The 57456-nt window shown below is 70.6% G+C and carries 46 protein-coding genes (1 of these 46 running past the window's edge); 19 read left to right on the top strand and 27 right to left on the bottom strand.

All coding sequences use genetic code 11. From position 1 onward, the window contains the following. Window positions 1–113: 113 nt before the first annotated feature. Entirely contained in the window at window positions 114–953 is an 840-nt protein-coding gene (locus tag AB0F72_RS04135; RefSeq protein ID WP_360424793.1) for a phosphoribosylaminoimidazolesuccinocarboxamide synthase, read from the bottom strand. 102 nt (window positions 954–1055) lie between these two features. Here AB0F72_RS04135 and AB0F72_RS04130 point away from each other — a divergent pair, with 102 nt between their 5' ends. Continuing rightward, on the top strand, window positions 1056–4136 hold the full coding sequence (locus AB0F72_RS04130; protein ID WP_360424791.1) for a DUF3427 domain-containing protein: 3081 nt from the start codon (window positions 1056–1058) through the stop codon (window positions 4134–4136). Between the two features lie 56 nt (window positions 4137–4192). Here the strand turns inward: AB0F72_RS04130 and AB0F72_RS04125 are convergent, their stop codons facing one another. From AB0F72_RS04125 to AB0F72_RS04100, 6 genes are all read right to left on the bottom strand, one after another. Beyond that, complete coding sequence (locus tag AB0F72_RS04125; protein WP_360424788.1) at window positions 4193–5416, bottom strand: MFS transporter; 1224 nt, start codon at window positions 5414–5416, stop codon at window positions 4193–4195. A gap of 235 nt (window positions 5417–5651) precedes the next feature. Further along, a complete protein-coding gene (locus tag AB0F72_RS04120; protein ID WP_360424785.1) occupies window positions 5652–6749 on the bottom strand; it encodes a PQQ-binding-like beta-propeller repeat protein in 1098 nt (365 codons plus the stop codon). A 52-nt stretch (window positions 6750–6801) separates the two neighbouring features. Then, window positions 6802–7428, bottom strand: a complete 627-nt coding sequence (locus tag AB0F72_RS04115; protein ID WP_360424782.1) for a DUF305 domain-containing protein — start codon at window positions 7426–7428, stop codon at window positions 6802–6804. Next, window positions 7425–8270, bottom strand: coding sequence for a lytic polysaccharide monooxygenase (locus AB0F72_RS04110; protein WP_360424779.1), 846 nt, complete (start codon window positions 8268–8270; stop codon window positions 7425–7427). Before AB0F72_RS04110 ends, AB0F72_RS04115 begins: the two co-directional genes overlap by 4 nt. 90 nt (window positions 8271–8360) lie before the next feature. After that, entirely contained in the window at window positions 8361–9680 is a 1320-nt protein-coding gene (locus AB0F72_RS04105; protein ID WP_360424776.1) for a HAMP domain-containing sensor histidine kinase, read from the bottom strand. Next, window positions 9677–10363, bottom strand: a complete 687-nt coding sequence (locus AB0F72_RS04100; RefSeq protein ID WP_360424773.1) for a response regulator transcription factor — start codon at window positions 10361–10363, stop codon at window positions 9677–9679. Before AB0F72_RS04100 ends, AB0F72_RS04105 begins: the two co-directional genes overlap by 4 nt. A gap of 28 nt (window positions 10364–10391) precedes the next feature. On the opposite strand from AB0F72_RS04100, the gene AB0F72_RS04095 reads away from it, so the two are divergent. Both AB0F72_RS04095 and AB0F72_RS04090 read left to right on the top strand, forming a co-directional pair. Further along, a complete protein-coding gene (locus AB0F72_RS04095; RefSeq protein ID WP_360424770.1) occupies window positions 10392–11027 on the top strand; it encodes a DNA mismatch repair protein MutL in 636 nt (211 codons plus the stop codon). 119 nt (window positions 11028–11146) lie between these two features. Beyond that, entirely contained in the window at window positions 11147–11782 is a 636-nt protein-coding gene (locus tag AB0F72_RS04090; RefSeq protein ID WP_360424767.1) for a biotin transporter BioY, read from the top strand. Between the two features lie 7 nt (window positions 11783–11789). On the opposite strand, the gene AB0F72_RS04085 is transcribed toward AB0F72_RS04090, so the two are convergent. After that, window positions 11790–12230, bottom strand: a complete 441-nt coding sequence (locus tag AB0F72_RS04085; RefSeq protein WP_360424763.1) for a MarR family transcriptional regulator — start codon at window positions 12228–12230, stop codon at window positions 11790–11792. A gap of 78 nt (window positions 12231–12308) precedes the next feature. On the opposite strand from AB0F72_RS04085, the gene AB0F72_RS04080 reads away from it, so the two are divergent. From AB0F72_RS04080 to AB0F72_RS04070, 3 genes are read left to right on the top strand one after another with little or no spacing between them, the layout of a single operon-like run. Then, window positions 12309–12923, top strand: a complete 615-nt coding sequence (locus AB0F72_RS04080; protein WP_360424760.1) for a maleylpyruvate isomerase family mycothiol-dependent enzyme — start codon at window positions 12309–12311, stop codon at window positions 12921–12923. Window positions 12924–12947: 24 nt separating this feature from the next. Continuing rightward, window positions 12948–14048, top strand: a complete 1101-nt coding sequence (locus tag AB0F72_RS04075; protein WP_360424757.1) for a Vms1/Ankzf1 family peptidyl-tRNA hydrolase — start codon at window positions 12948–12950, stop codon at window positions 14046–14048. 44 nt (window positions 14049–14092) lie between these two features. Then, complete coding sequence (locus AB0F72_RS04070; protein WP_360424754.1) at window positions 14093–14662, top strand: GNAT family N-acetyltransferase; 570 nt, start codon at window positions 14093–14095, stop codon at window positions 14660–14662. Here the strand turns inward: AB0F72_RS04070 and AB0F72_RS04065 are convergent. Further along, window positions 14659–15030, bottom strand: a complete 372-nt coding sequence (locus AB0F72_RS04065) for a hypothetical protein (protein WP_360424751.1) — start codon at window positions 15028–15030, stop codon at window positions 14659–14661. The two genes, AB0F72_RS04070 and AB0F72_RS04065, sit on opposite strands and share 4 nt — an antisense overlap. A 195-nt stretch (window positions 15031–15225) precedes the next feature. On the opposite strand from AB0F72_RS04065, the gene AB0F72_RS04060 reads away from it, so the two are divergent. Continuing rightward, window positions 15226–15576, top strand: a complete 351-nt coding sequence (locus AB0F72_RS04060; RefSeq protein ID WP_360424748.1) for a metalloregulator ArsR/SmtB family transcription factor — start codon at window positions 15226–15228, stop codon at window positions 15574–15576. Here AB0F72_RS04060 and AB0F72_RS04055 read toward each other — a convergent pair. The 6 genes from AB0F72_RS04055 to AB0F72_RS04030 all read right to left on the bottom strand — a co-directional run bounded on the left by AB0F72_RS04055 (window position 15545) and on the right by AB0F72_RS04030 (window position 22632). Next, the gene (locus AB0F72_RS04055) at window positions 15545–17020 is read right to left on the bottom strand and encodes a calcium-binding protein (RefSeq protein ID WP_360424745.1); all 1476 of its coding nucleotides are present in this window, start codon (window positions 17018–17020) and stop codon (window positions 15545–15547) included. The two genes, AB0F72_RS04060 and AB0F72_RS04055, sit on opposite strands and share 32 nt — an antisense overlap. An 87-nt stretch (window positions 17021–17107) precedes the next feature. Beyond that, window positions 17108–17980, bottom strand: a complete 873-nt coding sequence (locus tag AB0F72_RS04050; protein ID WP_360424742.1) for an NAD(P)-dependent oxidoreductase — start codon at window positions 17978–17980, stop codon at window positions 17108–17110. 247 nt (window positions 17981–18227) lie between these two features. Beyond that, window positions 18228–19022: a sugar phosphate isomerase/epimerase family protein gene (locus AB0F72_RS04045; RefSeq protein ID WP_360424740.1), complete on the bottom strand. Its 795-nt coding sequence runs from the start codon at window positions 19020–19022 to the stop codon at window positions 18228–18230. Further along, window positions 19019–20167, bottom strand: a complete 1149-nt coding sequence (locus AB0F72_RS04040) for a dihydrodipicolinate synthase family protein (protein ID WP_360424738.1) — start codon at window positions 20165–20167, stop codon at window positions 19019–19021. The genes AB0F72_RS04045 and AB0F72_RS04040 overlap by 4 nt, the downstream gene beginning before the upstream one ends. Before the next feature lies 1 nt (window position 20168). Next, window positions 20169–21317 carry a Gfo/Idh/MocA family oxidoreductase gene (locus AB0F72_RS04035; RefSeq protein WP_360424735.1) on the bottom strand — a complete coding sequence of 383 codons (1149 nt, stop codon included), beginning with the start codon at window positions 21315–21317 and terminating at the stop codon, window positions 20169–20171. Window positions 21318–21543: 226 nt separating this feature from the next. Next, entirely contained in the window at window positions 21544–22632 is a 1089-nt protein-coding gene (locus AB0F72_RS04030; protein WP_360424732.1) for a beta-eliminating lyase-related protein, read from the bottom strand. A gap of 59 nt (window positions 22633–22691) precedes the next feature. On the opposite strand from AB0F72_RS04030, the gene AB0F72_RS04025 reads away from it, so the two are divergent. Then, window positions 22692–26117, top strand: a complete 3426-nt coding sequence (locus AB0F72_RS04025) for a DUF4132 domain-containing protein (protein ID WP_360424729.1) — start codon at window positions 22692–22694, stop codon at window positions 26115–26117. Between the two features lie 159 nt (window positions 26118–26276). Here AB0F72_RS04025 and AB0F72_RS04020 read toward each other — a convergent pair whose 3' ends face one another. The 3 genes from AB0F72_RS04020 to AB0F72_RS04010 all read right to left on the bottom strand — a co-directional run bounded on the left by AB0F72_RS04020 (window position 26277) and on the right by AB0F72_RS04010 (window position 29375). After that, window positions 26277–26930 carry a biliverdin-producing heme oxygenase gene (locus AB0F72_RS04020; RefSeq protein ID WP_360424726.1) on the bottom strand — a complete coding sequence of 218 codons (654 nt, stop codon included), beginning with the start codon at window positions 26928–26930 and terminating at the stop codon, window positions 26277–26279. Window positions 26931–27045: 115 nt separating this feature from the next. Continuing rightward, a complete protein-coding gene (locus AB0F72_RS04015) occupies window positions 27046–28083 on the bottom strand; it encodes a DUF916 domain-containing protein (RefSeq protein ID WP_360424723.1) in 1038 nt (345 codons plus the stop codon). Window positions 28084–28199: 116 nt separating this feature from the next. Continuing rightward, on the bottom strand, window positions 28200–29375 hold the full coding sequence (locus AB0F72_RS04010; protein WP_360424720.1) for an HtaA domain-containing protein: 1176 nt from the start codon (window positions 29373–29375) through the stop codon (window positions 28200–28202). Window positions 29376–29565: 190 nt separating this feature from the next. Between AB0F72_RS04010 and AB0F72_RS04005 the strand changes: the two genes are divergently transcribed. From AB0F72_RS04005 to AB0F72_RS03990, 4 genes are read left to right on the top strand one after another with little or no spacing between them, the layout of a single operon-like run. Further along, the gene (locus AB0F72_RS04005; protein ID WP_360424717.1) at window positions 29566–30363 is read left to right on the top strand and encodes a hypothetical protein; all 798 of its coding nucleotides are present in this window, start codon (window positions 29566–29568) and stop codon (window positions 30361–30363) included. After that, entirely contained in the window at window positions 30360–31391 is a 1032-nt protein-coding gene (locus AB0F72_RS04000; protein WP_360424714.1) for an ABC transporter substrate-binding protein, read from the top strand. Before AB0F72_RS04005 ends, AB0F72_RS04000 begins: the two co-directional genes overlap by 4 nt. 41 nt (window positions 31392–31432) lie before the next feature. Then, entirely contained in the window at window positions 31433–32452 is a 1020-nt protein-coding gene (locus AB0F72_RS03995; RefSeq protein ID WP_360424711.1) for an iron ABC transporter permease, read from the top strand. Then, a complete protein-coding gene (locus tag AB0F72_RS03990) occupies window positions 32449–33204 on the top strand; it encodes a heme ABC transporter ATP-binding protein (RefSeq protein ID WP_360424708.1) in 756 nt (251 codons plus the stop codon). Before AB0F72_RS03995 ends, AB0F72_RS03990 begins: the two co-directional genes overlap by 4 nt. Here the strand turns inward: AB0F72_RS03990 and AB0F72_RS03985 are convergent. From AB0F72_RS03985 to AB0F72_RS03975, 3 genes are all read right to left on the bottom strand, one after another. Further along, complete coding sequence (locus AB0F72_RS03985) at window positions 33201–33986, bottom strand: DNA adenine methylase (RefSeq protein ID WP_360424704.1); 786 nt, start codon at window positions 33984–33986, stop codon at window positions 33201–33203. The two genes, AB0F72_RS03990 and AB0F72_RS03985, sit on opposite strands and share 4 nt — an antisense overlap. Before the next feature lie 216 nt (window positions 33987–34202). Then, window positions 34203–34937 (bottom strand): FixH family protein, encoded by a 735-nt coding sequence (locus AB0F72_RS03980; protein ID WP_360424701.1) that lies wholly within the window; start codon window positions 34935–34937, stop codon window positions 34203–34205. 50 nt (window positions 34938–34987) lie between these two features. Beyond that, window positions 34988–37234, bottom strand: coding sequence for a tetratricopeptide repeat protein (locus AB0F72_RS03975; RefSeq protein WP_360424698.1), 2247 nt, complete (start codon window positions 37232–37234; stop codon window positions 34988–34990). Window positions 37235–37364: 130 nt separating this feature from the next. On the opposite strand from AB0F72_RS03975, the gene AB0F72_RS03970 reads away from it, so the two are divergent. After that, complete coding sequence (locus tag AB0F72_RS03970; RefSeq protein WP_360424695.1) at window positions 37365–37766, top strand: DUF1801 domain-containing protein; 402 nt, start codon at window positions 37365–37367, stop codon at window positions 37764–37766. On the opposite strand, the gene AB0F72_RS03965 is transcribed toward AB0F72_RS03970, so the two are convergent. Further along, a complete protein-coding gene (locus tag AB0F72_RS03965; protein WP_360425071.1) occupies window positions 37759–38067 on the bottom strand; it encodes a MerR family transcriptional regulator in 309 nt (102 codons plus the stop codon). The two genes, AB0F72_RS03970 and AB0F72_RS03965, sit on opposite strands and share 8 nt — an antisense overlap. A gap of 498 nt (window positions 38068–38565) precedes the next feature. On the opposite strand from AB0F72_RS03965, the gene AB0F72_RS03960 reads away from it, so the two are divergent. Further along, the gene (locus tag AB0F72_RS03960; RefSeq protein ID WP_360424692.1) at window positions 38566–39735 is read left to right on the top strand and encodes an EAL domain-containing protein; all 1170 of its coding nucleotides are present in this window, start codon (window positions 38566–38568) and stop codon (window positions 39733–39735) included. A 130-nt stretch (window positions 39736–39865) separates the two neighbouring features. Here AB0F72_RS03960 and AB0F72_RS03955 read toward each other — a convergent pair whose 3' ends face one another. The 3 genes from AB0F72_RS03955 to AB0F72_RS03945 all read right to left on the bottom strand — a co-directional run bounded on the left by AB0F72_RS03955 (window position 39866) and on the right by AB0F72_RS03945 (window position 50201). After that, on the bottom strand, window positions 39866–45994 hold the full coding sequence (locus tag AB0F72_RS03955) for a PKD domain-containing protein (RefSeq protein WP_360424689.1): 6129 nt from the start codon (window positions 45992–45994) through the stop codon (window positions 39866–39868). A gap of 396 nt (window positions 45995–46390) precedes the next feature. Then, a complete protein-coding gene (locus tag AB0F72_RS03950; protein WP_360424687.1) occupies window positions 46391–49609 on the bottom strand; it encodes a BTAD domain-containing putative transcriptional regulator in 3219 nt (1072 codons plus the stop codon). A gap of 97 nt (window positions 49610–49706) precedes the next feature. After that, a complete protein-coding gene (locus tag AB0F72_RS03945) occupies window positions 49707–50201 on the bottom strand; it encodes a hypothetical protein (protein ID WP_360424684.1) in 495 nt (164 codons plus the stop codon). A 181-nt stretch (window positions 50202–50382) separates the two neighbouring features. On the opposite strand from AB0F72_RS03945, the gene AB0F72_RS03940 reads away from it, so the two are divergent. The 4 genes from AB0F72_RS03940 to AB0F72_RS03925 are packed head-to-tail and all read left to right on the top strand — an operon-like array spanning window position 50383 to window position 53844. Then, window positions 50383–51297, top strand: a complete 915-nt coding sequence (locus AB0F72_RS03940; protein ID WP_360424681.1) for an ATP-binding cassette domain-containing protein — start codon at window positions 50383–50385, stop codon at window positions 51295–51297. Further along, window positions 51294–52061 carry an ABC transporter permease gene (locus AB0F72_RS03935; RefSeq protein ID WP_360424679.1) on the top strand — a complete coding sequence of 256 codons (768 nt, stop codon included), beginning with the start codon at window positions 51294–51296 and terminating at the stop codon, window positions 52059–52061. The genes AB0F72_RS03940 and AB0F72_RS03935 overlap by 4 nt, the downstream gene beginning before the upstream one ends. A 24-nt stretch (window positions 52062–52085) precedes the next feature. Beyond that, a complete protein-coding gene (locus AB0F72_RS03930) occupies window positions 52086–53201 on the top strand; it encodes a histidine kinase (RefSeq protein ID WP_360424676.1) in 1116 nt (371 codons plus the stop codon). Next, window positions 53194–53844: a response regulator transcription factor gene (locus AB0F72_RS03925; RefSeq protein ID WP_360424673.1), complete on the top strand. Its 651-nt coding sequence runs from the start codon at window positions 53194–53196 to the stop codon at window positions 53842–53844. The genes AB0F72_RS03930 and AB0F72_RS03925 overlap by 8 nt, the downstream gene beginning before the upstream one ends. Here the strand turns inward: AB0F72_RS03925 and AB0F72_RS03920 are convergent. Together AB0F72_RS03920 and AB0F72_RS03915 are read right to left on the bottom strand one after the other, a co-directional pair. Then, window positions 53753–55222 carry a helix-turn-helix domain-containing protein gene (locus tag AB0F72_RS03920; RefSeq protein ID WP_360424670.1) on the bottom strand — a complete coding sequence of 490 codons (1470 nt, stop codon included), beginning with the start codon at window positions 55220–55222 and terminating at the stop codon, window positions 53753–53755. The genes AB0F72_RS03925 and AB0F72_RS03920 overlap by 92 nt on opposite strands. Continuing rightward, window positions 55219–56514: a serine hydrolase domain-containing protein gene (locus tag AB0F72_RS03915; protein ID WP_360424667.1), complete on the bottom strand. Its 1296-nt coding sequence runs from the start codon at window positions 56512–56514 to the stop codon at window positions 55219–55221. Before AB0F72_RS03915 ends, AB0F72_RS03920 begins: the two co-directional genes overlap by 4 nt. Before the next feature lie 106 nt (window positions 56515–56620). Between AB0F72_RS03915 and AB0F72_RS03910 the strand changes: the two genes are divergently transcribed. Next, window positions 56621–57456, top strand: the 5' portion of a protein-coding gene (locus AB0F72_RS03910) for a helix-turn-helix transcriptional regulator (protein WP_360424664.1). 22 nt of this gene lie beyond the right edge of the window; the window shows 836 of its 858 coding nt (coding positions 1–836); its start codon is at window positions 56621–56623; its stop codon lies off the right edge, out of view.

Here is a 57456-nt window from a genome sequence, read left to right as displayed (position 1 = left end):
GGCCCGGCGGTTCTTCCCGCCGGGCCGTCGTTCGCTGTAAGTCCAGGTGCCTTGCTTTCCGGGCGTCTTACTTTCCGGGCGTCTTGCCTTCCAGGCGTCTACTTCCGGGCGTCTTACTTCCAGGTGTCGCCGGTGAGCCGCTCGTAGACCTCGACGTAGCGCTGGCGGGTGGCCTCAACCACCTCGTCGGGGATCTCCGGCCCCGGCGCCGTCCGATCCCAGTCGGTCAGCTGGCTGGACCAGTCCCGCAGGAACTGCTTGTCCAGGTACCGCGGGACACTGCCCGGCTTCCACTCGTCCGCACTCCAGAACCGGGACGAGTCGGGCGTGAGCAGCTCGTCACCCAGCTTCAGCGTGCCGTCTTTGGCCCGCCCGACCTCGATCTTCGTGTCGGCGAGGATCATGCCCTTGGTAGCGGCGATCTCGGAGCCCCGGCGGTAGATCTCCAGCGTGACCCGCCGCAGCTCCTCGGCCAGCTCCTTGCCGACCCGCTCCACCGTCTCGTCGAAGGTCAGCGGCGCGTCATGCCCACCACCGACCGGCTCCTTGGTGCTCGGCGTGAAGATCGGCTCCGGCAGCCGGGACGACTCCACCAGCCCCGGCGGCAGCACGTTGCCCGAAATCTGGCGGTCCTTTTGGTAGTCCTTGAGCCCGGAGCCGGCCAGGTAGCCCCGAGCGATGCACTCCACCATGACCATCTCAAGCCGCTCGCAGCGGATGGCCCGCCCCCGCCAGTCCGCCGGCACGTCGGTTGCCGAGAGCACATGGTTCGGGATCACATCCGCGAGCTGGTCGAACCACCAGAGCGAGAGCTGGGTGAGAATCTTGCCCTTGTCCGGGATCGGCGTAGGCAGGATGACGTCATAGATAGAGATCCGATCCGAGGCGACCAGGAGCAGGTCGTCCCCGTCGGCATAGACGTCCCGAACCTTGCCGGAGTGCAGCAGCTCCACGTGCGTGTTCCCCTTGGTCGTGGCGGGTGGCGTGCGCTTTCCACGCTATCGAACGGGAAGCCGTGAACAGACGGCGGCCGAAAGATCGTGCACACTGTCGCAGTGGCTGACGAGTTGACCGCTGGGCTGTACGAAAACATCCTCACTGAGACGCTCGCTCATCAACTCAGGCCCCTCGACGACAGTCTCGTCGACCTCCAGGATCTGCGTTCAGCGGACGCTTCCGACCGGATCGCTCGGCTCATCGCTCGCCAAGTCGAACGCGCTCTCGATACCGTTCCGGACTCCGATCGCGTTGCAGTCGGAGTCGAGGTCGCGGGTCTTCTTCTCGACGCCCTGCAGGAGCGGCTCCCACGCTCCGGGAGTAACCTCGAAAAGCCGCGGACGCCCGGGAAGGCGCTCGCCGCGATCGGCACCTTCGATCCCAGTGGCAGTGTCAGCATTCCTCGACGACCACTCATTCCGCTGGTGGACACCACCCTGCTCACCAACTCTCCGGGGGAGCCCGCGGTCGGCAGTCAAATCCGGGCCGAAATCGAGTCGGCCGACTCGATTGACATCGTGATGGCGTTCATTCTCCGCAGTGGCCTGCGTCAACTGCTCCCGGCGCTTCGCAGGCATTGCGAGCAGGGCAAGCCGCTGCGGGTTCTGACCACCACCTACACCGGCTCCACCGAGGCTGAGGCGCTCAATCTGCTTCGCGATCTAGGCGCCGAGGTCCGGGTTTCCTACGACGTTTCGATGACTCGGTTGCACGCCAAGGCATGGCTCTTCCACCGGCAGTCGGCGCTGAGCACCGCATACGTCGGATCTTCCAATCTCTCGCATTCCGCGCAAATCGCCGGCATGGAGTGGAACATCCGGGTAGCCGCGGCGCGCAATGCAGACGTCGTCGACAAGATCACCGCGGTCTTCGAGGCTTACTGGCAGGGCGGCGACTTCGTTACGTACGACGAAGACGAGTTCCGCGCCCGGCTCGACCGTGCCCGTCCCGGCAAGCAGCAGGACTATCTCGATCTCCGGCCGATCGACATCCACCCCTTCCAAGAACGCCTCCTGGAAGAGATCGAGGCCTCCCGGCAGAACGGATACCACCAGAACCTGCTCGTTTCCGCGACGGGTACCGGCAAAACCGTCATGGCAGCGACGGATTACGCACGTCTGCGGCGCCGGATGCCCCGGGCGCGGCTTCTGTTCATCGCACACCGCCGCGAGATTCTTGAGCAGAGCCTGGCGACCTTCCGGCGAGCGATCGGAGATTTCTCGTTCGGCGAGATCTGGGCCGCCGGTTCGCGCCCGAAGGTGTACGACCACGTCTTCGCCTCAATCCAGACCCTGAACAGCAACGGTCTCGAGCAACTCGCCCGCGATCACTTCGACGTGGTCATCATCGACGAGTTTCACCATGCGGCGGCTCAGTCGTACGAGACAATCCTGAACCGGCTGGAGGCCCGGGAACTGTTGGGGCTCACGGCCACCCCGGAGCGCGCTGACGGCCTCGACATTCTGCGCTGGTTCGGCGGCCGCATCGCCGCCGAACTGCGTCTGTGGGACGCGATCGAGCAGCACCGTCTTGCACCCTTTGTCTACTACGGGATCCATGACGGCACCGACCTGACCGCCATCCCCTGGCGTCGCGGTAAGGGTTACGACACCGAAGCGCTGACAGCGGCGTACATCGAGAACACCACCTGGGTGCGCTTCGTCTACGACCAACTACGTCAGCATGTCGACGACCTCGCCACCATCCGCGGCCTAGGCTTCTGCGTGAGCGTTGCCCACGCGGAGTTCATGGCGGAACAGTTCCGCGGCTTCGGAGTGAATGCCGTCGCGGTCTCCGGTTCCACGCCGGACGACAGTCGCCGGGGAGCATTGCGCGACCTGGACGCAGGTACGGTCAAGATCGTCTTCTCAGTCGACATCTTCAACGAAGGCGTGGACGTCCCGGCCGTCGACACCGTCCTGTTCCTGCGTCCGACCGACAGCGCCACCCTCTTCCTGCAACAGCTGGGGCGAGGGTTGCGTCTCTCCAAGGGCAAGACGGTGTGCACCGTGCTCGACTTCGTAGGTCTGCACCGTCGCGAATTTCGGTTCGACCTGCGGTACCGGGCACTGCTCGGCGGGACTCGACGAGACCTGGAACGAGCCATCGAAAACGACTTCCCGTTCCTGCCTGCGGGATGTCATATGGAGCTCAATCGGGTAGCGCGCGACATCGTGCTCCGCAACATCAAAGAAGCGGTGCCCACGAATTGGAATGCGCGGGTCAAGGAGTTGCGATCGCTACACCAGGCACGGGGCAGGGTGTCGCTCCGCGAGTATCTCGCGGAGACCGGCCTGGAACTGGCCGACGTCTACGCCAACAACCGCAGTTGGTCAGAACTGCTTGAGGCTGCGAAGCTGCCGGTTGCCCCGGAAGGCCCGCATGAGAGTCGACTTCGTAACGCCATCGGGCGGTTGCAACACCTTGATGATCGGCAGCGCCTCGACAGCTACCTCGCGTTGGTACGCAACAGCGACAGGCCGCGCGTCGACGGCGCGAACCGTCGCATACTGCGGATGCTCGTCGCGTCGCTCACCGACCAGGTCCTCGGCAAGGAGGACCCCCTGGAACGCGCGGTCGACATCGTTTGGTCACATCCACAGGTATTGACGGAGCTCGACGAAATCCTTCAGGTATTGCACGATGCCCCGAACCACATACCCGCGGAGCCCCTTCCCGGAGTTCCGCTTCAGGTGCACAGCCGATACACCCGGTTGGAAATCCTCGCCGCGGTCGGCGAGGGCCGCAACGCCAAGACACCACCATGGCGGGAAGGCGTCTACGACGCCAAGGGAGTCGGCGCTGACCTGCTGCTCTTCACACTCGACAAGACGACGGGTGGCTTCTCTCCCACGACTCGGTACCGCGACTATGCGATCAGTCGTGAGCTGATCCACTGGGAGAGCCAGTCGTTCACCTCGGCGGACAGCCGAACAGGCCAGCGCTACCAACACCACGTCGCCATGGGCCGGACGATTCTCCTCTTCGCTCGTGCCCGGGTTACCGACCGGGCGTTCTGGTTCCTCGGCCCGGCCACGTATGTAAGTCACGAGGGTGAGCGCCCGATGGCCGTGACCTGGAAGCTTGAGACTCCGCTCTCCGGTGACCTCTACTCACAGTTCGCCGCGGCGATCGCCTGACGACGACAGAGCCGCCCGGTCGCGTCGGCGACCGGGCGGCTCTCGTTTCAGGTAGTTCAGGCGGGCTGCTCGATCGGGCGGCCCAGCACGAAGCTCCAGTTCAGGGAGCGCCCCTTGACCCTCGCCAGCGCCATCCCACCGGCCACCGCGGCGACCGTCGTGACCGCCCCGGCCAGGACCAGTGCGCCCCGGGCGCCCATCGAGTCGCACAGCCAGCCGATTGCCGGGGCGCCGACGATGCCGCTCAGCGACGAAACGATACCCACCGTCGCCAGGACCCGGCCTCGCATCTCCTCGGCCGTGTCCAGCTGGATCCTCGTGGAGACGACCGTGTCGAACACCACGGCGCCGGCCGCGATCGGGAGGATCAGGGCCGCGAAGCCCAGCACGTTCGGGGCCAGGCCGGACGCGAACTGGAGGACGCTGATCAGGAAGCCCGTGCCGAGCAGCACCCGCAGCGTCGACTTGCCGCTGCCGGCCAGCAGCAGGCCGCCGGCCACCGCGCCGACCGCGAACGCCGTCGACAGCAGGCCGTACGAGCCCGACGAGCCGCCCAGCGGGCCGGAGACCATCGCGGCCATCGACACCTGGTAATTGCGGCCGAGCGAACCCAGCACGAATGACAACGCCAGGACGATCAGCACCACGGGCTGCCGGAGAACGTAACGCAGACCGGCGATCACGCCACCGTCCGATGCGGACGCCGTGGCCAGGTTTCGCATTTCGCCGCTGCGCATCGCCATCAGGGCCACGATCACGGCGATGTAGGAGACCGCGTTGATGAGAAACAGCACCGACGGGCCGGTCATACCGATCAGAACACCGCCGAGCGCCATTCCGCCGATGCGGCCGGCGGAGCTGAGCACCGAGCCGAGGGCGAGCGCCGAGGCCAGCGCCTCACGGGGGATCAAGGATGATCCGAATCGGCCGAGGACCGGGCCTTCGAAGGATCCGATCACGCCCGAGGCCAGGGCCACGCCGTAGATCATCCAGTTGCCGGCGGGCAGCACCAGCGCGAGCGCCAGCAGGGCACGGATGGCCTGGCAGGCGATGAGCATGGGGCGGGCCGGGATGCGGTCGGCGAGGGCGCCGCCCCAGCTGCCGAGCAGCAGCACCGGCAGCGACTGGAGCATGACGACCGCGCCCATCTTGGTGGCCGAACCGGTCACCGAGAGGATCACCCAGTTGAGGGCCAGCACCTGCATCCACGTTCCGCCGACCGAAATCAGGTCAGCGGCCGCCCACAGTCGGTAGTTGCGCTCCTTGAGTGGCGCGAACATCGGAGCCAAGGTGGCGGCACCTCCGAAAAGAAAAGCGACGCCGGCTCTCGGCGTCGCATGTCTCTTCGGTTCGGGCTCGCGTTCCGCTTCGCCCGTTCAACCCCGTGCTCCACAACGGCAACCGGGTGGTTCCTCTCCTTATCCGGTACGCGCACCAACTCCCCAAAAGCAACCCGATCCGCCCCCCAGCGCTCCGGCCGCGAGCTCTCATTCCGGCCCGCCGATCCGGCGCGACTCACGGCCGTGGCGCGTACGCGGTGAGCGTCCCCCGATCCACCCGGTAGAGCGCGCCACCCGCGACGATCACGTGACCGCCGAACATGGGTCCGGCCGCGATCCCCCGGGATGCCGTGAGGACCGTGCCTCCCGCGTACAGAAGGCCCCCGGCCCGAACCGGCTGCCGCGCCTCGACCCCCAGCGGCGTCGCCCACCGAACTCGCCCGTTCCGCGCGTCGAGGGCCTCGACGTGACGCCCGCTCGACCGGTAGACACGCCGCCCGTCGGTCGCGACAAGCGTGCTCGCCTTGCCGGCCGCGGTCCAGGTCACGGCGCCGTCCGTCCCGTCGACCGCGAGCAGGTCCCCGCGCCGGTCCGTCACGTAGAAGCGGTTCCCGAAGGCTGCCTGCGCCGTCCAGTTCTCCAGCCGGCTCCACCTCAGCTCGCCGCGGGTGACCCCGATCGCGGAGGTCCCGCCGTCGGGCTGACCGGACCCGTCGGTCTTGCGCATCAGGACGGCGCCGTTCAGCGCGACCCCGGCGCTCGACCAGCCCGGTTCGCGCCAGAGCTCGGTGCCGTCCGAGGCCCGGTGGGCGATCACCACGTCCTCGTCCGACGGCGACCAGCCGGAGATCACGATGACCCCGTTGTCGACGACGACGGAGTGGATCGGTATGTCGGTCTCCAGTTTCCAGCGGGTCGCGCCGGTGGCCGGGTCGATCGCGGTGAGCTGCCCGTCCGGGTCGCTCATCGAGTTGCAGTCGCCGTTGGCGGCGATCAGGAGCCGGTCGCTCACGGCGAGGACGGGTGTCCCGTTGTCGTCCGGGAAGTCCCAGTCGAAACGCCAGGCCGGACGGCCGTTCGTGGCGTCGTAGGAGGAGATGCCGCGTTTGTCGGTGACGATGACCCGGCCGCCGGTGAGCAGTGGCGCGGAGAAGCCGGAGCAGCTCTCCTCGATGTCGCGCAGCCGCACCGACCACGTCGCGGCGAGGTTCCGGACGCTGCCCTCGTTGATCACCGACTCGGCCGGGTTGTAGTGGCTGTCCCCGGCGTCGTAGCCGGGATGGTTCCAGGGCGTCGCGGCGAGACTCAGCGCCAGAATCCAGGATGTAAGCATTCTTGTAACAATAAAAAGGGCGACCCGGTCGGGTCGCCCTTTTCGAAAGCGGTCAGCCGTTGAGCAGCTTCAGCATCTGCTGCACCTGGTCGGCGCGGGATTGCTTGACCCGCTCGGCGTACGCCCGGGCCTGCTCGTTGCCGCCCTTGTCGAGTTCGAGCGCGGCGAACTCGATCGCGTTGTGCTGGTGCGCCAGGAAGAGGTTGAGGAACGCGGTCTCGAAGTCCGCCTTCTTCACCTTCTTCAACGAGGCGATCTCGTCGTCACCGGTGCTCGGCAGGCCGCCGTGGTCGGCGTGCAGGCTCTCCCGCTTGTCCAGCTTGGTGGGCTTGCCCCACTCGGTGAGCCAGTTCTTCATCATCGTGATCTCGTCGGCCTGGGTGAGGTCGACGGCCTTGGCCATGTCGATGACGTCCTGGCGCTGGGCCCGCTCGACGGCGATCCGCACCATCTCCTGGCCCTGCTCCTGGTTGTCGACCAGCATCTGCAGGAACATCACGTCGGTGTCGTTGAAGGTCGACCCGGCGGTGATCTCGGAGACCGACTTGACGTTCTGGGTCTCCACCTCGGCCTGCGTCTGCGCGGTCTTTCCGGCGACCGGCGCCTCGGAGGGCTCGGTGCCGCAGGCGCCGAGCAGGAACGGCGCGGTCAGGGCGAGAGCTACGAACCGGCGCTTCACAGCGGCAGCCAGAGGGCGAGCGTGAAGATGGAGGGCTCCCAGCTGCGGATCGACGTGTGCGCCTGGCGGGTCTTGTACGACACGCCCTGGTAGGTGACCACGTCACCGACCTTGTAGGACACTCCCGGCGCCCACTCGGTCCCGTTCGCCGGGGCCGTCGTGGTGCTGGTCGGGGCGGCCGTCGTGGTGCTGGTCGGCGCCTTCGTCGGCGCGGTGGTGCCGGGGGCGGTGGTCGGCGCGGTGGTCGGAGCCGTGGTCGTCGGCGCCGTCGTGGGAGCGGTGGTCGGCGCCTTGGTCGGCGTGCTGGTGGGCGTCGTCGAGGATCCGCCGCCACCGATGTTCAAGTCCACGCAGCTGTAGAAGGCGGCTGCCGTATCCCCGATGTTCCACACCGCGAGCACCGTCTTCTTGCCGGAGAACCCGCTCAGGTCGACCTTGTGCGACACCGTCGCGTTGGGGATCGCGTTGTTGTCGTTGAACGTGGCGACCTTGGTACCGTCGATGGAATACACCCAGGTAGCGGTCCGGTGCCGGGCGGTCAGGACCCAGTTGAACGTCACCGAGCTGCCGACGCTGGTGGCCGGCCAGTTCTTGGATTCGTCGTTGAGCACCGTGAAGTTGGCGTTTCCACCGTTGCATTGCGAAGACCCCTTCGGAGCCTCGACACTCTGCGGCTCGAACTGAATCGAGCCACAGCCCGAGACGGTGCCGGCGGCACAGAGGGCCTGGCGGCTCGGGGGCGAGGAGACGTATCCGTGCGCCAGGGCCGGCGACGCGACAGCCACCGTCGAAGCAGCCACCATCCCGAGGGTAGCCAGCGGGTAGGCAATCTTCCTGCGCATGTCAGCTCTCCGAACATGTCGTCCTGGCAGTTACGGGCCAGAACGTTAGGGAGGACTGCCATAACGGATCCTTAAAGCGACCGAAAACTCTTATGAAACCGCGCGACGCCGGCCGCGGGGCTGAGGCTCGGGCTCGTCGGTGGCGCTGTGCAGGAGGAATCCGACGCGGGCGCCGCCCAGCGGGCTACGGTCGATGACCAACTGCCCACGGACAGTTTCGGCGGCCCGGCGCACGATGTCCAGACCCAATCCGGTCGATCCGGCACCGCTGAATCCGCGCTTCACCGCGCTCTCCGGGTCCGGGATGCCCGGGCCGGCGTCGTCGACGAGCAGGCCGCTGCTGGAGACGATGACCCGGAAGGCGACACCGTCGGGGGTGTGCGAGAAGACGTTGCCGAGCATCGCGTCGACCACCAGGATCACGTCGCTGCGTGACATCGGCACCATCACCGGTTCATGGCCGCCGACCACCTCCCATGGACGTTCCTGGTCCTCGGCGAGCACCGACCAGAACGCGAGCCGGTCGGCGAGCATCTCGACCAGGTCGCACCGCTCGGAGCCGCGGGCCTCGACGCTGCCCAGCCGGGCGCCCGTGATGATCGCTTCGAGTTCCTCGTCCAGCAGGTCACAGGCCTGCCGCATGCGCTCCGCGATCGGCCCGGGCGGCATCGCCTCCACGTCGAGCCGCAAGCCCGTCAACGGCGTACGCAATCGGTGTGAAAGGTCCGCGGCGAGCTCGCGCTCGCGGTCCAGGAGCCGGCGCAGGTCGTCCGCCATCGCGTTGAAGTCCCGGGCCGCGTCACGCAGCTCGCGCGGGCCGGTCGGGGTGATCCGCTCGTTCAGCTCGCCGCCGCCGAGCCGGCGGGTGGCCGCCGCGAGCTGGCGGGTCGATTTCACCAGCTGGCTCCCGAGCCGGTCGGCGAGCAGCACCGACGCGCCGACCAGGACGATCGCGAGCCCGCCGAGGGCGAGCCAGGCCGGCCAGACGCCGCGCCGGGTGTCCTCCTTCGGCACGAACACCTCGACGACCACGGTGCGGCCGTCGGTCAGCACTGTCGGCTGCAGGTACGCGATCCCGCCCGGCGCCTCAGCGGTGGCGGACCGGCGTTCCTGCGCGGCCCGGATCACGGTGGCCTCGTTGAGGTGCGAGATCCCGATCGGCGGCTGGGCCGGCAGGTGGATGGCGAGCCGGCCGGCGCTGCCGGCCGCGGTGCTGGCCACCGCGTTGGTGAGCTCGGTGAGGTCGCTGTCCACGCCGAGCACTGTCACCATCGAGGTGGCCTGCTGGCGTGCTTCGGAGATCGCCCGGTCGTACGCGATCTGCCGGGTCGCCACGGCGAGCGGCACCAGGAACGCCAGCGCCACCATCGAGGTGATCGCCAGTGCCAGCCGGTTGAGGGCCCATCTCACTGCGGATCGACCATCATGACGCCGACTCCTCGGACGGTGTGCAGGAAACGCGGCTTCGCGGCGGTCTCGCCGAGCTTGCGGCGCAGCCACGAGATGTGGACGTCGATGGTCTGTTCCTCGCCGATCCGGGCCTGCTGCCAGACCTGGTTCATCAGCTCGCGGCGGCTGATCACCTGACCCACCCGCTCGGCCAGGTACGCGAGGACGTCGAACTCCCGCCGGGTCAGCTGCAACGGCTCACCCCGCAGCTCGACCCGCCGCTGCCTCGGCTTGATCACCAGCTCGCCGACCGTGATGGTGTTCGGCTGCTGCTGCTCGATGGTGCGCGCCCGGCGCAGCACCGCCGAGATCCGGGCCAGGATGTGCCCGCCGGAGAACGGCTTCGTCACGTAGTCGTCGGCGCCGGCTTGCAGCAGGGCGATGATGTCCGCCTCGGAGCGCCTCGCGGTGGCGACGATCACCGGGACGTCGGATACGGTGCGCATCATCCGCAGCGCGTCGGTGCCGTCGATGTCGGGCAACCCCAGATCGAGAATGACCAGGTCGGGACGCTCCTGGGTGACGATCCGCAATGCCTGGGCAGCCTGACCGACCGGGCGCACGACGTGCCCCGCATCGGTCAGCGCACGGGTCAGCGCGGCCGTGATGATGCGGTCGTCCTCGACCAACAGGATCATCGCCATGGCGGACAGGATAGGGGCAGGTGAGAGAATGCCACCCGTGCGATCTTCCAGGTGGATGCCGATAGCCGGGTGGTGTCTCGCCACCGCGGCCAGCATCGCGCTCTCGTCGTTCGCGCTCTCGCCCGTGCTCAACGCCGCGAAGACCGACGTGGGAGCGCTACCGGATCTGGGCCGGGTGCCGGCCGCCGAGGTGGCGGTCACCATCACCACCGAGACGCCGTCGCCGAGCGCGACGCCGGCCGAGGACGAGCCCGAGACGCCCAAGCCGAGCCGGACGTCCCGCAAGCCCGCGTCGAAGCCGGCGACCACCGACCCGACGAACACCGAGCCGACGACGCCGGAGACGACCGCGACGACGACGAGACCGGCCACGAAGCCGGCGACGACGACCGAGGACGGCTGGACGGTCACCACCGGCGACGACGGCCTCAAGACGTATGTGAAGACGTTCACCACCGAGGGCGGCCGGGCGGTCATCAAGATGATCAGCAATGGCACGGTTTTCCTGGTCACGGCCACGCCCGCGGACGGATACACGGTCCAGAAGAACGGTTCGGACACGAACCTCGCGGTCTACTTCAACGAGACCGGCCACAGCTTCATCGTGCACGCCCAGTGGTTCAACGGCGCGCCGTTCGTCGAGGTCAGTGAAGTGGGCGAGTAATCCCGGCCAGCGAGGGATTTTTCGGGCATCTCAGCTGCCCCACGATCACCACAACATCACATTCGGCCGGGGACCCTGCCGTTTCCGGCGGTGACCGGCTTATGGTGCGAGCAAGATTCATGTCCGCTGAGGAGGATCGCTCCGTGACGTACGGCGTAGTGGTACCGGGACGCCCCACAGGTGTGCTGGCTGACGTCTGGGGTCGCTCGGCGGTCCGCGACGTGGTCCTCGTGGCGGGCGCCGCGAGCGCCGTCGGCCTCGCCGCGCAGATCTCGATCCCGGTTCCCGGCTCGCCGGTCCCGATCACCGGGCAGACGTTCGCGGTGGTTCTCGCGGGCGCGACGCTCGGCGCCTCCCGTGGCGCCGTCGCGATGCTGGTCTACGCGATCGCCGGGGCGCTCGGCGTGCCGTGGTTCGCCGGTGGCACCGCCGGCTGGCCCGCGGCGACCGGCGGATACCTGGTCGGGTTCATCCTCGCGGCGGCCCTCGCCGGGCAGCTCGCGGCCCTGGGCGCGGACCGCAAACCGGTGCACACCGTCGGCCTGATGGCGGCCGCCAACGCGCTGATCTACCTGTTCGGGGTGCCCTGGCTCGCGTTCGTGACGGGCATGGATCTCGCGGCGGCGGCGAGCGCGGGGCTGATCCCGTACCTGATCGGGGATGTTCTGAAGACCGGCCTGGCCGCGGCGTTCCTCCCGGGCGTCTGGAGCCTGGTCGGCCGGCGCGCCGGCGCCGCACCCGACCGGCGCCTCTGAATTTCGCTCACCGCGCGTACGGGTCGGTGACCTCGCGCAAGCGCACCAGCGTGTCGCGCAGCGCCGCCATCCTCCGCTGTCCCAGGTGAGCGGCCCACTCCGCCTCGACCTCGGCGACCACCGCCGCCGCGACGGGTAACGCCGCGCGGCCACGCTCGGCGACCCGCACCAGGCGGGCCCGCGCGTCGGACGGATCCGGCACCCGCTCGACGTAGCCCGCGCGCTCCAGCTGGTCCACCAGGAACCCGGCGGTCTGCTTGGTCACCTGCGCCTGCTCGGCGAGGTCGCCGAGCCGGGTGCCGTCCGGGCCGATCCGCTGGAAGACCCGCGCCTGGGCGAGCGTGATGTCGTCGAATCCGGCCGCGCTGACCGCCTCCAGGACGCGCCGCTCCATCGCCCGGTACGCGAGGAACAGCAGCACTCCCACGTTCGGCTCATCTCGCGGCATGTGGCTTCCCCCTGGCCATAAGTCAGATACTCTGACGATATTAGTCAGATAATCTGACGATCATCGAGGGGGTGCCCGATGAATCAGGACGAGAGTTGGGATGCCATCGCCGAGCGGCGGCTCGCCGTCGCCGGGCTGCTGGCGGAGCTCACCCCGGCGGAGTGGGAGAAGCCCTCGCTCTGCGACGGCTGGCGGGTGCGTGACGTCGCCGCCCACCTCGCCATGGCGCCGCAGCCACCGGGACCGCTCGCCATGGCCGCCGCGGCGATCCGGGCCGGCGGCCGGTTCCACACGATGAATCACGACCTGGCCGTGCGGTGGGCCGACCGGCCGGCCGCGGACCTCGTCGCCGAGTTGCGCCGGCACGCCGGCTCCCGGCTGCTGCCGCCCGTGACGAACTACCGCAACACGCTCTTCGACGTGACGGTGCACGCCCAGGACATCGCGATCCCGCTCGGCCGCCCGCTGCCGACGCCTCCGGAGACAGCCACCGCGGCGGCCACCCGGGTCTGGGAGATGGGCTGGCCGTTCTGGGCCCGGCGGCGGTTCCGAGGAGTGCGGCTGATCGCCACCGACGCCGGCTTCGCGGTCGGGGCGGGCGCCGAGCGCAGAGCGCCGATCGAGACGTTGTTGCTGCTCATGACGGGTCGCAGGGTTTCCGCGCAGGGATTCGGGTACGCAGCGCCGCGCTAGCCGATCACGAGAAGGCGAGGAACCATGCGACTCTCCATGCTGCGTACGCTCTACGACCGTCCCGGCCCCTGGGCGTCGGTCTACCTCGACGCGTCGCACGACACCGAGGACGCGGCGAAGGTCATCGAGCTGAGGTGGCGCGCGGCCCGCGAATCCCTGACCGAGCAGGGCTGCGACACGGCGACCCTGGCCGCGCTGGAAGCGGCCGCCCTGGAGCATCCGGCCCGGCCGGGACGGCACGGGCTGGCCCTCTTCGCGACCGCCGGCGAGGTGCTGATGCGCCGTGCGCTCGCCGCCCCGCCCCGGACCGAGATCGCCACTTTCGGGCCGTTGCCGCACGTCATGCCGATGATCGCCCAGCTCGGTGAGGAGATTCCGTACCTGCGGGTGGTGGTCGACCACACCGGCGGCGCCATCGACGCGGCCGGAGCCGGCGATCTGGTGCAGCACCGCGAGGTGGAGGGCACCGAGGATTACCCCGTGCACAAGGTCGGCATCGGCGGGTGGAACGCGTTGAAGGCCGAGCACAACTACGACCTGACCTGGCGGCGCAACGCGGGCGACGTGGCCGAGGCGGTCACCGAGCTGGCCGACCGGACCGGCCCGGAGATCATCGTGGTGGCCGGTGACCCGAAGTCACGCCCGATGCTCGTCTCCCAGCTGCCCGAGCGCTGGCGCAGCCGGGTGGTGGAGACGGACGCCGGTTCCCGGGGCGCCGGGGCCGACCCGTCCGCGCTCGAGGACGTGACGATCCAGGCGATCGCCGAGCGGGCCGTCGAGCACCAGCGGGACGTGCTCGACCGGTTCCGCACCCAGGTCGGGCGGGACGGCGCGGCCGGCAACGGACTGCACGCCGTGGTCACCGCGCTGCAGCGCGGCCAGGTCGACACCGTCCTCATGATCGACGACCCGTCCTCGACCGAGGAACTGTGGATCGGCGCCGAGCCGCACGAGATCGCCGACGATCCGTCGCTGCTGGCGAATCCGCGGAAGGTCCGTGCCGACGCCGCGATGATCAGAGCCCTGGCCTGCACGGACGGCGGCATCGTCCTGGTCGACCCGGACGAGCCCGGGCTGTCCGGCGGGGTGGCGGCGCTGCTGCGGTACGCGGACGCCCGCCGCTGAGTTGTACACAGGCTGTGTGCACAGCCTGTGGATAACTCGAACTGATGTACGAATGGCACGATCGCCTGGTGCCCGAATATCCGATCAGGACCGAACGCCTTCTCCTCCGCCCGCTGACCGTCGCGGACACCGACGGACTGCTCGCCTACCGGTCGCGGCCGGAGATCTACCCGTACATTCCCGGCGAGCCGTGGGACGCCGCGAAGGTGGCCGACCGGCTCGCCACCATCTTCAGCACCACCGATCTCACCGACGAAGGCCAGGCCCTCGGTCTCGGCGTCGAGTCGCGCGAGACCGGGGACCTGGTCGGTGACGTGGTGCTCTTCTACCGCAGCAGGGAACACCTGACCGGCGAACTGGGGTACGTCTTCAACCCTGACTTCGGCGGCCGCGGCTACGCCACCGAAGCGGCCCACGCGATGCTCGGGCTCGGCTTCCGGGAGTTCGGCCTGCGCCGCATCACGGCCCGGATCGACGAGCGGAACACCGCCTCCGCGAACGTCGCCCGCCGGCTCGGCATGCGCCGGGAGGCCCGCCTGGTGGAGAACGAGTTCTTCAAGGGCGAATGGGCCAACGAGCTCCAGTTCGCCATGCTCGCCCGCGAGTGGTCCTAGATGTCCAGGTTTCCCTCGATCCGCTTGAGCTGGTGCCGGGCCAGCGCCAGGTTCGCCCGATCCTTGTTCAGCGCCAGGTAGAGGAACAGCCCCTGGCCGGATCGCCCGGTCAGGGGCCGGATCAGGTGGTACTGGGAGTCGAGCGTCACGAGGATGTCCTCGATCGTCTCGCGAAGGCCGAGCATCTCCATGGTGCGCAGCTTCGCGCGGATCACCTCGGTGTTCACGGCCGCCGCCACGCTCAGGTCGAAGTCCTTGTCCCCTCCGGCGACACCCAGCGCCATCCCGCTGCCACGGTCGACGAGCGCGGCGCCGATGGCGCCGTCAACCTGCATCGCGTCCTTGAGGGCTACGTCCATGTCCGGCATCTGAAGATCCTCCTGCGTCCTCGGGTCTGACCGAGAGTGCGGGATGCCGGACCGACTCGATCGCACACGATGTCCGCTTCGGACAGTCGGTCCCGTGAAACCGTGAGGATACGACCTCAGGACTTGAAGATTTGTGCAACTCCGAAACTTCGAAAAAGCCGTAACCGGCAACACCGACCCGAAGTTGGGCCTTACGTGTCAGTCCCGCTGTACCAGGCGAAGGCCGAGATGTTCCGCACCCTCGGCCACCCGGTCCGGATCCGGGTGCTCGAACTGCTGCAGGACGGCCCGAAACCGGTCCGCGACCTGCTCGCCGAGATCGACGTCGAGGCGTCGAACCTCTCGCAGCAGCTCGCGGTCCTGCGCCGGGCCGGCATCGTGACGTCGTTCCGGGACGGCGCGCTGGTGATGTACGCGCTCAGCACGCCGGATGTCGCCGACCTGCTCGCGGCAGGCCGGCGAATCCTCGGTGCGGTGCTCACCGACCGCGACGGGCTCCTGGTGGAGCTCCGCGCTACTGGTTCTCCACCCGCTCGCAGCCGGTGACGGTGTCCTCGCCGGCGGCCAGGAGGCACCTGTCGTTGTTGACGCCGCCGTCCAGCTTGTCGGGGGACCTGTCGCCCGGCTCGAACACGTAGTCGTCACCGGCGTCGCCGTAGATCGCGTCCGCGCCGTTGCCGCCGTGCACCTCGTCGTTGCCGCCACCGCCGCGGATGACGTCGTTGCCGTCCCGCCCGATGATCTCGTTGGCGGACGCGTTGCCGATCAGGGTGTCGTTCCCGTCTGTGCCGCTGAGCATCTCGACGTCGGTGCCGACGGTGTCCTTCTCGCCGGGCCTGCCGTCGTCGCCCTTGGCGCCGTCCAGATCGACCACCACGCCGACAGTCCGGAAGTCGTAGCCGACCCAGTCCCATCCCGGCCCGCCGACCATGCTGTCCGCCTCGAACCGAGCCGCGAACGGGTCGTCACCGGTCAGCTCGTCGTTCCCGGCGCCGCCGTCGAGGTGGTCCCGCCCGTCCTCGCCGTACAGGTCGTCGTCGCCGCCCGCCCCGCGGATCGTGTCGCTGCCCGGGCCGCCGAACAGCTGGTTCGCCCCGGCGTTTCCGGTGATCACGTCGTTGCCGGCGCCACCGCGGATGTCCTCGACGTCGGCAGCGATCGTGTCCCGTTCGCCCTTCGCGCCGTCGTCGCCCTTCACACCGTCCGCGTCGGCCGTGATCGCGCGCTGGGCGGACGAGTAGGAGACCCAGTCCCCGCCGCTGCCGCCGGAGTAGTAGTCGGCGCTCTTGTGGTCCCACTCGTACGCGACCAGGTTGTCATAGCCCGCGCCGCCGTAGAGCCGGTCGGTTCCGACGTCGCCGTAGAGCTGGTCGCCGCCCGCGCCGCCGTAGACGTTGTCGTTGCCGAGCTCGCCGTTCAGGTCGTCCTGGCCGTCCTGGCCGTCGATGGCGTCGTTGCCGCCCTGCCCGTTGATCACGTCGCCGCCGGCGCCGCCCCAGATCTTGTCGTTGCCCTCGGCGCCCATCAGGTAGTCGGCGCCGCCACCGCCCCGGATCTTGTCATTGCCGCCGCGGCCGTACAGACCGTCGTTGAGCGGACCACCGGTGATGCTGTCCGCGCCGGTGCCGCCGTCGACGTCGATCTTCACCTTGGCCTTGTTGACCAGGGAGTCGTTGCGGTCGGACAGGAAGGCGTAGATCTTGGTGGGGTTCTTGGCCGGGGTGCACCTGACCTTGGTGCTGTCGCCCTTGACCTTCTTGCAGCCCTTACCGGCCTTGATCGCGACCCGGTCGTCAATCGTGATCGTGCGCCCGGACCGGGTGATCACGACCTTGTTCTGCTTCTTCGTGGCGGCCTTGAAGGTGATCTTCGTGCCGGATACGGAGGCCGCGCCGGTGGAGGCGGCCTCGGCCGGCGTCGCGAGGGCGCCGGCGGAAACGGTGGTGAGAAGGGTCAGACCGACCCGGGACATCCAAACGGAGCGAGACATCGTGGATCCTCCCCAAGGATCCGGCGGCTCTGACAGGCCGCGCGGTCACAAGATCATAGAGAAGGAACGCGATGTCTCGCTGCCCCGTCAGCTGCCGAAACTGGCGTAATAGGAAGCGGCCATGTCCTCGTCACCGTGCCCCTGCTCGGCGGCACGGCGGAATCGCTCGGCACCGGCGGCCGCCACGTCCATCCGTACCCCATGGGCCCGGCCGGCATCGACGATCAGCCGCGCGTCCTTCTCCGCAGTGACCACCGCGAAGCTGGCCGGCGACAGCCGGCCCTGAAGGATCGCGTCACCCTTCGCACGCAGGTAACCCATGTCCAGCGGACCGCCGCTGATCAGGCCGAAGAAGTCCTCCGGGTCGACGCCGAGACCCTTCGCGAGAGCCAGCGACTCCGCCACACCGTGCGTCGCCGCCAGCCCCCAGCTGTTGGCCACCAGCTTCAGCCGCGTCGACGAGCCCGCCGCGCCGTCCGCGCCCGTCCACACCGTGCGCGCGCCGACCGCCTCGAACACCGGCTCCACCGCACTCCGCTGATCAACCGGTCCGGCCGCCAGCACGGTCAGCTGCCCGGCCTCGGCCGGCTGCCGCGTGCCGAGCACCGGCGCGTCGAAGAACACCAGCCCCTGCTGCTCCGCGAACCGTGCCAGCTCACCCACCGACTCCAGGCCCACCGTCGTCGACTGCACCCACGCCGCCCCGGCTCGCAGCCCCGGCGCCGCCTGCCGCATCACCTCGGACACCGCGTCACCGTCATAGAGCATCGTCAGGACGACGTCCGCGCCGTCGACCGCGTCAGCCGGCGTCGCCGCGACCTCCGCGCCGTCGATCCCCAGCGGCGCGGCCTTCTCCCGGCTGCGATTCCAGACCTGCACGACATGCCCCGCTTTGAGCAGGTTGCGGGCCATCGCGGCCCCCATGATCCCGGTGCCCAGAACACCCACGGTCAAAGTCATGAACCCTTTCTATCGGTACGAGTGACCACCCGTACCGAAGATCGACGTGACCTCCGCCAGCGTGTGGATTTCCGGCGCGCTCCGCACCCCAACTCCACACGAACGGCGGGTCCCACCCGAGCGTGTCGAATTCGGGCGCGCTCCGCACCCCAACTCCACACGCACGGCGGGTCCCGCCCGAGCGTGTCGAATTCGGGCGCGCTCCGCACCCGAAATCCACACGCGGGAGTGGCGGGGGTGGGCCGTCCTACGTGACGCTGCGGTACCCGGCGATCGTCGCGGCCAGGATCTCCGGGCCGGGGCGCTGCCACAGCTCCTCGTTCATCACCTCGACCTCGATCGGCCCGGTGTACCCGGCCCGGTCGACCGCGGCGTGGAACGCGGCCATGTCGACGCAGCCGTCGCCGGGCAGGCCGCGGCCGGTGAGCACGCCGGCCGGCAGCGGGGTGACCCAGTCCGCGAGCTGGTAGATCGCGATCCGGGAGCCGGCCTGGGCGATCTTGTCGAGGACCGTGTCGTCCCACCACAGGTGGTAGGTGTCGACCGTGACGCCGACCTGGCCCACCGGGTGCTGCTGGGCGATCGCCATGGCCTGGTCCCAGGTGCTGATCACGCAGCGGTCGGCGGCGTACATCGGGTGCAGGGGCTCGATGGCGAGCGTCACGCCGCTGGCCGCCGCGTGTGGGACGAGCTGGGCGATCGCGTCGGCGACGTGCCGGCGGGCGCCGGTGATGTCACGGGAGCCCGGGGGCAGGCCGCCGGAGACGAGCACGAGGACCGGCGTGCCGAGCGCGGCCGCCTCGTCGATGGCCCGGCGGTTGTCGTCGAACCAGTCCGGCGCCTGGAAGAAGCCGCTGCGGCAGAGCGTGGTCACTTCCAGGCCGGCGTCGCGGACCAGGGCGGCCGAGCGCTCCACCCCGTACTCCTGCACCGGTTCACGCCACAGCGCCACCTTGTCGACGTCCGCCGCGACCAGGCCTTTGACCAGCTCTTCCAGACCCCAGTGCTTGGCGGTGATCTGATTGAACGAGAACCTGCTCATTCCGCGCCCCCGAAGACCGAGAAGTATCGGTTCGCCCGGTGGGCCGCGAGGTCCGGGTCGGGCAGCAGACCGGCGGCGTCGGCGAGTTCGATCAGCTTCGCGAAGTGCGGCACGGACCGGCCGGACTGCAGGCCGCCGACCATCGTGAAGTGGTCCTGGTGCCCGGCCAGCCAGGCCAGGAAGACGATGCCCGTCTTGTAGTAGAAGGTGGGCTTCGTGAAGATGTGCCGGGACAGCGGGACGGTCGGCGCGAAGATCCGGTCGTACTCGTCGAGGTCGTTCCGGTCGAGAGCGGCGAGCGCTGCCGCCGCAGCCGGGGCGATCGCCGCGAAGATGCCGAGCAGCGCGTCGGAGTACCCGTGCTCGTCCCCGCGGATCAGCGAGGGATAGTTGAAGTCGTCCCCGGTGTAGAGGCGCACCCCCGCGGGGAGTCTCCGCCGCAGCCGCACCTCGTGGTCCTCATCCAGCAGCGAGACCTTGATGCCGTCCACTTTGTGCGGTTGCGCACCGATCAGCTCCAGGACGGTCTCGGTCGCCTTGTCCACATCGGAGGAGCCCCAGTAACCCTCCAGCGCCGGGTCGAACGCGGTACCGAGCCAGTGCAGCACGACCGGCTTGTCCGACTCCCGCAGCAGCTCCCGATAAATCCGCAGATAGTCGTCGGCGTCCGTCGCCACCGCCGCCAGGTGACGGCTGCACATCAACACCGGCACGGCACCGGCTTCCGCCACGTCCGCCAGCTGCTGCCGGTACGCGGAAAGCACCTGCTCCGGAGTCACCGGTCCGGCCGCCAGGTTGTCGGTGGCCACCCCCGCCACGATCCGCCCACCGACACTCCGTGCCTCGGCCGCGCTGCGACGAATGAGTTCCCTGGTCGCGGCGTAGTCCAGGCCCATGCCGCGCTGCGCGGTGTCCATCGCCTCGGCCACCCCCAGGCCGTGCGACCAGAGGTGGTGCCGGAACCGCAGAGTGGTGTCCCAGTCGACCACCGCGGGCGCCCCGGGAGCGTTCTCGCCCCGGGGATCCGCGACGACGTGCGCTGCACCGTACGCAATCCGGCTCTTGATCGGGGTTGTGGGCTTTTCCCAGGTCGTGGTCGTGGAGAGAGCCAGTTTCCGGCCGCCGGGCAAATTCACCGTCGCCATCTCAGGCGTTTCCCAACTCGATGCGGCGGCCCGCACGCGCCGACTCCAGGCCCGCCTCGGCCAGCCGCACCCCCCGCGCGCCGGACGCGAAGTCCCAGTGGAACGGCTCGCCGGCCACCACGTGCCGCAGGAAGGACTCCCACTGCACCTTGAAACCGTTGTCGAACTCCTCGTTGTCCGGCACCTCGGTCCAGTGGTCGCGGAACGACTCGGTGAGCGGCAGATCCGGGTTCCAGACCGGCTTCGGCGTGGTCGCGCGGTGCTGGATCTTGCAGCCTCGCAGGCCGGCGACCGCGCTGCCGAGCGTGCCGTCGACCTGGAACTCGACCAGCTCGTCGCGGTTCACCCGGACCGTCCAGGACGAGTTCAGCTGAACGACGATGCCGCCCTCCAGCTCGAAGATCGCGTAAGCGGCGTCGTCGGCGTCGGCCGCGTACACCTCGCCACGCTCGTCGACCCGCTCGGTGATGTGGGTGGCGGTGGTCGTCTGCACGCTGCGGACCGCGCCGAACAGCTCCTCGAGCACGTAGTTCCAGTGCGGGAACATGTCCATCACGATGCCGCCGCCGTCGGCGAGCCGGTAGTTCCAGGACGGCCGTTGCGCGGTCTGCCAGTCGCCCTCGAAGACCCAGTAGCCGAACTCACCCCGTACCGAAAGGATCTTGCCGAAGAAACCGCCGTCGATGAGCCGCTTCAGTTTCCGCAGGCCCGGCAGGAACAGCTTGTCCTGCACGACGCCGTTGCTGACGCCGGCGGCGGACGCCAGCTCGGCCAGCTCGAGCGCGGCCGCCGAGCTCTCGGCGAGCGGCTTCTCGGTGTAGACGTGCTTGCCGGCCGCGATCGCCTGCCGGATCGCCTTCTCCCGCTGCGCGGTCACCTGCGCGTCGAAGTAGATCTCCACATCCGGCCGGGCCAGCGCGGCGTCCAGGTCGGTGGTCCACTCGGTGAGCCCGTGCCGAGCCGCGATCGCGGCGAGCTTGTCCGGGTCACGGCCGACCAGGATCAACTCGGGCCAGATGTGCCCGCCGCCGGCCAGCGGCACGCCGCCCTGGTCACGGATGGCGAGGAGCGAGCGAACCAGATGCTGCCGATATCCCATCCGGCCGGTCACACCATTGATAACGATGCCGATCGATCTGCGGGCTGCCATGCGGGTTCCCTTCGAGGATCCAGAGGAAAGCGCTTTCCTGCTGCTCGTAGCGTAGGCCGCCGGGCCGTTCGCGGACAAGGCCCATTGACAGGTACGGCTAAAACGCACCAACCGCAGGAGAACCGTCCCGCCGCCACCGCGCGGCCGTCTGCCAACGCCGGGCCGTTGCGCGGGCGACGGCTACCGGTGCATGGTCACCCGAGGAGGTTCCGTCGCGCTGCCCCGTTCACCGGCAGAGTTCGAGAAGCCTCTCGCCCGCGTCGGCCACGTCCGCGGCGGTCCACTCCAGGGCCGCCGCGGCGATCGTCAGCTCGGCCATCGCGACCCCCGGCACCTCGGTGTCCCGCCACCCGCCGGCGAACCAGACCTTCCCCTGCTCAGCGAGGGTCAGCACGGCCGCGTTGAGCACCCCCGCCGGATGCGGCAGGAAGAGCCGGAACTGGTGGGTGTGCGGTGGCCGCGGGAAGACCCGGGCGCCGGGCAGCTCGGCGAGGGCGTCCGCCACCCGGCGCGCGTGCCGCACGTAGTCCGGGATCCGCGGCAGCTCGCGGTCGAGCCCGGCCAGCGCGGACATCACCGCCGGCCACTGCTGGAACAGGTTGCCGCCGTGCCGGTGCCGCCAGGCTCGCGCGTACCGCGCCAGGTCCGCGGTGCCGGCCAGCGCCGCGCCGCTGAGCCCGCCCAGCGTCTTGTAGAACGAGACGTACGTGCTGTCGGCCTGCTCGGCGATCTCGGCGATCGTCCGGCCCAGATAGGGCGCCGACTCCCAGATCCGGGCGCCGTCGAAATGCACCCGGGCGCCGATGTCCACCGCCTCCGCGCAGGCCTCGGTCAGCTCGTCCCAGGTCGGCAGCACGAAACCGGCGTCCCGCATCGGCAGCTCGAAGACGACCGTGCCGACCCGCTCCTCCAGGGCGGCGAGGTCGGCGGCGGTCGGGTTGCGGTACGCGGCGGTCGGCGTGACGGCGCGCAGGCCGGACAGGGTCGCGTACGCGTCCCGCTCGTGCACGAGCTGGTGACCGAGCGGATGCAGGGCCACCGCGTCGGTCTCCTGAGCGCCGTACCGCAGCGCCACCTGCTGGGCCATCGTCCCGGTCGGGAACCAGACCGCCGCCTCGGTGCCGAGCAGGATCGCGACCCGCTGCTCCAGCGTGGTCACCGGGCCGTCGCCGTAGTAGTCGGGCAGGTCGTCCAGATCCGCCACGGCCGACAGCTCGTCCAGCCGCTCGCGCATCGTCACCGGGCGCGCGCCGGAGAGGATCCGGTCGCAGGCCCGCATGGCTGCCTGGCGGCGCCGCAGAGTGTTTTCCGGCATCGCCGGATGGTCGCAGATCGTTCCGGGTTTTGTCGTACCGTCTCGATAACGTGCCGGCCATGGAGAGCCCGTTCTGGCACAGGCATCGGTTCCCGCGTCGTGGCAGCGCCGGGCTGACACCGTTCGTCCCCGACCCGCGGGCCCGCGAGCAGTTCCAGGAGGAGATGGGCCGCCGCCCCAATTACGCTCGTCAGGTGCTCGCCGCGCCGACCACTGCCGAGTCCACGGCGATCGCGGCGCGGGCGTGGCTCGACGGGGACCCCGAGGCGCCCCCGCTCGGCGCGGCGGCTGTCGCGGCGATCCTCACGAGCGGTGTCTGGCCGCCCCGGTCACAGCTCGTCGCGTTCGCCGACCTGCTGATCGCCGAGCGTGGGCTGCGCTACGCCGCCGAGGCCGCCGTCACGCTCTTCATGCTGCTGGTCGTCGACGACAACCCGCCGCCCCGGCAGTTCCCACCGGTGCGGCAGGAGCTCGGTGTGCGCCACCTTCAGCCGGGCGAGAGCCGGCAGGGCTGGCAGATCGACACACCGCTGCAGGTCCTGCTCCGGGTCCGGCGCGCGCTCGCCTCGGCGAGCGACGCCGAGCACGCCGCGGTGGTCGAGGCGCTGCTGCCCTATCGCGGCGCCCATCCCTACGGCCGGGTCGCCGCCTCCGTGCTCGTGCCCGCCCGGTCCGACTGGGTGGAGCAGGACATTCTGTCGGCGGTGGGCGACTCTGACGCGTACCGTGCGGCGGCCCTGGTCACGGCGGCCGGCACCGGCGCCCAGCTGGACGCGCTCGCCCAGGTCGCCAGCGGTTGGACGGTGATCGGCTCGACCGCCATGATCTCCACGATTCTGGACGGGGCGGGCGCGGCCGCCGTCCCGGCCCTCTTCCACTGGTTCGACTCCGGCATCGGTGACGCCGCGGCTCAGAAACGCCTGCTCACCGCGCTCGCCGCCCTCCCCGGTGACGAGGTGATGCGCGGGCTGATCGAGCGGGTCGACGCGAAATACGTGGTGGGCGTGCTGACCGAGGCCGCCGAGCGGGACCCCGAGCGCGCGCTGCGGCTGTTCGCCGCGGGCGCGGCGAAACGCACGATCGCCGACCTGCTGCGCGGGCACGTCCTGGCGCACCCCGGCCTGATCGACGATGTGACGCCCCGGCTCGGTCCGGCGGCCGCCGGGCGAATCCGTCAGATCGTGGCCGAGTCCCGGTCGCTGGTGATCGCACCGGCCGCCGCCGTTCCGCCGCTGCTGGTCAGCCCGCCGTGGCTGCACCGCGCCAAGGCCGCCAAACCGGTCGTGATCAGTGGCCTGAGCTGCACCGAGCCCGCCGTGGTCCGGTGGCTGCCGGGCGAGCGCGAGCAGTGGTTGGCGACCCCGGTCCATCGCGGCGGCGGCAAGTGGCGGCTCTCCTGGAAACAGACCGCCGAGCGGCTGCTGAAAGGTCGCGGCCAGTGGAACGAGGCGGCCCGCTTCTTCGTCGACGCGCCCGACGACATCGCCCGCCCGGCCCTGCGGAAGTGGCGCGCCCGGGACTCGTGGGAGGCCGGTCCCTGGCTGCGGGTCGCCGCGGCCCGCTTCGAGCTCGACGCCCTGCCTGCCTTGCTCGACCTGGCGAAACGCGGCTCCGCGGAGCACGCGGCGGTGCTCCTGCCGTTCACGTCGCCCGAGGTCGCCGTCGTGATGGCCGACTGGCTGGCTCGTCTCAAGAGCCTGCGCCGCCTCGCGCTGGCCTGGCTGCTGCGGCACCCGGCCGAGGCCACGCACGCGCTGATCCCGGCGGCGCTCGGCAAGGCCGGCACGGCGCGCCGCCAGGCCGAGGGCGCGCTTCTCGCCCTGCACGCACACGGCCAGGGCGAGACGGTCCGGGCCACCTCTCATCGGTACGGGACTCCGGCCGCGGCCGCGATCGAGACGCTGCTCGCCACCGACCCGCTGACCGTCCTGCCGGCCAAGATGCCACCGGTCCCCGGCTGGGCCGTCCCCGGGCTGCTTCCGCCGGTGCGCCTGCGGGACGGCTCCGGCGCGCTGCCGGCCGAGTCGATCACCCACCTGATCACGGTTCTCGCGCTGTCCAGGCTGGACAGCCCGTGGACCGGTCTGGCGATCGTCCAGGAGGCGTGCGAGCCGGGTGACCTCGCCGAGTTCGCGTGGGGCGCGTTCCACCGCTGGCAGCTGGCCGGCGCCGAGGCGAAGGAGAACTGGACGCTCGATGCGCTCGGCCTGCTCGGCGACGACGAGACGGTCCGCCGCCTCACCCCGCTGATCCTGGCCTGGCCCGGCGACGGCGGCCACCAGAGAGCGGTGACCGGGGTGAACGTGCTCTCCGCCATCGGCTCCGACGTCGCCCTGATGCATCTGCACGGCATCGCGCAGCGCGCCAAGTTCAAGGGGCTGAAAGTCGCGGCGCAGACCCGGATGGCCGAGGTCGCCGACGCCCTGGGGCTCACGCCGGAGCAGCTCGCCGACCGGCTCGTCCCCGACTTCGGGCTGGCCGCCGACGGCAGCCTGCGGCTCGACTACGGCTCCCGGCATTTCGTCGTCGGGTTCGACGAGCTACTCCGGCCGTTCGTCACGGACACCGCCGGCAAGCGGCTCACGTCGCTGCCCAAGCCGGGTGCGCGCGACGACGCGGAGCTGGCCCCGGCGGCGTGGAAACGGTTCGCCGCACTGAAGAAGGACGTCCGGACCGTCGCGGCCGATCAGGTGCGCCGGCTCGAGCAGGCGATGGTCCGCGGACGCCGCTGGCCGCTCACCGAGTTCCGGCGGTTCTTCGTCGACCACCCGCTGATCTGGCACATCTCGCGCCGGCTGGTCTGGGCGATCTACTCCCCGTCCGGGCCGGTCGCGTTCCGGATCGCCGAGGACCGGACGTTCTCCACAGTGGATGACGAGCCGTTCACCCCGGCCGGCGACGCGGTGGTCGGGGTCGCGCATCCGCTCGATCTGCGAGCGGGCCGTCCGTTGATCGCCGTGGCCGGCGGGTCGGCCGCCGGCTCCCTGGCCGCAGGCGGATCGGCCGCCGGCCCCCTGGCCGCAGGCGGGTCGGCCGCCGGCTCCCTGGCCGCGTGGGCCGAGGTGTTCGCCGACTACGAGATCCTGCAGCCGTTTCCGCAGCTCAGCCGGGAGACTTTCGCGCTGACGCCGGAGGAGGCCGCGGGCGGGACGCTGTCCCGGTTCGAGGGAGTCACGCTGCCCACCACCCGGGTGCTGGGTCTGGAACGCCGCGGCTGGCGGCGCGAGGAGCCACAGGACGCCGGCATGCAGTGCCGGATGGAACTCGTCGTGGCACCCGGCCTGGAGTTCGCCCTGGAGATCGACCCGGGCATCGCCGTCGGTTCGGTCGACTACTTCCCGGAGCAGACTGTGACAGCCGCCTACCTGCACAACGGCACGGGCGAGCGCTGGCGGCGAGCAGCACGCGGCGAGGTGTCGCTGGGCGAGCTGTCCCCGATCGCCGCGTCCGAGCTGCTCCGCGACCTGACCACCCTGACCGGCTGACGAGACCGCCCGCCCCTCGCACCCTGCTCGGCCGCCAACCATCGCGATCCAGATCGCGAACCGGAGGGGGTGGCGGCGGGCGGGTGGCGGGCAGGCGGGCGGCGGGCGGGCGCTGGGCAGGCGGGCGGCGGGTGGCGGCGGGCGGGCAGGCGGGCGGCGTCAGGCGGCGGCGGGGACGTCCTCGGGCCAGGCCGCGCCGAGCTGGGTGAAGATGGCGCCGTTGAAGCCGAAGGCCAGCTGGGCCTCGGCCAGCACCACCTCCAGCTGCTCCTCCGGCAGATCCAGCGCGTCGAGGCGCTGACGGTACGCGGTCTTGTAGGCCTTCGCGTCAGGGATCTGGTCGAAGCGGTAGAAGTTCGTCGCCGCTGCCGGAAGGCCGTACTTCTCGGAGAGGGTGCGGGCGATCAGCTGGCCGCCGCTCAGGTCGCCGAGGTAACGCACGTAGTGGTGTGCGACGAAGTGCGCCGGGGAGGTGCGGCACTTCTCGCGGAGTCGCTGGGCGTACCGCTGGGTGGCCTCGACCGGCAGGACCTCGGACTCCCAGCCGGCGCCGTGCAGGTGGGCCAGGTCGGCCTCCAGGGCGGGCACCCGGAACAGCGCGGGGTCGGCGAAGGCGCCGGCCACCGGGTCGTCCCGCATCGCCTCGGCGGCCGCTTCCAGCTCACGGTAGATGACCAGGTACTGGGCGGTGAGCTCGGTGAAGCCGGCCACCGGGATGGTGCCCGCCATCAGACGGGAGATGAAGGTCCTTGTCTCGGCCTCACGGTGCTCGACCATGGTGGCGCGACGGATACGGGCTGCGAAACCGGTCATCTCGGCTCGTCCTTCCTGATCTGCGAAGCAGCGGCGAGGCGCCGAGCGGCGGTGCTCAGCGATCGCGGGGTGGAAGCCCTGCCGGACTTCCAGTATCGGGGAACCGGAGTGGTCCTCATTGGGCAGCGGGAACTTCGGCGCCGCGGGCACGCCGCGAGCGCACCTTTCGGCGGACAAGACGGACAATCAGGTAGAGCAGTGCGGCACCGAGCAGGGCGACCAGGGCCCACGGCCACGCCCAGACGCCGGTGCTGCGGGAGACGGCGGGCAGCTGCTCGTCGAAGGAGGCGGGCACGACGCTGACCTCGGCGGCGAGGCGCACCGTCGGCTGCACACCAGTGATCTTTTCAGTGATCGTGACCGAGCCGCCAGGGAGCAGTTCGGGTATCTCCATGGCGTCCGTCCGGGCGAGTCCCCAGCCGAACGGGCCGTTGACACGGACCGCGCCGGAGCCGCTGAGCCGCAGGTTGCCGGTGTTGCGGACCAGGTAGCTGACGCTCATCGTGCCGCCGTCCGCCGGGTTCGCGGCCTGGTGGTACTCCAGCCGTACCGTGTCGATCTTCATGCTGGGCGTGACGGCGCCGGCCACGGTGAGGTAGACGCGGGCCGCGATACGGCGGTCCACCAGCACCTTCTGACCGTTCGCGTCGACCTGCTCCTCGGCGATCGAGGCGATCACCCCGCCGGCGTGGTCACCGGGGGTGGCGTTGTCCGGGATGGTGACCGAGAACGGCACGTCGAGGCGGGTGTTCGCGGGGACCGTGTACTGCTTCGCGCCGAGCCCGATCCACGATCCGATGTCGGTGGGCTGCTGCGCGGCGGCCAGCAGGGCGAACGAGCCGTCGTCGGTGGTGTACGCGTCGGTCCCGTACACGGAGAAGGTCTGGGGCTTGGTGGTGAGGTTGGTGATGCCGACGTAGTCGGTGATCCGCTGGCCGGGGTTGGCGCGCCGGATGATGAAGTCCCGCCCGTCCGGGCCCTTCGCGCTCGACGGCTGCACGGACCAGCGCACACCGGTGTCACCCGGGGCGGCCAGAGCGGGCGCGGCTCCGGGAACGGGCACGGCCGCGAGAGCAGGGGCGGCCGAGACGGGCGCGGCGGCGAAGATCGGCGCCACGGCGAGGGCGGCGGCCAGGAGGCCCCGGACGAACATGTTGCTCCTTACGATGGGGCGGGCCGGCCGGGAATAATTGCGGTATTCCCGGCCGGTTCCTCGCCGCAGATCACGAGATCAGGCGGAGATCACGAGATCAGGCAGAGATCACGAGATCAGGCGAGCGTCAGGGTGAGGACGGCGCTGTACTCACCGGCCGCGCTGGACTCGGGGATGCCGAGCTCGAGGGCGGCGCCGCAGGTGGAGCTGCCGAGGCTGCTGCCGGTCTCCGCGCTGCAGAGGGTGCGGCTGGCGCCGAGGCCGGTGCCGGGCGCGACCGGGTTGCCGGCCGTGACCTTGTTGCTGACGCCGGCGGCGTCGACGAGCGAGCCGTCGACCACCTTGGCGGTCGGCGTCCAGCCGAGGTTGGCGGCCGGGATCTTGCCGCCGCCGGTCGACGAGAAGTCGGTGACCTGGCCGACCAGGTCCCAGCCGGAGTTGGTGCCGCGCAGGTCGCTGACGGTGACGGCGTTGAGCGCGCCGGACGCGGTCTGACCCGGGGTCGCGGCGGAGAGCGCCACGTTGGAGCCGGCCGACGTCAGGGTCAGGGCGCCACCGGTGACCGCTGCCTTGATCGTCTGCGACGCGGAGCTGTTGCCCGGCTCCGGGTCGGTCGGGTCGGTCGGGTCGGTCGGGTCCGTCGGGTCCGTGGGGTCGGTCGGGTCCGTCGGCTCGGTGGTGGCTTCGGCCGAGGCCGTCGCCGTGATCGGGTCGAGCGCCGCGCCGGACGAGTAGAAGCCGGTGAACGCCGTCGCACCCGCGTCGGTGAGGGTGGACGCCAGGTTCGAGAACGAGATGGCGCCGTCGGTGACCGTCGGAGCGGTGGTCACCACCGAAGCGATCTCGGCCTGCTCCTGGTCGGACTGGACGACACCGCCGTTGACCAGCTCGACGTCGGCCTTGAGCGAGCCGGTGCCGTCGCCGTCGACCACGAGGGTCGGGTTGGCGAGAGTGATCTGGAAGAAGTGCGCCGGGTACGAGAACACCACGGTGCCCTTGTAGTTCACTGTCGCGGTTCCGGCGGCGGCGTCGTACGTGCCGCCCTTGGCCGTGAAGTCGAAGGTGCCGTCGGCGTTCCGGGTCGCGCCGTCGCTCAGGGCGATCGGCGGGTTGCCGTTGCCGGTCGAGATGTACGCCCGGAACGACGCCTTGAAACCCCAGTCCAGGCTGCCGCCGGCCACCTTGACCGACGCCGCCTGCGCCGGGCTGATCCCGGTCAGCGCCGCGGCGGCACCGATCGCGATCGCGCCGGCGAACAGTGCGACCCGCTTCGGGCCGTTGGTTGTGCCCATGCTCGTTGTCCTTCCCATGAAGCCCCGCAAAGGCCGGTGAGGCCCCGCAGAGGTCGATGAACCCCCTGCGAGGGCCGGTGAAGCCGATGTAGGCAGACGCTCGCGAGTTCGAGCGAGGTTAGGCTAGCCTCACCTAAACCCGTGATCAAAAGCAAGATCACGCATGCTGAAAAATCGCTGGAGGACTACGGTGCGCATCGGCCGGATAACCGCATTCGCGGCCCTGGCGCTACTGATGGTGGCCGCGTCGGGCACGCCCGCACAGGCCGCGAAACGACTCACGGCCTCGAAGACAAAAGGCTTGGACCGGGCCGGCGAGACGGTCACCGTCACCGGCCGGGGATACGACACCAGCAAGGGCATCTACGTCGCGTTCTGCCTGGACAACGGCGCTGGAGTGATGCCCTCGCCGTGCGGCGGCGGCGCGGACATGTCGGGCAGCTCCGGCGCGTCCGTCTGGATTTCCTCGAACCCGCCGTCCTATGCCGAGGGATTGACGAAACCGTACGGCAAGGGCGGATCGTTCCGGGTGTCCGTCAAGGTCAGTCAGATGATCGGCGATATTGACTGCGCCGTTCGCGGTTGCGCGATCGTTACCCGGAATGATCACACTCGCACCAGCGATCGATCCCAGGATGTCCGCATTCCGGTGCGATTCGCCGCCGCGAAGACCACCGGGGGAACGGCCCAGCCCGCCACCACCGGCGCACCCGCGTCCACGGCCGGGGTGAAGCCCGCCACAACGGCCGCGCCGAGCGGCACCAAGACCCCGGTCGGCCCGCCGACCGGGCGCCTCGCGACGGCCGCTCCCCCGGACGCCGTCGCCACCACCCCCGCCGCGGTCACGGTCGCCGAGCCGATGCTCAGCCGCACCAGCACCGCGACACCACTCGGCCACTGGTGGGCGATCGGCGGCGCGTTCCTCGTCGGCATGCTCGCCACCGTCGTGACCGGCCGGATCCGGCGTCGCAAGCAGGAGAAAGCATGAGAATCCGCCATGTCGCCGTGACCCTCGCGGCGACCGTCGCGCTGACCGCCGGCTGCACCTCGGTGAGCGAGATCGGACCCGAGACGGAGGCGGCGGCAGCCGGCGGCAACGGCTGCGGCGTCACCACCGCGAAGCTCGCGGACGAGAACATCACACCGCTCGCCCCGGCGCCCACCCCGAAACTCCCGGTCACGGTGAACTCCGCCGACAAGCGCGAGGTCACCGTGAAGAGCGCCGACCGCATCCTCGCGGTGAACCTCTACGGCTCGCTCGGCGAGATCGTCTTCAGCCTCGGCCTGGGTGACCGGGTGGTCGGCCGGGACACCTCGACCACGTTCCCGGCCGCGGCGAAACTGCCGCTCGTCACGCCGCAGGGACACGACCTGTCCACCGAGGCGATCCTGAAACTGAACCCGACCGTCCTGATCGCCGACGACAGCATCGGACCGCCGACCGTGCTGAACCAGATCCGCGACGCCGGCATCCCGGTCGTGATCATCGATGACGAGCAGACCCTCGCCGCGGTGCCCGAGCACATCCGGGCCGTCGCGGCGGCGCTCGGCGTCCCCGAGGCCGGCGAGCGGCTGGTCGAACGGGTGCAGTCGGAGATCGACGCGGCCCGGAAGACGGCGCCGGCGGGCGGCACGCCACCGCGGATCGCGTTCCTCTATGTCCGGGGCACCGCCGGGGTCTTCCTGATCGGCGGCAAGGGCGCCGGCTCGGACTCGATGATCGAGGCGATCGGCGCGGTGGACGCGGGCAGTGCCATCGGGCTGAAGAAGTTCCGCCCGCTGACCAGCGAAGGCTTGATCAACGCGGCGCCGGACGTGCTCCTGGTGATGACCGAGGGCCTGAACTCGGTGGACGGTGTGGACGGCCTGCTCAAGCTGCCCGGTGTCGCGCAGACCCCGGCCGGCGTCAACCGCCGGATCGTGGACATGGACGACGGCATCCTGCTCAACTTCGGCGCCCGGACCGGCAAGGCTGTCGAGGCGCTCGCGAAGGCGGTCTACGGCCCGTGCAGCTGACGGAACAGAAGCAGCAAGCGTCCTTCACACCGTACAAAAGGGTGGGTCTGATCGGGGGTCTGGCGGCCGGGCTCGTGATCATCTGCCTGGTGGCGGCCGGGAAGGGTCAGGTGCCGATCGCGCCGGCCGAGGTCGCCGGCTCGCTGCTGCACCGCCTCGGCCTCGACCTCGGTCCGCTGCCCTCGGCGGTGCAGGGGGAGAACGCGCTGTGGCTGGTGCGTTTCCCGCGCGTGGTGCTCGCGGTGATCGTCGGAGCGTCGCTGGGCTGCGCGGGTGCGCTGATGCAGGGCGTCTTCGGCAACCCGCTCGCCGAACCGGGCGTGGTCGGCGTCTCGTCCGGCGCGGCGGTGGGCGCGGCCGCGGCCATCGTCAGCGGCGTCACGATCTTCGGGCCCTGGAGCACCGCGGCGGCCGCGTTCATCGGCGGCATCATCACCACCCTTCTCGTGTACGCGATGTCGCGCTCGGCCGGCCGGACCGAGGTCGTGACGCTGGTGCTGACCGGCGTGGCCGTCAACGCGACGGCCGGCGCGCTGCTCGGCCTGCTGATGTTCATGACCGACGACGACGGCGTCCGGGCCATCGCGTTCTGGCAGCTCGGCAGCCTCGCCCAGGCCACCTGGGGCGCTGTCGCGGTGGCCGGGCCCTGCGCGATCGCCGGTCTCGCGGTGGCCGCCCTCTGCGCCCGCCGCCTCGACCTGCTGGCCCTCGGCGAGCGGCCGGCCCGGCACCTCGGCGTCGACACCGAACGGCTGCGGATCACCGCGATCGTCGCGACCGCGCTGCTCACCGCGTCGGCCGTGGCGTTCACCGGCATCATCAGCTTCGTCGGCCTGGTCGTGCCGCACCTGATCCGGATGGTCGCCGGCCCCGGGCACCGGGTGCTGATCCCGGCGAGCGCCCTGGGCGGCGCGGTCATCGTGGTGACCGGTGACCTGATCGCCCGGACCGCCATCGACTATCAGGAACTACCGCTCGGGGTGCTCACCGCCGTGGTCGGCGGGCCGGCCTTCTTCTGGCTGCTGCGCCGCACCCGGGCCCGCGCCGGAGGCTGGGGATGAGAGCGACCGGAGTATCCGTGCGGCTGGGCGGCCGCGAGGTCGTGGCCGGCGTCGACCTGCACGCCGACCCGGGCGAGGTGGTGGCGCTCGTCGGGCCGAACGGCGCCGGCAAGTCCACCCTGCTCGCGGCGCTGGCCGGCGACGTCGCGTACACCGGCCGGGTGGAGATCGACGGCCGGGAGATCGGTTCCTACAAGGCCGTGGAGCTGGCCCGGCGCCGGTCGGTGCTGCCGCAGAAGGCGACCCTGTCGTTCCCGTTCAACGTCGGTGAGGTGATCCGGATGGGCCGGGCGCCGTGGGCCGGGCGGCCGGAGGGCGACGACGACGAGGACGCCGTCACCGAGGCGATGAAGTGGACCGAGACCAGCGCGTTCGCCGAACGCCCGTTCCCGGCGCTCTCCGGCGGTGAGCAGGCCCGGGTGGCGCTCGCCCGGGTGCTGGCCCAGCGGACGCCGGTGCTGCTGCTCGACGAGCCGACCGCCGCGCTCGACCTGCGCCATCAGGAGCTGGTCATGGCGGCCGCGCGGGCGCGCGCCTCGGACGGTGCGGCGGTGGTGGTCGTCCTGCACGACCTGGGACTGGCCGCCGCCTACGCGGATCGGGCGTATGTGCTGGCCGCGGGCCGGGTGCGGCGGTCCGGGCCACCGGCCGAGGTGTTCACCGGGGAGTTGCTCAGCGACGTCTACCAGCACCACGTCGAGGTGATCGACCACCCCCGGACCGGAACGCCGCTGATCGTGCCGCACCGCTAAGGCTTGATCCAGAGCTTTTCGGTACGGGTGGCGCCCTTCTCCACCTTCGGCGGCTTGAGGGTGACCTGTCGCCACCCCGCCAGGGTCGCGTTGTAGAGGTCGTTGTCGTAGCCGCTGAGGACCACCGGACCGGCATGACGGCGGAGCACGTCGAGCATCTCGACATGTTCCGCCGTCGTCATCTCCTGGCCGTACATTCGCTGGGTGCGCACCTGCGGCAGGTAGGGCGGGTCCGCGTAGATCAGGCAGTCGGCGGCCGAGAAGCGCCGCATCACGTCGACCGCCGGCCGGTTCTCGATCTCCGCCTCGGCCAGGCGCCAGGCCATCGACCGCAGCTCGGCGGGCACCCGGCTCCACCTGTCGGACATCCCCCGGGCCCGCTGCCGCACCCCGCGGGTCTTCCATCCGGTCTTCTTGGCGAGGTCGCTCGCGTGCGCCTGCCAGACCCGCACCACGAACCGGCGGGCGTCCTCGAGCGGGTCGCCGGTGACCACGTCGGAGATCGCGTACTCGTCGCGGGACCAGGGTGTGGCCTCGAGCGCCCAGCACAGTTCCTCGGTGCGATCGCGCAGCATCCGGAACAGGTTGACCACGGCGCCGTTGGTGTCGTTGATGAGTTCGTGAGGTGACGGTTCCTTGGTGAAGAAGACCGCGCCACTGCCGAAATAGGGCTCGAGATAGTGATAATGAGCACCGAAGTGGGCAACCACCGAACCGGCGATGGACCATTTAGCACCGGGATAGCGCAGCGCCGCTGACCTGCGCGGAACCAGCAGCGCCACCGAATCGCACCACCCTGAATGACGGTATTGATATGGTGGACAAGTGCATGTCTAGTGCCAATTAGCACCGTGAAGCGGCCGATAAGGCCTTTTCACCCGTTGGGATTACTTGATGATCCCTGTGCGGGGGTCTCGGACCGCCAGCCGGGACCCCCAGCAAACAAAAAACGGCGGCGCCCCCGGAGAAACAGGGGCGCCGCCGCGGTGCTGTCGGCGTTACTTGACCTTGACGGCGTCGGTCGCCGACGTGGCGGCCTTGGTGCCGTTGCCGGCGTATGCGACCTTCCACGTGCCGGTCTTGGTGGCGGTGAACTTCTTGGAGTACATGCCCTTGCTGTTCGTCTTGACGGTGGCCTTCACCGTGTAGGCCTTGGCACCCGACTTCTTGAAGAGGATCTGCACCTTGGCGCCGGCGAGGACCTTGCCGTCGATCTTCAGGGTGCCCTTCGCGGTGATCTTCTTGCCCTTCTTCACCGGCTCGGGGGACGCGTTCAGCGTGACCTTCGACGGCCGCTTGATCGTCAGGATCTTGGTGAACCCGTCGGTGCTCTCGACCTCATCGCCGACGGCCACGCCGTAGACCGTGGCGGCGTACTTGCCCGGCGCGTACTTGCCGCAGACCTGGAAGACACCCCGGTACGTGGCGGACGTGCCGACCTGCTTGAACTGGACACTGGCGACCGCGGTGTTCTCGTCGGCGATCGGAGTCACATCGACACCGACGCCGCTGAACGTGTAGCCCTCGGTCGGCATCGGTGCGCTCAGGACCGCCGTGGCGGTGACGTTCGTGCAGCCGGCCTTGGAGCTCAGCACAAACGCGCTCTTGCTGAGCGAGACGGACTTGATGGTCACGTTCAGCGCGGCCTGGGCAGGCGCGACGCCGACCAGGACACCCGCGGCGGGAACGGCGGCGAGGAGGGCGGCGAGGGCACGAACGCGTACGGAGGTCATGACGGTCCCAAGATCAGAGTGAAGGGTGGGAGGAGTATAGAACGCTACCGTTACGACGCAACCTGCCCGGACAGCCTCACCCGCGCCCGCTTCTCGTCGTGCGGGCGGTTCAGGTCGCGGGCGAGCTCGATGACCCGGTTCAGCTGGACGGCGGCCTCCTCGGTCCGGCCGGCCGCGAGACACGTCTCCGCGTACTCGTGCAAGCAATCGATCTCCAGCTGGAGCTCGGCCAACGGTTCCAGCAGCTCCAACGCGCGTCGATGCTGGTCCAGCGCCGCCGCCGGCTCACCCCTGGCCCGCAGCGCGACACCCAGGTAGTTGTGGCACCAGGCCCGGTTGTGGGCGACGTCGTTCTCCTCGGCGAGCCGCAGCGCCTCGTGGAGCGCCGGCAGCGATTCCTCGTCCGGGGCGAGCGCCAGACCGAGCGTGACCAGGCCGGTGATCCGCGCCGGGCCCTCGGCCAGGTCGAGGGACTGCCGGGCGAGCGCGACCGCTTCGGCACGCCGGCCCAGGCGCAGGGTCACCCAGCCCTCGAACGCCAGGGCCTGCGCCTGACCGGCCCGGTTGCCCTCCGCGGCGAACCGCTCCCGCGCCTGCCGGAAGTGCGCCCGCGCCGGTTCCCACGCGCCGAGGTCCCGCTGCACGAACCCGATGCGCAGCGCGAGGCCGGCGTCCTCGCGGACGTTTCCGGCCTCCTCGCGGATCTTTCCGGCTTCCTCGTACGCGGCGAGCGCCTCGTGCGGACGGCCCGCCGCGGCCCGGGTCCACCCCAGATCGGACAGCAGCGAAGCCCGCTGGGCGTTGCGGCCGAGCCGTCCGGCGGCTGCCGCGGCCGCCTCCAGCAGGCGCGCCTGATCCTCGGTGCCGCGCCGCCGGAAGAACCAGACCCGCAGCGCCTGCGGCAGTTCCGCTGTCACCTCGTCCTCGCCGAGCCGGACCGCGGCGTCGACGCAGGCCACCAGGTTGGGGTACGCCAGGTCGAACCAGGCGGTCGCGGCGGCCGGATCGCCCGGCGCCGGTTCCGCACGGTACGGCGACGGCAGCATCCGCTCGTGATCCCGAGCTCGCTCCAGATAGTGCCGCAGCGCCCGCCGCACCGCCGCGTCCGCCTGCGGCTCCTCCTCGGCGGCCAGGTCGGCGGCGTACTGCCGGATCAGGTCGTGCATCCGATAGCGGCCGGGCGACGTCTCCTGCAGCAGGTGGGCGTCGACCAGCTCCTCCAGCGCCGCCGCCACCGCGGCCGGCGGCATGCCGGTGAGCGCCGCCGCCACCGCCCTGTCGAAGTCGGCGCCCGGGAGCACGCCCAGCAGCCGGAAGGTACGGCGGTCAGCCGAGTCCAGTTGCCGCAACGACATCCCGAACACGGCGTCGAACCGGTTCGTCGCGTCGCGCAGCCGCTCGGCCAGCACGGCCACCGTCCATCCTGGCCGATGTCGCAATCGGGCCCCGGCCATCCGCAACGCCAGCGGCAGACCGCCGCACTGCCGCAGCACCTGCTCCACGTCCGGGTCGTCGGCCTCCGCCAGGCCGGCCGCGCGGCGGAACAGGCTCGCCGCCTCGGCACCGGCCAGCGGCGTCAGCGAGACCGGCGGCACCCCGTCCAGGCTGACCAGGCGGTATCGGCTCGTGACCAGGACCGCCGACCGGCCGGCGCCGGGCAGCAGCGGGCGCACCTGGTCGGCGTCGGCCGCGTTGTCGAGCAGCACCAGCGCCCGCCGACGGGACAGCTCCGAGCGCCAGAGCGCCGCGCTTTCGGTCAGGCTCGCCGGGATACGGGTGACGTCCAGGGCGGTGAGCAGCCGGCCCAGCGCGGTCTGCGGGTCCAGCGGCTCCTCCCCCGGCGTGAAGCCCCGCAGGTCCAGGTAGAGGCCGCCGTCCGGGAAGGCCGGGGCCAGCTGGTGCGCCACGTGCACGGCCAGGCTCGTCTTACCCACGCCAGCCATGCCGTCGATGGCGACTGCTCCGACCGTACCCAGGAGGATTTTGACTGATTCTGATTCTGCGTCTCGGCCGGTGAAGTCGAACAGGTCGGCGGGCAGGTCGTTGCGGCGCGGCGCCGGGGCCCGGCCCGCCTTGGCGGCCTCCGCCCACACCGCGCGTAGCGGGCGGGGATCGCGGCCGACGGCACGGCAGAGCGCCACCACGGCCTCCCACGGCGGCACCAACTGGCCGTTCAGGTAGCGCGACAGCGACGAGCTGCTCAGGCCCGCGTCGCGGGCGAGCGCCCGCAGGCTCAGCCCGCTCAGCTCCCGGATCCGGACGAGCTGGGACACCAGTCGTTCGTGCGGGCTGGACACGTGCAACACCGTACCGTCCCGGCCCATCGATCCGCGTTACGCCTCGTTTGCGCTGGTAGCGACGGCGCGAGTGTCCCACGGTGTCCCACCGGACGCGCCGCGCGGGCACCGCCGGTGGTCCGATGAGCGCATGAGCGGATTCACCACTGCCGAGCGCGACGCCATGAAGCAGCGCGCCAAGGAACTGAAGAGCCGCGGCAAGGACCTGGAGCCCGAGGTGCTCGCCAAGATCTCCGAGATGACCGAGTCCGATCGGACGATCGCGACTCGGCTGCACGCGCTGATCAAGGAGAACGCCCCGGACCTGACACCGAAGCTCTGGTACGGCATGCCGTCCTACGCCCGGAACGGCAAGGTGGTCTGCTTCTTCCAGCCCGCCACCAAGTTCAAGACCCGGTACGCGATCCTCGGCTTCAGCGACGAGGCGAACCTGGACGACGGCACGGTTTGGCCGACGTACTTCGCCTTGACCACGCTCGACGGCGAGGCCGAGGCGAAGGTTGCCGCGCTGGTGAAGCAAGCGGTCAGCTGAGATCCTCGCGGGCTTCGTTCCGGCGCTTGAAGATCTCGTTCTGCCGGAGGGCCTCCTCGAGCTGATCCTCGAGAATGATGATCCGGCAGGCGGCTTCGAGGGCGGTCCCCTGGTCGACCATCTCCCTGGCACGAGCGGCGAGACGCAGCTGGTAGCGGGAGTAACGGCGGTGACCGCCGGCGGATCGGAACGGGGTGATCAGCTTCTCTTCGTCGAGCCGCCGCAGGAAGTCCTGCGATGCGCCGGTGATCTCCGCGGCGCGGCCCATGGTGTAGGCGGGATAGTCATCGTCACCGAACATGTCGTCGGGTTGGGCCACTGACACCTCCACGTCGAGGGCCCCGGCGCTCACGCGCCGGGGCCCAGGGTTTGTGGGTTGAAAACACCATCTACCGACAGGTTCGTCGGCTTGCCTTTTCCGCGCCGCCCGCCACTGGCGGGGTCGGGCGCGAGGATCGCATAAGCGTGACCGGAGACCACCTTTCGTTCGATGGAGACTGCGGTGTCCGCCCCAGAGCTGAAAGCACGTCCTGGCGCGGGCGATCCAACGGTGTCCTTACCCTCCCTTTCCTCTGTTTCCATTCCTTGGTGCTACTCGCCGGTGTCGGAGCCCCACGCGACTTCATGGCCCCGGCACGTGCGACGAGCTACTTCAAGATCTTTGCTCTCAACGAAAGCAACACTAACTCGACTACGTCAGAAAGTCTAGTGCGTTCGACATAGATTTTCTGGCTGGATCGTGGGGTGAACCACCTCCGGAATTCCGAAGGTGCGCGGGTCAGCCGCCGATCAAGCGGACATGCCGACCGCACACGCCCCCGGTACCACGCCGATCACCGGCGTCACGATCGACGCCGTGCTGGCCGGCCGACTCGTCCGGCCGCTCTTCCAGCCGATCGTGGACCTGTCCACCCGTACCGTGGTGGGGGTGGAAGCTCTCGCCCGCGGACCGGCCGGGAGCGCTCTGGAGTTCCCGGACCGGCTGTTCGCCGCCGCGGGCGCCGCCGGGCGGCTCGGCGAGCTCGACATGCTCTGCTTCGAACGCGCCCTGGAGGGCGCGATGGCGGCGCCCGTCGCGCCGCCGCTGCTGTTCGCCAACGGTGAGCCCGCCGTGATGGACCAGCCGTTGTCGCCCCGGCTGATGGAGTTGTTCGCGAGCCGGCCGTCGTTCCGGGCCATCCTGGAGTACACCGAACGCGCGCTGCCCTCGGTGCCCGGCAGCCTGCTGCGCCTCGCCGGGCAGATCCAGCTCGGCGGCAACGGGGTCGCTCTGGACGACGTCGGCGTCGACCCGATGTCGCTGGCGTTCCTGCCGGTCCTGGAACCGGAGGTGATCAAGCTCGACATGAGCCTGCTCCGCGATCCGCACGCGACGCACAGCCGCACGGTCTGCGCCGTGGTGCGCGGGGAGGCGCGACGGACCGGCGCTCTGGTGATCGCCGAGGGCATCGAGACCGAGGACGACCTGGTCACCGCCCGCGAGATGGGAGCGCAGTGGGGTCAGGGCTGGCTGTTCGGCCGGCCCGGCCCGCTCGATGGAGCCGGGCATCGTTACGACAGGGCGGCGGCCGCTGCCGTCCGCGCGTCCCGGCCGGGTTTCCACCAGCCCGACGGAACCCCGTTCGAGGTGGCCTCGGCGCGGGCGCCGAGGCTGCCGGGCACGGCCGAGGGGATCGCCGCCGCACTTGATCGGGTACGGCACATCGCCGCCTCGGACGACGCGGCGGTGGTCGTGGCATCGACCGACGATCTCCCCGTCTCGCTGTACGAACTCGCCGGACAGGCCCGCTCCACGATCGTGCTCGACCGTCCGGTGCCGGGCGAGTTCGCCGTCGCGGTCATCGGTCCCGGTTACGGGCACGCGGTGTGCTTCCGATCCACGGGCGGCCCTGAACTGGTGATGGTCGACGATCTTCCGACGGTCGCGGCGGTCAGCCGTGTCCTGCTGAACCGGCACACCAGGGGATGAGCTGAACCCGCACACCAGGGGATGAGCTGAACCGGCACACCCGGGGATGAGCTGAACCGGCACACCAGGGGATGAACGGGAACGGCCCGCCTCCCGATCCTTCGGGAGACGGGCCGTGCTTCTCTCCTCGTCAGTCGCTGATCCGCACCACACCCAGCACCGGGCTCTTCGCGCCGGACCGCTGGTTGTCGTAGATCACCTGACCACCGCGGGACGTCACGACCAGGCGCAGCGAGTCGGTCCGGTCGAGCGGCCGCCCGGAGTCGGTCGCGGTGGCCTCGAACGTCACCTCAGCGCCGTTCACCGTGCCGGTGCCCCGCAGCACCGCCTTGCCGTCCGCCGCCGCCAGCACGGTGAACGAGCGGCCGCGCAGGTCGAATCCGGCCGCGGTGAAGCGCAGCTCACCGGTGGGCACGGCCGACTTCTTCGGGTACGCGGCGTGCAGCGTGAACGCCGCGGCGGAGGCGTGGCCGCAGGCCTTGGTGAGCGTGCAGGAACCCGCCGGGGAGGCCGTCACACCGGCGCCCACGATCGCCGTCGCCGGGTCGTAGACCAGCACGTACGACTCCTTCGTGCCCTTGCCTCCGTCGTCGTCGGTGACGGTGACCGAGATCGGGTAGCGGCCGCCCTTGGTGAACACGTGCGGGAGGGTCGCCGTACCGCCGGCGAGACCACTCTCGTACGTCTTCGTGCCGATCTCCCACTTCGCGGTGTGCGTGTCGGCGGCTCCGGCGTCGGTGAAGGACGCTTCGAGCCGTACCGGGGCGCCGACCGCGACCACCGCACCGGCGGCCGGAGCCGTCAGCGTGACCACCGGGGCAGCGTTCGCCACCTTCACCAGCCGGGTGGCGACGGCGTTGCCGCCCTTGTCGTCGGTGACCCGTACCTCGACGGTGCGGGCGCCGTCGTCGGTGAAGACGTGACTCAGGTCGAACGACCTGCCGTCGAGCCGGACCGGCTGCGGGCCGGATCCGTCACCGAAGTCCGCGGTGGCCGTCCACACGTCGTCGTCCGGGTCGGTGATCGTGCCGGTGGCCGTCCACGTGCCGCCCTCGGTGAGCGACACCGAGCCGTCGAACTCGACAGTGGGTGCCGTGTTCGGCGTCTGCGCCGGGACCACCGTGACGGTGAACTTCGCCGTGCTGGTGAGTCCGCCGTCGTCGGTGACGGTGACCGTCACCGGGTAGGCGCCGGGCTGCGCCCAGGTGTGGTCCAGGGCCAGTTCCCGCTCGTCCGGGTTCAGTTCCCGGACCGTGCCGTCGCCGTAGTCAGCCGTCGCCGTCCATGACGTCGAGGTCGGGTCGGTGAAGGTGACGGTCCGCTGGAACCGCTCGCCGGCGGTCAGCTCGGCGTCCGGACCGGCAGTGATCTCCGGTGCGGTGTTCGCCTCGGCTTCGGTGATCTCGTACCAGACCACCTCGGTGATCGAGTCACGCTTCGAGTCGGTGACCGTCAGCACGACGAATCCCTCCCCCGCCTCTCGGAATGTCCTGTTGATGCGGAGGGTGCCGCCGCCGCGCCGCTGCACCATGTCGGCCTTCTCCTCCTCCATCCCGTTCCAGGAGATGACCGCGGTGTGCGTGTCGTCGGCGTCCTCGTCGGTGAACGGGATCTCCAGCTTCAGCGGCTGCCCCGCGACGACCTTCTGGATCTCCTCCGGAACCTTGATCACCGGGCGGTTGTTGGCCTCGATGCCCGTGCCGGACAGCTTCACCGTGAAGGCCGGAGCCGCGCCCTCCTCGGTGGTGAACCGCAGCTCACCGGTGGCCGGCCCGACCTCGGTCGGCACGAAGCTGACCTCGACCGTGCACTTGTCACCGGACTGGAGATCCGGGCACGAGTTGGTCTGCCGGAACGGTCCGGTCGTCTCGACGGCGAGCAGCTTCATGGTCGTGGGCTGCCGGTTGGTGAGCGTCACCGTGGCCGGCCAGCCGGTCTGGCCGACGCGGACCGGGGCGGCGAAGACGATCTCCTTGCGGTCCAGGGCCTCCTTGGCTGTCGCGGTCGCGGAAGCCGTGTTGTCGGCGAGCGACGGGTCGGGCACCGCGACGCTGATCGCCTCGGCCCTGCTGACCAGCTGCTCGTTCTCCTTCGTCCCGGCGGCCACCTGGCCGGTCACGGTGACCTTCGCGGTCGCACCCACCGGCAGCGACGAGACCTTCAGGCGAGCCACGTCGCCCACCTTCGTGCAGGTGCCCCGGCTGGTCTCACACTTCGCGATGGTCGCCTGACTCGGGAGCGTGACGTCGGCGCGGACGCCGGTAGCGGTGTCCGGACCGGAGTTGGTCACCGTCGTCGTCCAGGTCACGGTCTGACCGGGGGCCGGTGTCAGGTGCGACACCGCGTGGTCCACCCGCAGGTCAGCGCTCGACGTCGTCGGGTCGAGCAGGAACGAGCGGGCCTCCTTGGTGACCTTGCCGTCGGCCCGCAGGTCGGTGGTGAAGCCCAGCGCGAGCAGCTGCCCCGAGGAGTTGACGTCGATCAGCGTCTCGATCGTCACGCAGGGGCCATTGACCCCGGCGCCACAGAGCGGCTGGGCGAGCAGGTCGGCGAGCGGGTACTGCGTGCCGTCCAGCCAGAGCACCGGCTTGCGGGCGTCGCCGCTCCCGGCGAAGCCGGCGACCAGGCCGGAATTGTTGATCGCCGTCGCCTCGCCGGGGCCGAGGTCGACGCGCTCACCGTCCTTCCACACGAAGGCGTTCTCGCGGACCTCGCCGTCGTTGCAGAGGTAGGTGCCGACGATGTCGCCGCGGTGGTTCACACCGCTGGCGATGCCGCTCTCCATACCCTCACATTCCGGTACGGGAAGCTCGGTGACCTGCCCGTTCGCGTACTTCGCGGGCATCCACCGATACGGGCCGGAGAAGTCCGAGGCAGTGACGTAGCCACCCACCACCGTGCCCCGGTCGTTCATCCGCCCGGTCGGGCGGCGGAAGTCCGACGTCCAGAATTTCGGGCTCTCCGGCGTCCGCTTCACGGTGCCGTTGGACCACAGGATCGCGTTCGAGACGTTGCTGTTGTACGGCGTCACCGACCCGGCGATCTGGCCCTTGTCGTTGATCGCTCCGGCGCCGCTGCTGCGTCCCCGCACGGATTCGTCGTGCAGGTCGTTGACAGCGCCGTCGGACCAGACCGTCGCGTGCGAAACGTTTATCGACCCGTCCCCGGCCGAAGCGGAGCCCACCACGTCACCGGCCTCGTTGATGCCGGCGCCGTAGGACTCGCACGGTCCGCGTTCCTCGTCGCAGGGCAGCAGGTCCAGCTCGGTGAACTTGCCCTCCTCCCAGCGCACGGCCCGGTCGCGCTGTCCGGTGTTGTTCCCGGACCCGGCGCCGGTGACCGCTGTCGCCGCGACCTGGCCCCGGTCGTTGAGGTCGTTCGCGACGGTGTTCATCGCCCAGCCGCCGGGCAGGGCGCCGAGTTCGGTGACGGCGTACCGGCCGAACTTAGCCACCACCTCGTGGTCGCGGTCCATGGTCAGGGTGAGTGCACCGGCCGGCTTGGCGACCCCGTCCACGGTCCAGCCGAGCGGCATCCGTCCGGCCTCGGCCTTGGCGGTGAGGGTGACGGTGGTGCCGGCCCGGTAGACCGGCTGCTGCGGGTCTACCGCGACAGTGCCGCCGGGCTGCGGCGTCACGTCGAGCTTGAACTCGCGGGTGTCGGGCCGCTGCACGTGGATGGTGGTGTGCGTGATCCGCTTACCGGCCGCGGTGTCGGCGCGGACCGTGGCGGCGTAGTCGCCGTCCGGCAGCGCCTCGGTGACGACCTTGAAGACGCCGTCGCCCTCGTCGGTCAGCGTGAGGTCGGTGCGCTTCTTCTTCTCGTCGAGCAGCGTCGCTGTCGCGTTACCGGCGGCGGCGCCGCGAACGGTCGCGGTGATCGTCGCCCGGCCGGCGTCGTCGGCCTTGGCCTCCGCGTCGATCGTCACCGGGTTGCCCGCCACCCAGGCGGCGAACGCGGCAGGGATCTCCTCGGTACCCGCGTTGGTCACCTCGATGGTCCACGTTCCCGCGGCGTGCTTCTCCGCCGAGAGGGTCTGGATCGGCTGCCGGGCCTCGTCGCTCCGGGGCGCGTAGCTCGACGCGACGGTGCCGTCGGGCTTCTTCAGCGTGACGCCTGCCGTCGGCGGCAGAGCAGCGGTGACGCCGAACGCCTTGCCCTCCGGCACCTCGACAGTCAGTGTCTCGGCGCCACCGGCGGCCACGGTGGCGGCCGGCACGGCGAACGTGGTCGCGGAGTCGCCGGCCGGAGCCGCCGCCGCGGCCTTCTTCTTGGCCGGCTCGTAGTCGCCGACCGACAGCGAGGCCAGGCGCGGCTTGACGTAGTTCTCGAACTCGTCAGCGGATTCCGTCATCGCCAGGTGGTCGATCCCGGTCCACGGGATGTCCTGGTAGATGTACTGGGCGCTGGGGATCGGCACGACGATGTCGCCGTCCGGGAACGGGTAGCAGGGCACCCGGTGACCGGCGCCGACCAGGTTGGACACCGGCACGCCGCGGAGGTTCGTCACCTCCTTGTTGAAGACCTGGGTCAGGTACTTCGGCGTCAGCTGCAACGTCGCCGGCATGAACGGGGCGATGTCCGGGATGCGGTAGGTGTCACTGCCGGGAAGGTCGAGCATGAAGTCCGCACAGGGCGATCCCATGTTCGGCGTGCCGAGCTGGATCAGGCGGTTCACGACCGGCTTGTCGTCGAGCGACGGCGGCATGTCCTCCTGGATGTACTGCCGGGAGATCAGCCCGCCCATCGAGTGGGCGACGATGTCGACGTGGTACGCGCCGGTCACCTTCCGGATGCCGTCGATGTAGATGGCCTGCTCGACGGCGTTCTGCGACAGCGTGTTGGTCGGCATCAGCGGCCGGAACATGTCACCGGTCTTGAGCACACCCGGCGCCTGGCCGTCACCGACCGCGTAGCCCTTGAGCAGCGGGTGACCCTTGGTCAGGATCGGGGCGTACTTGCCCCACGAGTCCTCGGCGTTGCTCTTGTAGCCGTGCGTGAGGATGACCGGCTTGGGACGGATCACGATCGGCGCGCTACGGCTGTCCCGGACCACGCCACCGGTGATCAGCTTGGCCTCGATGGTCCGGTCGGATCCCGGCTGGTCGCCGTTCTTCCAGGCGAAACCGGCGGTGTCCCACTCCACCCGTTCGATCACCGTCTCACCGGGATTGAGGATCTCGTCGATGGTGCCGCCGGGCAGCTTCTTGCCGGAGACCGTCTCGGTCAGCTGCAACTGGGTGAAGGTGAACCAGTTGCTGCGGTTGCGCAGCTTGACGGTGGCCCGGACCCGGTTGCCGTCGACGGTGCCGCTCTCGGTGACCGGATGCCACGCGGGCGAGGGATAGCTCTGCGTCTCCAGCGTCACCGACTCGATGACCGGGCCCTGCGGCGCCAGGTCCATCAGGAACGCGTGGTCGAATTCGGCGCCGGTCGGGCGGCCGATGCCGGCGATCTGCCCGACGTCGTTGATCGCGACGGCCTCGGTCAGCGTCCATCCGGAACCGGCGGGCAGCAGAGTGTTGAGGTCGGTGAAGGTCCCGTCCTGGAACAGGGCCGCACGCGTCTTGCCGTCGACGAGGAAGAACTTCCCCACCGCCGTACCGGCGTTGTTGATCCCGTTCGCGGTGCCGCCCTGCGGTGTGATGGGCGACCGCGGCCGGCCCTCGGCGTCCCAGATGACCGGCACGTAACCACCGGTCGGGTCGATGGCGTAGCCGGCGACCTCACCCTTCTCGTTGATGCCGCCGGCCGAGGTCCCCTCGCCGGCCCACTGCAGCAGGTCCTTCTTCGGATCCAGCGGCATTCCCGGCCTGGACCGGTAAGCGCGCAGGTTGCGGTCGTGATCGTCGGTCAGGTCCGCGATGCCGACGACTTGACCGGCATCATTCATGTCCAGTACGCCGAACTCCCAGAGGTTGTGGTCGGAGTTCTCGTCGACGAGCAGCATCGTCTCGCCGTCCGGCTCACGAACGTAGGCGCGACCTGCGGTCTGGCGCTTCTTGTTGATGGCCCCCGGGAAGTTGGAGTCGAGGAACTCCACCTGCCCGTTCTCCCACAGGAAGGCCTGTCTCTCCAGCTTGTAGTCGACCTCGCCGAGGACGACCCCGTCGTCGGTGATGTCCATGCCCCAACCCTCGGACGCACCTTCGGGGAAGCTGCCCTCCAGGGACTTCTGTCCGCCCCGTTCGAAGAGGGTGGCGCGTAACTCGCCCTTGTCGTTCCAGACGCCGCCGACGACCTGGCCACGGTTGTTCATGGCGCGGATGCCTCCCACCGAGTGAGGCGCCGAGACAGCGCCGAGATCGGTGATCTCCACGCCGGCGGATGCGGGTGGATCATCAGCGGCTAGGGCCGGTGACGACGGGAGCGCGACGATCGCCGTGGCTGACAGCGCTAGGAGCGCCGGCAGCCCGGCGAACCGGTGGAACCGGCGGCGCGCGAGTTTCGCTGACAAGAGAATCTCCGGGATCGACGTGCCGCCGCAGAGTGCGGCGGACCGTCGGAAGCTTCCCGGCCCGGCCTTGGCACGCCCTTGTCGCCGGCGGGCACGGACGGCGACAAGAAAACGACAAGGTCGGTCGGCGACCCTTTCCCCGTGGACGATGTGGAAGCCGAGCCGGAGCCGGAAGACACCCTGGAGGATCTCTTCGGGTCAGCCGACGCTCAGCCGGCCGAGGAAGAGGCCGGCTGACTGCTCGCGCGCGATCTCGGCGGCGCGTTCCCGGTCGGCGGTGACCTGCTCGGCCGGGCCGCCGAGCTCGTGCGTCAGGGCGGCGTGCTGCAGATGCAGTCCGGCCAGGAAGAAGCGCTCGCCGATCCGTTCCGCCTCGGCGATACCCCGCTCGGTGGCCGCCCGCGCCTCCGCCGTGCGCCCGGCCAGCCGCAACGCGTCGGCCAGCGCGTACTCCATGATGTGCCCGAACATGTGACCCGCCGGCAGGGCCGAGAAGATCGAGATGCCGAGCTCGACGTCGGCGGCGCCCTCCACGGCCCGCCCGTGGTGTGCCCGCCCCCAGCCGCGCGGCAGCAGGCTGAACGCGACGAGCTGGGCGAACCCGTGTTTTTCGGCGACCGCGTGCCCGTGCTCGCCGTGCCGCAGGGCATCCGCCGGCCGGTCCAGGAACACGGCCCGCCAGCCTTCCAGGATGTCGATGTAGGTCGCGGTGTAGGGGTCTCCGAGAGCCCGGTTGCGAGCGTCGGCGTCGCGGGCGATCGCATCCGACGCCTCGATCTCACCCATCAGCGCGAGCACCTTGGCGAGCCAGCCGCGTGCCGCGACCGCCGGGTGCTGCAAAAAGAATTCCAGGCGTACGGCGTCAGCGTGCCGATCGGCCAGCTCGGCAGCCTGCTCGAGGTGCCGCTTCGCCTCGAGCAGCCGGCCCTGGTGGTAACGGACCTGGCCGGCGGCGTGGTGGAACGCCAGCGCCAGCATCGGATCACCGGTCCGGTCGGCCGCCGACTCCATCTCCGCGGCGACCGTCTCGGCCATCGGGAAGTCGCCGGAGACCAGCGCGACACCCCAGGTGCCCCAGAGCGCCGAGAGCAGATGCTCGGTGGAGCCGGTCTCGACCGCGAGCCGCAACGCGTGCCGGCGGTGCACGGCGACCTCCTCGGCGTTGTAGCCGTGCGTGAGGGTGAGCAGCGAGCCGATCCGCACGCGAGCCTGGAGTTCCAGCAGCCCGGCCGCCGCGCCGGGCACCGACCGGACCAGTTCCAGGGCCCGCTCCAGATGACGCCGGGCCTCACCGAAGGCGAACCGATCCTGTGCCGCCTCGGCGGCGACCAGACTGAAGCGGACCGCCTTGGCCGGGTCACCGACCAGGCCCGCCGCAGCGTGGTGGTGCGCCAGGGCCGCCGCCACCGCCGCCAGGTTCCCCTCGTGCCGCCGCTCGAGCACCTCGGCGACCTGCGCGTGCAGGGCCGCCCGCCGCATCGGTCCGGTCACCGCGGCCAGCGTGTCCTGCACCAGGGCGTGGGCGAACGACCACGTGCTCGGGCTCTCCTCGCTCGGCGCGAGGATGCCGGCGGCCGCCGCCGGGTCCAGCGCTTCGGCCAGTTCCAGCGGGGTACGCCCGCAGACCTCGCCGAGCACACCGACGTCGAAGCCCCGGCCGATCACCGCGGCCGTGGCGAGCAGTTCCCGGGTGGCCGGCTGGAGGTGCCGCAGCCGGCGCTCGATGACGGCCCGGACCGTGGTCGGCACGGCGACCAGGGCACGACCGGAGATCTGGCGTTCCTCGCCGAGCAGCCGGACCAGTTCGGCGATGTAGAACGGGTTGCCGTCGGTACGCCGGCGCAGCCGCTCGGCGGCCGCCTCGTCCACATCGGAGCCGAGACGGGTGGTGGCGAACAGGCGCACCTCGGGGGTGCCGAGGCCGTGCAGCGCGATCCGCTCGGTGTCGGGACGGCGGGCCAGCGCCGCGAGCAGGGACTCGCCCTGTACGCCACCGTCCTCGGCCGGCGTCCGCACGGTCATCAGCATGGCCAGGCCGCCGGACCGGGCGGTGACGGCGACGTACTCGGTCAGCTCGGCCGACTCCGGGTCCGCCCAGTGCAGGTCCTCCAGGACCACGGTGACCGGCCGCTCGGCCGCCATCGTCTCGAGAAAGGCGGTGACCGCGTCGTACAGCCGGGCGCGCGCTACCTCGGGGGCCCCGGCGACCGGCACGGCGTGGCCGGCCGGAACCGCGTCGGACGGCAGGAGCAGAGCAGCCTCGGCGCCGCGGCCGTTCAGCGCCCGGGCCACGGACTCCGCCCCGCGGCGCTCGGCAAGGGTCGCGAGCACCTGCGCCCACGGCCCGAAGGCGGGGCTGCCCGGGTGGTCGAAGCACCGCCCCCACGACACATCGGACACCGCGGCACGGCTCAGCGTCACTTCCTCGACCAGGCGGGTCTTGCCGATGCCGGCCTCCCCGTAGATCACGATCCCGGCCGGTGCGCCGTCCCGGGCCCGGGCGAGCGCGTCGAGACAGCGGCGCAGCTCAGGATCACGGCCGACCATCTCGTCCCGGGTGCACCGCGGCGTCACGTCCGGCCGGGCGGCTGCCGCCGGTTCCGGCCTCGGCGCCGTTCTCGGGGCCATGCTCGGCGGCTCGGCGGCCGGCGGCTCGGCGGTCGGCGGCTCGGCGGCCGGCACCGCGTCCAGGCTGGGATCGTGGCGCAGCACCAGGGTGTGCAGCCGCCGCAGAGCGGGGCCGGGGTCGACGCCGAGCTCGTCGGCGAGCAGCCGTTGCGCGTCCTCGTAGAGCCGCAGTGCCTCCGCCTGCCGGCCGAGCCGGTAGAGGGCGGTCATCAGCGTGCCGCGCATGCCCTCCCGCAACGGGTGCGCGGTCACCACCTCGGGCAGCCAGCCGACCAGGGCCGCTTCCCTGCCGAGGGTGAGGTCCAGTTCGGCGGCCAGCTCGGTGGCGGCGAGGACCTGGTCCTCCAGCCGGCTCACCTCGTGGGCCAGGAAGTCCGCCGGTATGCCGCCGTACGGCGTGCCCCGGTACAGCGAGAGCGCCTCCGTGACGTGCTCACGGGCCACATCGGGCCGCCCGGCCGCGATCGACCGGCGTGCCGCCGAGACGAGTTCGCCGAACCGGACCGCGTCGATGGTGGCGCCGTCCACGTCGAGCCGGTATCCCGGCGCCTGGGTCACGATGATCGGACCGAGCCGTTTCCGCAGCCGGGAGATGCAGGAGTACAGCGAAGCGGTCCCACCGGCCCCGGCGCCGTCACCCCAGATCCGGTCCAGCAGCACATCGGCCGGGACCACGCGACCGGCGTCGATCAGGAGCGCGGCGAGCACGGCACGGTGCTGCGGCCGGCCGACGTCCACCACGCGGTCCCCGTCACGCACCTGAAACGGCCCGAGCACCTCAAAACGCACGTCGTTCCATCCCCCGTACCGAAACTTGATCGCCGCGGCACCCTACTCGCAGACACGCACCACGTCGATCGCATTCGGCACGGGCGCCGGCCGGGTCTCAGCCGATCGGAACGACGGTGCCGGGATCGGCGACGGCCACCACACCGATCGGATCCCCGTCACGCACCAGCAGTGCCCTGGTCGGCGGCTTCGCGCCCCCGGCGCCGGCCTCGGCCACCCATCCCGTGACGGCCTTCTGCCCCTCGGCGGACAACTCGACCCGCTTGTTCGCGCCGCCGAGCGTCACTGTTCCCTTCGGCCCGTCGAGCGTGGCGCACATGGCCGTGCCGGCGGACTCGACGTACCAGGAGTCGAAGTCGCACGGCGTGGAGAGAGCACCGAACCAGCCGTCCTTCTCACCGGTGGCGGCCGGCGTCGTCAGCTCGTCGTCGACGAGATAGACCTCGGCCGTACCGGGGGACAGCTCGGCGGCCTGGGCCGGCCAGCCGATCCACAGCACCAGGGCGGTGATCAGCACGGTGACGGAGGTCATTCCCCAGATCATGGTGGGGCTGAAGCGGAACTTCGCCGGAGCGTCGGCCTGAGTGCTCATCGTGATGCTTCCTTCTGTCGGTGCCGGTTCGGCGCTGTTCGATCAACAACACCGACGGTACGGACGCCGATCCGCCCAGCCATCCGACCACGGTGCCCATGTCCGGTGGTACCGGGGTACCACAGCCCGTCGGCACCGCGGGCGGATGGCTGGACGCCCGCACGTCCGTAGCGTCGGCGCGGTGATCGAAGTCGAAGAACTGACAAAGAAGTACGGCGCCGTCACGGCCGTGGACAGCGTGTCGTTCCGGCTCGAGCCGGGGGTGGTCAACGGGTTCATCGGCCCGAACGGCGCCGGCAAGTCCACGACGATGCGCATGATGGTGGGCCTGGATCGGCCGGCGTCCGGCCGGTGCCTGATCGACGGCCGCCCGTACCGGGACCTGGACGCGCCGTTGCGGTCGGTCGGCGCGCTGCTCGACGCGGAGGCGATCCACCCCGGCCGGAGCGGGCGTAACCACCTGCGTTTCCTGGCCCGCAGCCACGGCATCGCCGGTCGCCGCGCCGACGAACTGCTCGAGATGGTCGGCCTGGGCGACGCCGCCGACCGGCGCGTCAGCGGTTACTCCCTGGGCATGCGGCAGCGCCTCGGCCTGGCCGCCGCGCTGCTCGGTGATCCGGCGGCGCTGCTGCTCGACGAGCCGGCGAACGGCATGGACCCCGACGGCATCATCTGGATCCGGTCGTTGCTGCGCTCCCTCGCCCGCGAGGGACGTGCCGTCCTGGTCTCCAGCCATCTGATGGGCGAGCTGGCACAGACCGCCGACCGTCTGATCGTGCTCGGCCGCGGCCGGGTGCTCGCTGACGCGTCGGTCGTCGACCTGCTCACGCGCAACGCCACCCGGACGGTTCGCACCCGCACCGATCAGCCGGACCGCCTGGAGAAGCTGTTGCGCGAACACGACGCGGCTGTGGCCCGGCGTCCCGACGGCACCCTGGAGGTGATCGGGCCGGACTCCGAGGAGGTCGCCGTGCTCGCCCACCACGCCGGCATCCTGCTGTTCGAGAACGTCACGGTGGCCGCCTCGCTGGAGGACGCCTACCTCGCTCTGACCCGGGACCACGCCCGCCCGCTCACCGGAGGTTTCCCGCGATGAGCAGCACCACCACGGTACGTCTGAGCCTGTCCCGCCTCTTCTCGGCCGAGTGGCTGAAACTGCGTACCCTCCGATCCTCCTGGGTCTGCGCTGTCGCGGCGGTCGTCCTTCCGATCGGCGGGGCGCTCCTGCTCGGGCTGGCGCACACCGATCCGGATTTCGTCGAGGGCGTGACCGCGCGCGACGCCGTGAGCTCGGTACTCTCCTCGTCCGCCGCCCTCTCGCAGATCTCGATCATGGCCTTGGCGGTGCTCGTGCTCGGTTCGGAGTACACCGGCGGCGCGATCCGGGTGACGTTCGTGGCCGCGCCGCGGCGGCTCACCGTGATGGCCGCCAAGGCCCTTCTGGTCGCGGCGGTCGCGACAGTGCTGGCAGCCCTGTCGGTGGGCCTCGGGTACGCGACAGCGCTCCCCTTCCTGACCCATGCGTCATTGACCGGCGTGCCGTTCGGCACAGTGCTGGGCCTGATCGGCGCTGAGATCGGATACTGCGTGCTCGTGGCACTGTTCGCGTTCGCCGTCACGCTCGCCGTCCGAAACACCGCGGCCGGGATCGGCCTCGCGCTGGGTGCCGTCCTACTGCTGAGGGTGGTGCTGGCGGTGCTCGACATCTGGGTGGGGTTCGATCTGACCGGCCTGGCGTTCTCCGTCGCCGCCACCCGGGTCCTGCGTGATCCGTTGTCGGTCGCGCTGCCCGTCGTCCTCGCGTGGCTGGCGGTCCCGGCCGTGCTCGGCAGCCTCACCCTGGTCCGCCGGGACGCGTGAGACGTGGAGACCGGGGCGAGCCCTGTGCGGGCCTTCTGGGCCCGCCATCCCCGGCTCGGCAGCGGGATCGTCGTGGTTCTCTGCTTCGTGACGGGGCTCGGCAGCGACGTGCTGCTGTGGGGCCCCGAACGCGGAAACCCGTGGGGCCTGACGGTCAACGCGGTGGTGGCGCTGTCGCTGCTGTGGCGCAGGTCCCTGCCCTGGGCGGTCCTGGCCGTGGTGGTGGCCGGCGACGTGCTGGCCGGCAACACCCAGGTGCTGGCGTACGGGGTGGCGATGTACTCGCTGGCGGCGCACCGGTCGCTGCACGCCGTGACGGCCGGCACCCTGGGCTCGCTCCTGGTGCTGGGGGCGGAGACGGTCCACCGGTCGGGCCGTGACGGCCTCGGCACGTTCCTCTTCCTCTACGGGATCACCGTGATCGGGTCGGTGCTGGTCGGCGCGAACGTCGCCACCCGCCGGCGGTACGTGCGGGCGCTGCTCGACCGGGCCGCGCAGCTCGCCCGGGAGAAGGAACAGGAAGGCCGGTTGGCCGCGGCCCGGGAACGCGCCCGGATCGCTCACGACCTGCACGACATCGTCGCGCACAATCTGACGATCATGGTACGGCTGGCCGACGGCGCGACGGCGGTGGCCGACGTCGACCCGCAACGGTCACGCAAGGCCGTGGAACGGGCAGCCGCGTTGGGCCGGGAGGCCATGAAGGACATGCGACGACTGCTCGGTGTGCTCCATGACGGCAGCCCGGACGTTCCCGGTGACCTGGAGCCCCTGGTCGAGACGTTCCGGATCGCCGGGCTGCCGGTGACCCTGCGGCGTCGCGGCCCGGATCCGGTGTCGCCGGGACTGCAGCGGGTGGTGTTCCGCACCGTGCAGGAGGCCCTGACCAATGCGCTGCGCTACGCCGATCACCCGACCGAGGTCCTCGTCGACCTCGATTACACCGGCCCGATCCGCATCGCTGTCACCGACGACGGCCGGGGCACCACACCGGCGCCGTCGGTCGGCAGCGAACAGGGCCTGATCGCGTTGCGGGAACGCGCTGCCCTCTACGGCGGCACGGTGGAGGCCGGCCCCCGGGCCGTCGGCTGGGCCGTGCGCGTCACACTGCCGCTTTCGACCGAGGACACCGATGAGTGAGACAACCCTGCTGCTGGTGGACGATCAGGAACTGCTGCGCGAAGGCATGGCCATGGTCCTCGGCCAGGCGCCCGGCCTGCGCATCGTCGGCGAGGCCGGTGACGGGCGCGCCGGAGCGCTACTCGCCCGCGACCGCCGTCCCGACGTGGTCCTGATGGACGTCCGCATGCCGATCATGGACGGCATCGAGGCGACCCGCGACATCGTCGCGCACTGCCCCGGAACCCGCGTGCTGATCCTGACCACCTTCGACCTCGACGAGTACGCCTTCAACGGCCTGCGGGCCGGTGCCAGCGGCTTCCTGCTCAAGGACGCGCCCTCGGCCGAGCTGGTCGCCGCGGTCCGCACCGTCGCCGGCGGCGAGGCGGTCGTCTCGCCGCGGATCACCCGCACCCTGCTCGACCACTACCAGGGCAGCCGTACCCCGGTGCCGGCGGGCGCGAAGCAGCTGGACGACCTGACCGGCCGGGAACGCGAGGTCCTGGTGGCGATCGGCCGGGGACTGTCCAACCAGGAGATCGCCGGTGAGCTGTTCCTGTCCGAATCCACGGTCAAGACCCATGTCGGCCGGGTCCTCGCCAAGCTGGGGGTCCGTGACCGAGTCCATGCGGTGATCTGGGCCCATACCCACGGCCTCGTCTGAACGCACCGGCGGCCTCCGTGCGGCGGCGCGCGGTGTGGCGTTCGAAGGCCGGTTCCTCCTCGACCAGCCGCTGCCGGGCGAACAGCCGGACGAGGCGGTGGAAGCGATACCGCCCGTCCACCTCGGCGTGCAGCAGGCTCGACTCGACGAGTTCCTCGAGGGCGTCCTCGATGGCGTCCTCGACGCCGGGCGGCCCGAGCGCGCTCGCGAGCCGGGCGTCGAAGTCCGGTGCGGCGACCAGCGACAGCCTGCGGAACAGAACCCGGGCCGGTGCGGACAGCCGGGCGTACGAAAGGCCGAAGGCGGCGGCGACCCGCAGGTCACCGGCGACGAGCTGGTCGAGCCGGCGGCTCTCGTCGCGGAGCCGATCGGCCAGGTGCCCCACCGTCCACGGTGGCCGGCTGTTCAGCCGGTTGCCGGCGATACGCAGCGCGAGGGGCAGCCGGCCGCACAGTTCCACCACCTCGCCGAGCGCGTCCGCGTCCCCCTCCTGGCCACGCCGGCCGAGGATGCGCCGCAGCAGCGCCTCGGCGTCCTCCGCCGGCAACGGCCCGAGGTTGAGCCGGTGCACGCCTTCCAGCCCGGCCAGCAGCCGCCGACTGGTGATCACGGTCAGGGACGGGCCGGTAGCCGGCAACAACGGCCGGATCTGCGCCTCGTCCGCGGCGTTGTCGAGCACCACCAGCGCCCGCCGGCCACGCAGGAGGAGGCGGTACATGCCGGCCCGGTCCGCCTCGGACACCGGAATCTCGTCGTCCCGGACACCCAACGCGCCCAGTAGCCGGGTGAGTGCCTCCCCGGCACCCATCGGACGAGCGTCCATGCCGCGCAGATCGAGGAAGAACGCCCCACCGGTGAACATCTCCCCGAGTACGTGCGCCGCCTGCACCGCCAGCGCCGTCTTGCCGGTCCCGGCGGTCCCGGACACCATCACCACCGGCGCGGCTGCCCCCGGGCGGGCCGACGCGGCATCGTGAGCCAGCCGGGCGAGCTCCCTGCCGCGGCCGGTGAAATCGGCGACCGGACGCGGCGGAGCACAGCGGCCGGCCGGGACGACCGGAGAACCACGACGCTTCCGACCGGCTCGCGCCGCCGCGAGGAACGGCGGCTGCTCCGCCGGAGTCAGGCCGAGCGCCTCGGCCAGCGCCTGAACGGTCCGCCGCTGCGGCCCGGCGCTGCGGCCGCGCTCCATGTCGCTGATCGCCCGCGCGCTGACACCCGACGCCTCGGCCAGCTCCTCCATCGTCAGCCCGGCGGCGTGCCGGTGCCGCCTCAGCCGGAGAGCGAACGTGTCACCCGGACGATCCGGTACCGGCTGTGCCGCTCGGGACAGCGTTGCCGGGACGTCCCGCTGTGCCGTTCGGGAAACCCCTGTCAACGGGGCGTCCGGTCGCGGCGGTGGCCGGAGAGCGGGCCGGTCCGGGCAGCCACCGCGTCGGGTCGTTGCGGGGCCTCGCCGAGCACCGTGCCGAACAGCGCCTCACGCAGCGCCACCTCGCGCGGGTCGTCCCAGAGGTGGAAACCGGTCCGATTCATCGCGTACGCGAAACCCGTACCGGTGTCCGGGTCGGCGAAGGCGAACGAACCACCCAGTCCCATCGTGCCGAACGCCGTACCGGAGGCGGAGCCGAACCGGAAGGCGGGGAAGGGCTTCACATACCCCAGCGAGTACTGGGTGGGCAGGCGCAGGACCTGGTCGAAGAGCCCCCGTGACGGCGCCGTGGCCGGGCGCTTCAGCTCATCCAGCGTCGACGCGGTGAGCCCGAGCCCGGCGCCCCCGGTTGCCGCTTCGCCGTAGAGCCGGGCGATCGAACGTACCTCGCCGATGCCGTTGACGGCGGGAATCTCCGCGGCCTGCACGTCGGGACGGTTGATGCTGTCCGGGTCGCCGAGCAGGCGCGGATTGCCGAACGCGCGGGCGGTCAGGCTCCGCGGGTTCGCGAACGCGAAGGAGAAGGCCGCCGGCATCGCGTTGAGGTGCAGCATCATCTCCCAGGTCCGGAAGCCGTGCATACGGGCGACGCGACGGCGATCGACGCTCTCCGGCAGGCCGATGTGAAAGTCGAGGCCGAGCGGCGCGGCCACCTCGTCGGCGAAGAACCTCCCCAGATGACGGCCCTGCGGGTCGACCCGGCTGACAAGTTCGCTCTCGTACCACCCGAGCGTCGTGCCGTGATAGCCGTGACGCTCACCGGGTGTCCACGCCGGGCGCTGCTCCGCCAGCGCCGCCGCCAGGACCGCGGAGCCGGACAGGTCCCGCAGTTGGAGCGGGCGATCGATCACCGGCAGCCCCGCCTGGTGGGAGAGCAACTGACGTACGGTGATCTCGCTCTTGCCCGCGGCGGCGAACTCGGGCCAGTACGCCGCCACGGGCCGGTCGTGATCCAGCAGACCCCGTGCGTGCAGGACCGCGACCGCCATCGACGACACGCCTTTGGTCGTCGAGAAGACCGGAACCATCGTGTCGCGTTCCCACGGCTCGAATGTCACGCCGTCGCGGTAGCCGCCCCACAGGTCGACCACCTTGCGGCCCTGGTGATAGACCGCACAGGCCGCCCCGACCTCGCGCCCCTGCGCGAAGTTGCGCCGGAACGCGTCCGCGACCGGGCCGTAGCCCTCCTCCACATCGCCGTGAACCATCGCGGACGGCACGTTCACCTTGAGTACCAACTCGACATCTCCTCATTTCCAAGACATCGAAGGGTGACAGGGGGCGCGCCGGCGTACCAGGGATCGGCAATCCCTGGCAACGCCGGGCACGTCGTAAAATCGCCAGGTGAATCGTGAGGAACTGGCGGATTTTCTGCGCCATCGCCGGGGTGCCCTGGTCCCCGCACACCACACGGCCCGCCGGACCCGCGGATTCCGACGCGAAGAGGTCGCGGAACGCGCGTACATTTCGGTCGATTACTACACCCGGCTGGAACAGCGCCGCGGGCCACGACCGTCGCCGGAGGTGGCGTCGGCACTGTCCCGGGCGCTGGAGTTGACGATCGACGAACGCGACCATCTGTTCCGCCTGATCGGGCACAACCCGCCTCAGCACACGCCGGGCCCGGACGATGTCGATCCGGGTCTGCGCCGGGTTCTCCACGCACTCGACGGCCACCCGGCGCTGATCGTCTCGAACCTGGCACACACCCTGCTGCAGAACCCCCTGGGCCTGGAGCTCTTCGGCGACCAGACGGGTTACACCGGCCTGGATCGAAGCGGCTATTTCCGCTGGTTCACGATGCCGCAGGAACGCCGCATCTATCCCGAGGACATCCACGCCGCTCAGAGCGTCACCTACGCCGCCAGTGTCCGCGCCGCGGCGGACCTCGAACCCGATCCGGCCGAAGCACAACACATGATCGCGACGCTCCTGGCTCGCAGCGCCGAGTTCCGCCGTCTCTGGGACAACCACGAGGTACGACTCTGCCGCCGGGAGACCACGTCGCTGCTGCACCCGAAAGCGGGCCGGCTGGACTTCGACTGCGAGGTCGTCTTCAGCCACGACCGCCGTCAGCGGCTGCTCGTCTTCACCCCCCGCGACGGCACGGATCTGCGCGACCTGCCCATCGCATCCCGGGCACCATGGGGCGGATCTGAGCCGTCACGAAGCGAAGGAAG

The sequence above is a fragment of the Actinoplanes sp. NPDC023936 genome (genome assembly GCF_040639325.1).
Taxonomy (GTDB): Bacteria; Actinomycetota; Actinomycetes; order Mycobacteriales; family Micromonosporaceae; genus Actinoplanes.
Note: the sequence above shows the minus strand (reverse complement) of the source record. Positions and strands in the feature narration are given on the sequence as shown.

Excerpts from the sequence above, each read along its gene's own strand:
- AB0F72_RS04125 (WP_360424788.1), bottom strand. The coding sequence starts at position 5,416 with ATGTTCGCGCCACTCAAGGAGCGCAACTACCGACTGTGGGCGGCCGCT.
- AB0F72_RS04120 (WP_360424785.1), bottom strand. The coding sequence starts at position 6,749 with ATGCTTACATCCTGGATTCTGGCGCTGAGTCTCGCCGCGACGCCCTGG.
- AB0F72_RS04110 (WP_360424779.1), bottom strand. The coding sequence starts at position 8,270 with ATGCGCAGGAAGATTGCCTACCCGCTGGCTACCCTCGGGATGGTGGCT.
- AB0F72_RS04100 (WP_360424773.1), bottom strand. The coding sequence starts at position 10,363 with ATGGCGATGATCCTGTTGGTCGAGGACGACCGCATCATCACGGCCGCG.
- AB0F72_RS04095 (WP_360424770.1), top strand. The coding sequence starts at position 10,392 with ATGCCACCCGTGCGATCTTCCAGGTGGATGCCGATAGCCGGGTGGTGT.
- AB0F72_RS04090 (WP_360424767.1), top strand. The coding sequence starts at position 11,147 with ATGTCCGCTGAGGAGGATCGCTCCGTGACGTACGGCGTAGTGGTACCG.
- AB0F72_RS04085 (WP_360424763.1), bottom strand. The coding sequence starts at position 12,230 with ATGCCGCGAGATGAGCCGAACGTGGGAGTGCTGCTGTTCCTCGCGTAC.
- AB0F72_RS04080 (WP_360424760.1), top strand. The coding sequence starts at position 12,309 with ATGAATCAGGACGAGAGTTGGGATGCCATCGCCGAGCGGCGGCTCGCC.
- AB0F72_RS04075 (WP_360424757.1), top strand. The coding sequence starts at position 12,948 with ATGCGACTCTCCATGCTGCGTACGCTCTACGACCGTCCCGGCCCCTGG.
- AB0F72_RS04070 (WP_360424754.1), top strand. The coding sequence starts at position 14,093 with ATGTACGAATGGCACGATCGCCTGGTGCCCGAATATCCGATCAGGACC.
- AB0F72_RS04065 (WP_360424751.1), bottom strand. The coding sequence starts at position 15,030 with ATGCCGGACATGGACGTAGCCCTCAAGGACGCGATGCAGGTTGACGGC.
- AB0F72_RS04055 (WP_360424745.1), bottom strand. The coding sequence starts at position 17,020 with ATGTCTCGCTCCGTTTGGATGTCCCGGGTCGGTCTGACCCTTCTCACC.
- AB0F72_RS04050 (WP_360424742.1), bottom strand. The coding sequence starts at position 17,980 with ATGACTTTGACCGTGGGTGTTCTGGGCACCGGGATCATGGGGGCCGCG.
- AB0F72_RS04045 (WP_360424740.1), bottom strand. The coding sequence starts at position 19,022 with ATGAGCAGGTTCTCGTTCAATCAGATCACCGCCAAGCACTGGGGTCTG.
- AB0F72_RS04040 (WP_360424738.1), bottom strand. The coding sequence starts at position 20,167 with ATGGCGACGGTGAATTTGCCCGGCGGCCGGAAACTGGCTCTCTCCACG.
- AB0F72_RS04035 (WP_360424735.1), bottom strand. The coding sequence starts at position 21,317 with ATGGCAGCCCGCAGATCGATCGGCATCGTTATCAATGGTGTGACCGGC.
- AB0F72_RS04030 (WP_360424732.1), bottom strand. The coding sequence starts at position 22,632 with ATGCCGGAAAACACTCTGCGGCGCCGCCAGGCAGCCATGCGGGCCTGC.
- AB0F72_RS04025 (WP_360424729.1), top strand. The coding sequence starts at position 22,692 with ATGGAGAGCCCGTTCTGGCACAGGCATCGGTTCCCGCGTCGTGGCAGC.
- AB0F72_RS04020 (WP_360424726.1), bottom strand. The coding sequence starts at position 26,930 with ATGACCGGTTTCGCAGCCCGTATCCGTCGCGCCACCATGGTCGAGCAC.
- AB0F72_RS04015 (WP_360424723.1), bottom strand. The coding sequence starts at position 28,083 with ATGTTCGTCCGGGGCCTCCTGGCCGCCGCCCTCGCCGTGGCGCCGATC.
- AB0F72_RS04010 (WP_360424720.1), bottom strand. The coding sequence starts at position 29,375 with ATGGGCACAACCAACGGCCCGAAGCGGGTCGCACTGTTCGCCGGCGCG.
- AB0F72_RS04000 (WP_360424714.1), top strand. The coding sequence starts at position 30,360 with ATGAGAATCCGCCATGTCGCCGTGACCCTCGCGGCGACCGTCGCGCTG.
- AB0F72_RS03990 (WP_360424708.1), top strand. The coding sequence starts at position 32,449 with ATGAGAGCGACCGGAGTATCCGTGCGGCTGGGCGGCCGCGAGGTCGTG.
- AB0F72_RS03980 (WP_360424701.1), bottom strand. The coding sequence starts at position 34,937 with ATGACCTCCGTACGCGTTCGTGCCCTCGCCGCCCTCCTCGCCGCCGTT.
- AB0F72_RS03970 (WP_360424695.1), top strand. The coding sequence starts at position 37,365 with ATGAGCGGATTCACCACTGCCGAGCGCGACGCCATGAAGCAGCGCGCC.
- AB0F72_RS03965 (WP_360425071.1), bottom strand. The coding sequence starts at position 38,067 with ATGTTCGGTGACGATGACTATCCCGCCTACACCATGGGCCGCGCCGCG.
- AB0F72_RS03960 (WP_360424692.1), top strand. The coding sequence starts at position 38,566 with ATGCCGACCGCACACGCCCCCGGTACCACGCCGATCACCGGCGTCACG.
- AB0F72_RS03955 (WP_360424689.1), bottom strand. The coding sequence starts at position 45,994 with ATGAACAACCGTGGCCAGGTCGTCGGCGGCGTCTGGAACGACAAGGGC.
- AB0F72_RS03945 (WP_360424684.1), bottom strand. The coding sequence starts at position 50,201 with ATGAGCACTCAGGCCGACGCTCCGGCGAAGTTCCGCTTCAGCCCCACC.
- AB0F72_RS03935 (WP_360424679.1), top strand. The coding sequence starts at position 51,294 with ATGAGCAGCACCACCACGGTACGTCTGAGCCTGTCCCGCCTCTTCTCG.
- AB0F72_RS03925 (WP_360424673.1), top strand. The coding sequence starts at position 53,194 with ATGAGTGAGACAACCCTGCTGCTGGTGGACGATCAGGAACTGCTGCGC.